Genomic DNA, 51,001 nt, shown 5'->3' with positions numbered 1-51,001 from the left:
GGCCGCCCCCGGCCTGCGGCCCCGCCGCCTCGGACGCGCCGCCGGAGACGCCGCCGGCCATGCAGCGGCAGCGCGTCAACGAACCCTTCTCGACGGGCGTTCGCGTCATCGACATCTTCACGCCGCTCTGCCACGGGCAGCGGCTCGGCGTTTTCGCCGGCTCGGGCGTCGGCAAGTCGACGCTCCTGTCGATGCTCGCCAACGCCGACGCCTTCGATACGGTCGTGATCGCGCTGATCGGCGAGCGCGGCCGCGAGGTCCGCGAGTTCCTGGAAGACACGATCGGCCCCGAGGGCATGAAGAAATCGGTCGCGGTGGTGGCGACCAGCGACGAGAGCGCGATGATGCGCCGCCGCGCGCCGGACACGGCGATGCGCGTCGCGGAGTATTTCCGCGACCGCGGCGACAAGGTCCTGCTGATCCTCGATTCCATCACCCGGTTCGCCCACGCGCTGCGCGAGGTGGCCATCGGCGCCGGCGAGCCGCCCGTGGCGCGCGGCTACCCGGCATCGGTTTTCACCGAACTGCCCCGCCTGCTCGAACGCGCCGGCCCCGGCGAGACGGGGCGCGGCTCGATCACCGCCATCCTGTCGGTCCTCGTCGACGGCGACGACCACAACGATCCGGTCGCCGATGCCGTGCGCGGCATTCTCGACGGCCATGTGGTGCTCGACCGGTCCATCGCCGAGCAGGGCCGCTATCCGCCGGTCAATCCCCTCGCCTCGATCTCGCGCCTGGCCGACCGCGCCTGGTCGGCCGACCAGAAGCGCCTCGTGCTTAGGCTGCGCACCATGCTGGCGCGCTTCGAGGACACGCGCGACATCCGCCTGCTCGGCGCCTATCAGGCCGGCCTCGATCCGGAGCTCGACCAGGCGGTGCGCCAGGTGCCGATCATCTACGACGCGCTGACGCAATCGCCGAGCGACCCGGCGTCGGCCGACCCCTTCGCCGATCTGGCGGTCAAGCTGAGAGCCGGAGAACCCGTCCATGCCGGATAAGCTCGCAAGTCTCGCGCTGCCCGACGGCAGCTTCACGGAAACGACCGACGCGCCCCTGCCCGGCGCGGATGTGCGTCCGCACAGGAGAAAGTTCCTCACCCGGCGCATCGAGAAGAAGCCGATCGCGAAGCCGAGTGGCGGAGGCTCGGACTGGGCGATCATGCTCGGCGGCATCGGGCTCGCGACCGTCTGCGCCCTGTTTCCCTGGTACATCTTCCTGAACCAGGACGAGTTCGGCATCCGCCCCCTCGCCTTCGAGGGCCGCCCGCCGGACGAGGGACCGCCGCCCGCCTTCCTGCCGGAACTGGTCGGCATGCGCATTCCGCAGAGCATGATCGACCTGCCGCAGCTCGACTACAGCGCCACCGGAACCGTCAGCGCCGAGCCGCTGGAGCCGGTGCCGGAACAGCCCTTCCCCGGCGACGCGCACGGGTTCCGGCTGGTCTACGCCGCCAACGGCCGGGCGATGATCGAGGACAAGGACGGCTACTGGATCGTCCAGCGCGGCTCGTCCCTGCCCGATGGAAGCCGCGTCTCGCGGATCCAGAACAACAAGGGACAGTGGGAGATCGTCACCACGCGCGACGCGGTGATCGCCGCCACCGGCGACGAACCTGCCGACACGCAAGGCCCACGCAAGACTGGCCTCCTAAGGTAGCGCCGACCATGTCCGCATAGACCGAGAGACCCAGCGATGCAGCCCGTCAATCTGTTCGATCTCGCCACCCAGCAGGCCAGATGGCTTTCCGTCCGGCAGACGACGGTGGCGAGCAACATCGCCAACGTCAACACGCCGGGCTACAGGGCGCTGGAGGTCGAATCCTTCGAGAACGTGCTGAACGGCACGCGCGTCGCCATGCAGGGGACCAGCGCCAACCATCTGAAGACCGGCGCGACCAACGCCTCCTTCGCCGTCGACAGCACGCCGGACCCGGCCATCCTGCCCTCGCAGAACACCGTCAGCATCGAGAAGGAGCTGGTCAACGCCGGCGAGGTGCGCCGTTCGTTCGAACTGAACACCGCCATCGTCAAGGCCTTTCACCGCATGCTGATGAACACGTCGAGGGGGTAGTTCGTGGATCCGCTTTCCGCCGCACTGAAGGTTGCCGCGTCCGGTCTGCAGGCACAATCCGAGCGCCTGCAGGTCGTTTCGGAAAACCTGGCGAACGCCAAGTCGACCAGCGACGTGCCCGGCGGCGATCCCTATCGCCGCAAGACCATCAGCTTCGTGGCCGAACTTGACCGCGATATCGGCGGCAGCATGGTCGAGATCGGTGCGGTGGCCACCGACCCGTCCGACTTCACGCTCGAATACGACCCGGGCCACGAGGCCGCCGACGAGCGCGGCTACGTGAAGCTGCCGAATGTGAACATGCTTGTCGAAATGGCTGACATGCGCGAGGCCAATCGCGGCTATGCGGCCAATCTCCAGGTCATCAAGCAGGCGCGCGAACTGATTTCAATGACCATAGATTTGATGCGGAGCCAGTCATGATCCCCCCCGTCGGCACGATAGCCCCCCTCTCGCCTTCCGATGCCAGCGCGCTTCAGCCGGCGCGGCAGGCCGCCACTTCGGAAACCGGCGAGGCCTTCAGCGCCATGCTCGGCGAGGCCGCGGCCAACACGGTGGCGAAGCTCGGCCATGCAGAAACGGTATCGCTGAAGGCGCTGCAAGGCGAAGCCGATGCACGCGACGTCGTCGATGCCGTGATGAGCGCCGAACAGGCGCTGCAGGCGGCCATCGCCGTCCGCGACAAGCTGGTCACCGCCTATCTCGACATCAGCCGCATGGCCATCTGAGGAGCCTGATCCATGAAAGCCCTTTCCATCGCGGCCACCGGCATGAGCGCCCAGCAACTCAACCTGGAAGTCATCGCCAACAACATCGCCAACATCAACACCACCGGCTTCAAGCGGGCACGGGCGGAGTTCTCCGACCTGCTCTACCAGACGGAGCGCCTGCAGGGCGTGCCGAGCCGCGCCAACCAGGCGGTCATTCCCGAAGGCGCCAATGTCGGCCTCGGCGTGCAGGCCGCCGCCGTGCGCAACCTGCACATCCAGGGCCCGCTGAACCACACCGGCAACAAGCTGGACGTGGCCCTGATCGGGCGCGGCTGGTTCGAGATCGAAGGCGCCGACGGGCAGCCGCTCTACACCCGCGCCGGCGCCTTCAACACCAATGCAACGGGCCAGCTGGTGACGACCGAGGGCTATACGGTCGCGCCCGGCATCACCGTGCCGGAAGGCGCGATCGACGTGGTGATCAACAACACCGGCCAGGTGTTCGCCCGCATCGACGGGCAGCTCGAGATGGAGAATCTCGGCCAGCTCACGCTGTCGAACTTCGCCAACGAGGCCGGCCTGGCGCCGATCGGCGACAATCTCTTCCGCGAGACGCCCGCCTCCGGCGCGGCGACGCCGGGCGTGCCGGGCGATCCGGGCTTCGCGACGATCCGCCAGAGCTATCTGGAAGGCTCGAACGTCGATCCGGTGAAGGAGATCACCGAGCTGATCTCGGCACAGCGCGCCTATGAAATGAACTCCAAGGTGATCCGCGCCGCCGATGAGATGGCGGCAACCGTCACCCAGTCGATACGGTAGGATAACGTGAACCGGCACAGCTCATTTTCAGCGCTCGCCATGGCGCTCCTGGCCATGATCGCCATGGCGGCTCCCGCCCCGGCGCAGGAACAGGCGGTTGTGTCCACCCGCGTCATCTATCCCGGCGAGACCATCACCATGGACGCGCTGGATGAAATCGTCCTGCGCCGCCCGCCGCGCGGCAACACGGCGATCGCGCGCATGCTGGAGGACATCGACGGCAAGGTGGCGCGCCGCACGCTTCTTCCCGGAAGGCTCATTCCGGTGAGCTATGTGCGCGAACCCTATCTGGTGGAGAACGGCAGTCCGGTGACCGTCCTGTTCACCGAAGGCGCACTGACCATCTCGATCCGTGCCGTGCCGCTCCAGGCCGGTGCGGCCGGCGACATGATCCGGTTGAGGAACGCCGACAGCGGCCGTACCTTCACGGGAATGGTGATGGCCGACGGCACGGTGAAGGTCGGCACGATATGATCGCCCGTCTCCTCACCGCCGCCCTTCTCGCGATTGCCCTGGCGGCGCCGGCCAGCGCCGCGTCACGCATCAAGGACGTTGCGACGCTGCAGGCCGCGCGCGACAACCAGCTCGTCGGCTATGGCCTCGTCATCGGCCTTCAGGGCAGCGGCGACAGCCTGCGCAACGCGCCTTTCACCGAACAGTCCATGCGCGCCATGCTGGAGAATCTCGGCATCGCCTCCGAAGGCGGCCGCGCCCGCGCGAAGAACGTGGCTGCGGTGATCGTCACCGCCAACCTGCCGCCCTTCGTCCAGTCGGGCGCGCGCATCGACGTCAACGTCTCCTCGCTCGGCGATGCCACCTCGCTCGCCGGCGGCACGTTGGTGATGACGCCGCTGCGCGCCGCCGACGGCGAAATCTATGCCGTCGCGCAAGGCTCGGTCATCGTTTCGGGGTTCAGCGCGCAAGGCCAGGCCGAGCAACTCACGCAGGGCGTGCCCACCGCCGGCCGCGTACCGAACGGCGCCATCATCGAGCGCAAAGTCGAGGCCTCCCTCTCCGACACCGCGTCGCTCGTCCTGCAACTGCGCAATGCGGACTTTTCGACGGCGGTGCGCGTCGCCGACGCCATCAACGACTACACCGGCTCGCGTTTCGGCCAGCGCCTCGCCGCCGAGGAAGACGCCCGCACGATCCGCATCCGCCGTCCGAAGGGCATCTCCTTCGCCCGCTTCTACGCCGAGATCGAGAACCTGATGGTCGAATCCGACGGACCCGCCCGCGTCGTCGTCGACGAGCGCACCGGCACGGTGGTGATCGGCAACGACGTGCGCATCTCGCGCGTCGCCATCAGCCATGGCGCACTGACCGTGCGCATCACCGAGATGCCGCAGGTCGTCCAGCCGGAACCCTTCTCGCGCGGCGAGACCGCCGTGGAGCCCTTTACCCAGATCGAGGCCGATCAGCCCGACGCCAAGGTGGCGGTGCTTGATGGACCCGATCTGCAAACCCTCGTGTCCGGCCTCAACCGGCTCGGCGTGAAGCCCGACGGCATCATCGCCATCCTCCAGGGCATCAAGTCCGCCGGCGCCCTGCAGGCCGAACTCGTGCTGCAATAGGCCAGGCCATGCGACACGCAACCACCCTCAGAAAACTCGCCTCCGGCACGCTCGCGGCTCTCGTGATCCTCACGCAGGCCGCCCCGTTGCATGCGCTGGCGGCAGGCGAGCCGGCCGACATGCCTGCCGACGAGGTGCAGCGCTTCTGCGCCAACATCGCCGATGCGGCGCGCGACCGCCGCTATTCGCTGCAGGCGATGGAACTGAAGAAGCTGAGGGGCGAGGTCGACGAACGCATCGCGGCGCTCGAGCAAAAGCGGGCCGACTACGAGGCCTGGCTGGAGCGGCGGAACGTCTTTCTCGCCAAGGCCGAGAGCGGCATCGTGTCGATCTACGGCGCCATGCGCCCCGACGCCGCCGCCGAGCGTCTGGCCGAAGTGCCGATCGAGCTGGCGGCTGCCATCCTGATGAAGCTGGAGCCACGCGTGGCCGGCGTCATCCTCAACGAAATGAACAGCAAATCGGCCGCCATGCTGACCAGCATCATCGCCAGCGCGGCGCGTCCGGAGGACCCCACATGACGTTCCGGCCCGCCCTTGTCCTGCCCCTGCTGCTGGTTGCCGGCTGCTCGCAGACCATGAACGAGATCGGCAAGGAGCCGGCCATGTCGCAGGTCGGTGCGAGCATCGATCCCGAGATGATGGCGGCCTACAATTATCCGAAGCGCCCCGCGCCGGCGCTGACGCGCTACTCCCTGTGGGACGACCGGCAGAGCCGGCTGTTCACCGATGCGCGCGCGCTGAATGCCGGCGACATCCTGACGGTCGAGATTTCCATCAACGACAAGGCCCGCTTCAAGAACGAGTCCGAGCGCTCGCGCGATGCCAGCCGCAGCCTCGGCCTGTCCGGCTCCTACTCGGTCGGCGGGGCCGGTTCGTCGGCGGCCGCCGAAGGCCAGATCGGATCGGGAACCTCCACCTCCGGCGGCGGCGCAACCGAGCGTTCGGAAAACATCCGCCTGCTGGTCGCCGCGGTGGTGACCCAGGTGCTGAGCAACGGAAACCTGCGCATTCGCGGCACGCAGGAAGTGCGCGTCAACGCGGAGCTGCGCATCCTGACCATCGACGGCATCGTGCGGCCGAGCGACATCGACCCGCAGAACATGGTGTCCTACGAGCGCATCGCCGAGGCGCGCATCTCCTATGGCGGCCGCGGCCGCCTGACGGAGGTGCAGCAGCCGCCCTACGGGCAGCAGTTCCTCGACACCGTCCTGCCGTTCTGACCGCAATCCCCCTGGAGCCTGACAAAGCGTGGCGCTGCTCGAAAAACAAACCTCGGAACGCACGGGACCCTCGATGGTGGTCCAGTTGCTGCTGCTGGTCGGCCTGACGGCGCTGACGGCCGGCGCCGGCTGGTTCGCGGGCGGCTATCTGCAGAACCGCACGGGCGGCGAAAAGGATGAGCCTGCCGTCGCGGAGAGTGGCGCGCACGGCGGCGAGAAGGAAGACGGCAAGCCGCACGGCCTGCCGGGCGTGCTCGACATCCAGCCGATCACGACCAATCTCGCCGAACCGAGCGACGTCTGGGTGCGGGCCGAATTCTCCCTGGTCTTCGACGGTCTTCCCGACCCGGCGGTCGCCGAGGCGGTTCACCAGGACCTGTTCGCCTATATCCGCACGGTGCGCCTGCGCCAGGTGGAGACGGCGAGCGGCTTCCAGCATTTCCGTTCCGATCTCGAGGAGCGCGCCCGCATCCGCAGCGACGGCGCGGTCAGCCGGATCCTGTTCCGGGCCCTGTTGTTCGAATGAGACTCATCCTCCTGGCCATCATCGCGGCGGTCGTTCCCACGGCGGCGGCGGCACAGACCATCGATCTCGGCGCGCTGACCGGCGGCGGCGACGGTTCGACGGTCGGCACCATCATCCAGATGTTCGGCCTGCTGACGATCCTGTCGATCGCGCCGGGCATCCTGATCATGGTGACGAGCTTCACCCGCTTCATCATCGCGTTCTCGATCCTGCGCGCCGGCATCGGCCTGCCCTCGACGCCGGCCAACCTGATCCTGATCAGCCTGTCGCTGTTCATGACCTTCTACGTCATGGCGCCGACCTTCGACCGGGCCTGGGCGGACGGCGTCAAGCCGCTGATGAACAACGAGATCAGCGAGGAAGTCGCGCTCGAACGCATCTCCCAGCCCTTCCGCAGCTTCATGACCAACAATGTGCGCGAGAAGGATTTTGCCCTCTTCTCCGACCTTGCGACGGAGCGCGGCAACATCGACGCCAATATCGAGACGGCCGATCTGCGCGTGCTGATCCCCGCCTTCATGATCTCGGAAATCCGCCGCGGCTTCGAGATCGGTTTCCTGATCGTCCTGCCGTTCCTGGTGATCGACCTGATCGTCGCCACCATCACCATGTCGATGGGCATGATGATGCTGCCGCCGACAGTCGTCTCGCTGCCGTTCAAGATCCTGTTCTTCGTGCTGATCGACGGTTGGAACCTGCTTGTCGGGAGCCTTGTGCGCTCGTTTGCATAACCGGCGCGCCTGTTCCTCCGCTTTTTTTCCGAACCCGCGATCCGGTTATCCTTTTGGTAGGAAATGCCCTCCATAAATGCGCTCATTGCATGGCGGACTGATCTCTGTTCGAGGTCACGGGCATGATGCCGCTCCGTCATACCGGTTGGCCCGGTATGTCCCTCGTTTGTATCGTATTTCAGGGGCGTTTATCCCATGGCAAGCATCATGACCAATGCGTCGGCAATGACGGCGCTGCAGACCCTCAACAACATCTCCAAGAACATGGCCACCACCCAGTCGCGTATTTCGACGGGCCTTCGCGTGGCTGAGGCTTCCGACAACGCGGCTTACTGGTCCATCGCGACCTCGATGCGTTCGGACAACAAGGCTCTCTCGAGCATCCAGGACGCCCTGGGTCTCGGCGCGGGCAAGCTCGACACGGCCTACACGGGCATGAACGAAGTGATCGACACGGTCGACAAGATCAAGCAGAAGCTGGTCACCGCCCGCGGCGCTTCGCAGGAAGACCAGAACAAGATCAAGACCGAAATCACCGCTCTGCAGAACCACATCAAGTCGGTTGTCGCCAACTCGAACTATGCCGGCTCGAACATTCTCCAGGACGGCACGGACGTGAACATCGCGGCTTCCTACAACCGCGTCGGCACGGCCGTGACGGTCGACAAGATCACGATCACCGGCTCCACCGTCCAGGTTCTGGACAACACCGGCGCCAACGGCATTGCCGGCGACGTCGTTGCTGCGGCCCTGTTCGTTGCCGCCGCTCCCGGCGCTGCCAACGACACCGCGGTTGACGCGGCTCTCGTGACGGTCGAAACCGCTCTCGCCTCGCTCGCCGACCAGGCCGCGACGCTCGGTTCCGCCAAGTCGCGCGTCGATCTGCAGAAGGACTTCGTCTCGAAGCTTTCCGACGCCATCGAGCGCGGCGTTGGCCAGATGGTCGATGCCGACATGAACGAAGAGTCGGCTCGTCTTTCGGCCCTGCAGGTCCAGAGCCAGCTCGGCATCCAGGCGCTGTCGATCGCCAACTCGAACTCGCAGAACATCCTTTCGCTGTTCCGCTAAGACATTGACCGGCTCGCAGGAGCCGGCTCAATCCGAAAGAGAACGGGCCGCCCGACAGGGCGGCCCGTTTTCGTTCGTCCCGGCATGGGCCCTGTCGCTGTTCGTTAAACCATTGTTAACCATGAACGCCTACTTATGGTTAACCATTCCTTTGCGTCATTCGCCATGGCGCTGGGGGGCGATCAACGAAGGGGTGAGCACGTGGCCAGTATCATGACGAACGCTTCCGCAATGGTGGCGTTGCAAAGCTTGAAGATGACCAACAAATCGCTGGACGTGGTGCAGGGCCGCATCTCGACCGGCTACCGGGTGGCCGAGGCCAGCGACAATGCCGCCTACTGGTCGATCGCCACGACCATGCGCTCCGACAACAAGGCGCTTTCGGCCGTGCAGGATGCGCTGGGCCTCGGCGCCGGCAAGATCGACACCGCCTACACCGCCATGAACGACGTGCTGAAGGCCGTCGACGAGATCAAGGCGAAGCTCGTCACCGCGCGCGGCGCGAGCGCGGAGAACCAGACCAAGATCCAGGCCGAGATCAAGATCCTGCTCGATCAGGTCAAGAGCTCGGCCACCGGCGCCAGCTATGCCGGCACCAACATCCTGGCCACCAACGATGTCGGCCCGATCCAGATCGTCGCCTCCTACAATCGCTCCTCGGCCGGCGCCGTCAGTGTCGGAACGATCGACATCGACCTGACCGACCTGAAGCTGTTCGCGGCCGGCGGCGCGCCGGGCGGCCTTGCCGACGACATCATGCTGATCGACATCGTCACCAACGGCACCGATGCCAATATCGACGCCTATCTGGTGGACATCGAGACGGCCCTTTCCGAGATGTCGACCGCCGCTGCCAATCTCGGCGCCGCGAAGACCCGGCTCGACCTGCAGAAGGATTTCGTCTCCAACCTGACCGATTCCATCGAGCGCGGCGTCGGTCAGCTTGTCGATGCCGACATGAACGAGGAATCGACCCGCCTTCAGGCCCTTCAGGTGCAACAGCAGCTCGGCATCCAGTCGCTGTCGATCGCCAACCAGAACGCCCAGAGCATCCTGGCGCTGTTCAAGTAAGAACAGCGGTCCGATACAGATTTCCGGATGGGGTCGCGGCGCGGCCCCATTTCATTTTCGCACAAGCTTCGGAAGCTAGGCTCCCCGTGACTATTTCCATGGGAGCATTGGGCGTTGCCTGAGCAGTTTCAGAACGTTGTCGAGAACCTGAAAAGCCTGGGAGCCCGCAGGCTCGCCATCATGGGCGGCATCTTCGCCCTGATGATGGCCGTAATCGTGGCCGGCGCCGCCTATCTGAACAGGCCCGCATACGAAACGCTGTATGTCGGCCTCGACCGTTCCGACGTCAACCAGATCGGCCTCGTCCTCGGCGAGGCCGGCATCGGCTTCGACGTGGTTTCCGACGGCACCTCCGTTCTGGTGCCTGCCGGCAAGACCGCCCAGGCACGCATGCTGCTGGCCGAGAAAGGGCTGCCGAGCAGCACCAATGCCGGCTACGAGCTGTTCGACAATGTCGGCTCGCTGGGCCTCACCACCTTCATGCAGCAGGTCACCCGCGTCCGCGCGCTGGAAGGCGAGATCGCCCGGACGATCCAGTCCATCGCCGGCATCAAGGCGGCGCGCGTCCATATCGTCATGCAGGAGCGCGGCACCTTCCGCACAGAGGAACGCCAGCCCTCGGCTTCGGTCGTCATCCGCGCCTCCAACGTCAATTCCGCGGCGACCGCCGCGTCGATCCGCTATCTGGTCGCGGCCGCTGTGCCCGGCCTCGACGCCGAAAAGGTGACGGTGCTCGATTCCGCCGGCACGCTCCTGGCCGCCGGCGACGACCCGTCCAACAACACCGCGCAGCGCTCCATCGGCGTCGAGCGCAACGTGGAAAGCCAGATCGAGGAGAACATCCGCCGCACGCTCGCGCCCTATCTCGGTCCCGACAACTTCCGCGCCAGCGTGAAGGCCGACATCAACACGGATACAAGGCAGATCGAGGAAGTGATCTTCGATCCGGAATCGCGCGTGGAGCGCTCGGTGCAGGTGGTCCGGGCGAGCGACAGCGCCAACCGTGAAACCGCGCTCCAGCCGACGTCGGTGGCGCAGAACCTGCCGCAGGACGAGACGGCGGCGACCGAGGGGCCCAAATCCTCCGAGGAAAGCGAGCGCCGCGAGGAAACCACCAATTACGAGTTGAACACCAAGCGCATCGCCACCACGAGCAACGGCTACAGCGTCGAGAAGATGTCGATCGCCGTGGTCGTCAACCGCGCCCGGCTGATGCAGATTCTCGAAGCCAACGCGACGCCCGACCAGGTGGCCGAGCGGATCGCCGAGATCGAGAAGGTCGTGGCCTCCGCCACCGGTTTCAACCAGACGCGCGGCGACATCATCAACGTCTCGGCGGTGGAGTTCATCGACGGGCTGGACGGCACGGCCCTTCCGGAGCCCGGCATTCTCGACGCGATCGGCCAGCACACCGGCACGATGATCAATGCCGCCGCCTTCATCCTGGTCGCCTTCCTCGTCACCTGGTTCGGCCTGCGGCCGCTCGGCACGACGCTGATGCGCCCGGCGCTGGTCCAGGGCCCGGCCGGCGAGGACATGCAGCGCTCGCTGCCGACCCCCGAGGAACAGGCGCAACTGACGGATGGCGGCTATTCCGACCCGATCCTCGAGGAGGACGACACCTACGGCACCCATCGCCTGAAGATCCGTCCCGCCCCGCAGGAACGGCTGGCGCGCATGGTCGATCTCAATGAGGAGCGCACCGCGCACATCCTGCGCAAATGGGCCCGCGCCGAAGCGGAGGCGGTCTGATGCCCCCCGCCCTTGCCCTGATCGACGTTCTGCCCGATTTCGGCGGCGTCGCGCCGCTGAAGGCGTCGTCCGGCCCCTGGGTCGATCTGGAGGAACCCATGCCCGAACGCCGCGCGCCGGCGCCCGACCGCGACGTGACCACGATCGTCAGCGCCGAGGTGGCGGCGGCCGAGGCCGCGCTGGCGGAGCGGCTTGCGCAGGAGCACGCCGCCAACCTCGCGGAGGAGCAGGCCCGCCACGCGGAAGCGCTGCAGGCGACCCAGACGGCGCTTGCCGAACAGGCCGGCCGGATCATCCATGATCGGTTCGCCGAGATGGAGCGGACGGTGACGTCGCTCGCCAGCGAAGCTACGGCGCGCATCCTCAGCGTCGTCCTGACCAGAGAGCTGCAGCAGCGTTCGGTCGGCGAGCTGGAACGGATCATCCGCCAGGCTCTGCAGGACCGCGAGACGGTGCGCATCCGCGTCAGCGGCGCCCCGGTACTGTGGGACGCGCTCAAGGCCGGTCTCGGCGACACGGCCAGCCATGTCGATTTCGCCGAGGCGCCGGGTCTCGACATCAGCCTGTCGCTCGACGAGAAACTGTTTGAAACGCGGCTTGCCGAGTGGTCGGACACGCTGGCGGAGCTGATCCCATGAGCGTGGCCGAAAGCGAGGCCCGTCCACCCGAGATCATCATCGTGCGGCGCGGCGGCGGCGACGAGGAGGAAGGCCACCACGGCGGCGCCTGGAAGATCGCCTTCGCCGACTTCATGACCGCGATGATGTGCTTCTTCCTCGTGATGTGGTTGATCAACGCCACGAACGAGCAGACGCGCTCGGCGCTCGCCAGCTATTTCAACCCGGTCAAGCTGATCGACCGCACCACCAGCACCAAGGGGCTGGAGGACCTCGGCGAGGATCCCGACGAGGCGACGCCGCAGATCGAGACCGACGACAAGAATGCAGCCTCGTCGTCGGGAGAGCAGGAGCACAACTCAGGACCGATGGACTTCGAGAAGTCCATCGGCGAGGCCGCCATCCAGAAGCTCTCCGATGAAAGCCTGTTCTCCGATCCCTATTCCGTCCTGGCCGAGATCGCCGCCGAAACCGGCACGCAGGCCAACATATCGGAAAAGGGCGAAGGCGGCGCGCAGACGGCCGGCCCCTCCTCCGGCGCCACCGGCGGCGAATCCTACCGCGATCCCTTCGCTCCGGACTTCTGGTCCCAGCAGGTCGCGACCCCCGACATCGGCGTCCAGGGCGATCCCGACCAGGCCCGAGACAAGCCCGCGGGCGCCGAAACCGAGACCGCGACCGAAGGCGCGAATCGACCCGCCGCCGGCAATGCGGAGGTCACGACTGAGGTCGCGCCCGGCGTCGCCATGGCGCCCGTCGCCGAAGTCCAGCCCCTGAAACCCTCGCAGGAGGAAATCGAGGCCGCGAAGGCCGAGGCGGAAGCCGCAAAAGCGCGAGAGGCGCAGGCCGCAGAGACCACTGAGGAAACCGCGCAGGCCGCCCCGCAACCCCGCGTCCCCTCGGCGCAGAGCGAGGCGATCGCCGCCAACATCAGGTCCGAGCTGGCACGCGAATTCGCAAACAGTCCGCTTGCCGGTTCCGTGACCGTCGTGGCCACCGAGGACGGTGTGATCGTCTCCATCACGGACGACAACAAGCAGGGCATGTTCCCGGTCGGCTCGGCCGTGCCGGAACGCGAACTGGTCCTCGCGATGGACAAAATCGGCGGCGTGCTCACGGCCCAGACCGGGCTGATCAAGATTCGGGGCCATACGGACGGTCGTCCCTTCCGCAGCGAAACCTATGACAACTGGCGACTGTCCACGGCGCGCGCGCAGGCCGCCTACTACATGCTGGTTCGCGGCGGCCTGGACGAGCAGCGCATCGAGCAGGTGGCGGGCTTCGCCGACCGCAAGCTGAAGGTTCCCGACGATCCCTATGCCGATGCCAACCGGCGCATCGAGATCCTGCTGGAACTGCCGCAATGAGATGGCGCGTGACGGTTGCCGCCTTCCTGATGAGCGGCGCTGTCCTGTGTGGCGGCGCCGCGGCGGCATCGCTGCAACCGTTCCAGATGGTGCGCTCCCTGCAGGTGCTGCAGGATCGCATTGCCAATGGCGATCACGCCGCCCTGCCGATGCAGCAGAAACTGCTCGGCATCATCGACGACCGCCTGCGCCAGGCCGCGCCTGAGGATTTCGCCGACCAGCGCAATCTGCGCGCCCTCCTGATCTACGGATTGAGCGGCGGCAATCCGCGGACGCTAGAAACCATCTTCCCGAGGCTCCGTCTCGAGGGCGAGCAGGCGAAACTGGGCAGCGCCATCGTCCACTACGCGCGCGGCGACTTCCAGAACGCCCGCGACGGCCTGCGTGACATCGATCCGATGACGCTCGATCCGGAGGTCGGCCCGCCGGTCGCGCTGGTGACGGCTGCGGTTCTGGCCGCAGAGGAGCCGGCCATCGCCGCCCGGCTGCTCGACGACGCGCGGCTGCTCAGTCCGGGCACGCTGATCGAGGAAGCAGCCCTGCGGCGCAGCATTCCGGTGGCCGCCGCGCTGAAGGACACCCAGCGCTTCGCCAGCGCGGCGGAACAGTATGCACGCCGGTTTCTCCGCTCTCCCTATGCCAGCCAGTTCGCCGATTCCTTCGTCGCGGCGATTGTCGCCATGCACGAGACGGTCGATCTCGCCGTGGTCGACGACGTGGCCGCGCTGATGAGCGACGAGCAGGCGCGCATCGTCTACCTGCGGCTGGCGCGCAAGAGCGCCATCGAGGGATACGACCGCCTGCAGGCCTTCGCCTCGGAGAAGGCGACGGGCTATGCGGAGCAGACCAGCACGGGCGAAGACCCGCGCGCGACGCTCTATGCCAACATGGCCTCCGTCACCTCGGACAATGTCGAGCAGGTTCTCGCGACCCTGGGCGGCATCGACCGCGCACGGCTTTCCGAGAAGGACCGCGAACTGCTCGATGCGGCCAAGGCGATCGCCCATGCGGTCTTGAACCGGCCGCCCGGCTCGGCCGGCACCGACCCCGCGCCGCGCAATGTCGCGGAGGAGACCCGGGAAGAAGCGGCGCCGGCGGCGGTTGAGGCTGCCGTCGAGAGCGAGCCCGACGCGGAAGAAGCCTATCTGCGCGACATGCGCGACAAATTGCAGGCCATCGACGCGCTGCTGGTGAAGGAGACGGAAGAATGAACGCGGCGCTCGGCAACACCATCCCCGCTGTCGCTCAGGCGCACGACGCCAATCCCCGAAGCCGGGGCAACGCGGCGCAGGACGACGCGAACTTCCGGGAAGCGCTCGACGGCGAGCGCAAGGCCGGGTCGGATGTCCGGGCGAAGAACGATGCCGCGCAGGAGAAGAGGCCGGGCCTGATGCCCGTTCGCTGGACATTGCCGCATGCGGTGAACCAGGCGTCCGGCCGGATGCCGGCACGCCAGGACGCTCCGGATGGCGGGGACGGCGCGACAGAGGATGTCGGCACGGAAACGCCGGTGGTCGCCCTGCCGGCCGGCGAAGAACGCCATGATGCACAAAAGCCGGTGCAGGCCATGCCGGAGGAAGCCGCTCGCGCTGACCTGCAGCCTGCGAGGCCGGAGGCAGACAATCCCGAAATGGGTGCCGCCGATGCCGACGCGGCGTCTGGAAGATCAGCGCCGGCCGCTGAGCCGGGAGCGCGGGCCGCCAGCCAGCCGGCGGCTCCAGCGATGCCGCCGGCGCCGCCCCCTGCCCACGAGCGTGCGCCCCAGAAACCCGCGCCCGCCGCGGTGCTGAACCGGTCCGGCGGCGAAGCCGAAGCAGGCGCCGCCGGCCGCGCCGAGACAATGCGGGAGCGCACCGTGGACAACTCCGGCAGACCGGACATGCAGGCCAATGCGCCAAGACCGGAGATACGTCCGGTGAATGCTGCCCCGGAAGCCCTGCCGCGCGACGGACAGGCCGAGATCCGCGTCCTGTCCATCCAGCGCGCACCGGCACCCGCCGCGTCCAGCGACCAGACCGGCACCGCCGGCCAGCAATCCGCACCCGCGGAAGCCGCGCGGACGCAATCAACGACACATTCGGAAGCCGGCCGCGTCCTCCAGACGCTCAAGATCCAGCTTCATCCGGCGGAACTTGGCCCTGTCACCGCCCGTCTGCGCATCGTCGCTGAACAACTCATGGTTGATATTCAAGTGGAGACGGCAGAAGCCCGTCACCGCCTCGGCAGCGACAGCGACGCCATCGTGAAGGCGCTGCGCGGACTGGGCTACGACATCGACCGCGTCACCATACAGCAGGCCACCCCCGGTTCGCCGTCGAATGGCGCGCCTGCCGGCAAGGGCGGCGACGGTGCATTCCAGTCGGCGGCAGGCGGCCAGGGCGGGGACGAACAATCGCACGGCGCCGGCCAGCAGAACGGCCGGGAGGGCGCGGCCCGAAACACCAGCCCGGCACAGGACGGCGGCGATGCGTCTGGCGGCGGTCTTTACATTTAGCCTCGGCCTGATGGGCGCGGCGCACGCCGCCGCTAACCCCTGCGAGGGGGAGATCCTGCGCGCCGCGGAAAAATACCAGGTGCCGCCCGGAATCCTTTACGCCGTGGGGCTTACGGAGACCGGCGTCAAGGGCAGTCTCCAGCCCTATGCGCTGAACATCGAGGGCAAGGCGGTCTTCGCCCGCAGCGCCGGCGAGGCCATGCGGACCTTCGAGCAGGCGCGGGACAGGGGCGTGAAGCTGATCGACCTGGGCTGCATGCAGATCAACCACCACTACCACGCCAGCGCCTTTCCCGGTCTGCGCGCCATGCTCGACCCGCGCCGCAACGTCGATTACGCCGCGCGCTTTCTGGTCCAGCTCAAGGAGCGGCACGGCTCCTGGTCGATGGCGGTCGCGCGCTACCATGCAGGCCCGGACAACGACCCGGCGCAGAAGCGCTATGTCTGCCGCGTCATCACCAACATGGTCGCCACCGGCTTCGGCGAATGGACGCCGGAGGCGCGAAGTTTCTGCACCCCCTGATTGAAAGAGCGGCATCTCCACCGCGAGAATCGCGGGGACAAATCGCGCCGCCCGATTCCCTATTATTGATTCCTTAAATTTGATGGTTGTGCCTGATTCGCCCCAGCAGTTACCACTTGACACATAAAGTGATTCGGAGGGCGGGCCGGTGATTGTGGTGATTGACGAGCGTGAGCTGGTAACGGAAGGTTATCACTCACTGTTCAACAGGGAAGGCGTGGCCAGTGCCGGCTTCGCCCCCAACGAATTCGGCGAATGGGTGCAGACCGTCGCCGAAGACGAACTGAAGGCCGTCAGCGCCTTTCTTCTCGGCCAGTGCGAGGCCGGCAGCCTTTCAGCACAGAGCATCCGCGACCGTTCGCCGGCGCCGCTGATCGCGCTCAGCGAGCGCAACTCGCTCGACGACACGCTGCGCCTGTTCGAATGGGGCGCCGACGACGTCGTCCGCAAACCGGTCCATATCCGCGAGATCCTGGCGCGCATCACAGCGATCCGCCGCCGCGCCCTGCAGGACACGGCCAACTTCACGCAGCTCGGCGTGATGCGCATCTATTTCGACGGCCGCGACCCCGAGATCGACGGCCAGCCCCTGCCGCTACCGCGCCGCGAGCGCCGCATCCTGGAGTATCTGGCGGGCAACCCGACGCGCCGCGTGACGAAAACTCAGATCTTCAATGCCATCTACGGCATCTTCGACGAGGACGTCGAAGAGAATGTGGTCGAGAGCCACATCAGCAAGCTGCGCAAGAAACTGCGTGAGAAGCTCGGTTTCGATCCCATCGATTCGAAGCGTTATCTCGGCTACCGGCTGATCGACGTCTAGCCGCGGCTTTTCACACCCGGCTTCGCCTTTCCGTCGCCTGGCCAGCTTCGCGCAAGTCACAATCCGTAATCTCAACGTGATCGGCGTAGACTACGAGGAGACATCCGATGGGCCTTTACGGCATGATGCGAACCGGCGTATCCGGCATGGCGGCGCAATCCAACCGGTTGTCGACGGTCGCCGACAACATCGCCAATTCGAGCACGAACGGCTACAAGCGGGCGCAGGCGGAGTTTTCCTCCCTCGTGCTGCCCTCGTCGGGAGGCTCTTACAATTCGGGTGGCGTGACCACCTCGATCCGCTACGCGATCTCCCAGTCCGGGCCGCTGCAATACACGACATCGGGGACCGACCTTGCCGTCGACGGCAATGGTTTCTTCGTCGTCCAGGATACCAACGGCAAGAGCGTGCTGACGCGTGCCGGTTCGTTCATACCGAACGCCAAGGGCGAGCTCGTCAACGCCGCCGGCCACAAGCTGATGGGTTATGACTACAAGGACGGCGTCCCGACGCCTACCGTGAACAGCGACGCGGGCCTGAAGGTCATCTCCATCGCCGGCGACGAACTCGTGGCGACCCCGTCGCGCAACGGCAAGCTTACGGCGAATCTGGCATCCGCCTCGACGCCGGTCGCGGCCGGCGACCTGCCGTCGACGAACAGCCCGACGGCCAGCTACACGCACAAGACTTCGCTCGCCGTCTACGACAATCTCGGCGAGAAGAAACTGCTCGACATCTACATGACGAAGACCGGCCCCGACACCTGGGAAGTGGCCGTCTACGACCGCGCGGACGCGGCGCCGAACACCTCGTTCCCCTATGCGAACCCCGCGCTCGCCACCCAGACGCTCACCTTCGACCCGTCCAACGGGCAACTGGCCGGCGCCAGCGCCACCGACATCGCCATCCCGGTGCCCGGCGGCGACACGCTCGACCTGGACATGTCCGGCATGACGCAGCTTGCCGCCGGCTTCTCGGTCTCCGGCGAAGCGGACGGAGCCGCCCCCTACTCCATCGACAGCGTCGAGATCGCTTCGGACGGCAACGTCTTCGCGAAATATGCCGATGGCTCCATGCGCGCCATCTACCGCATTCCCATCGCGACGGTGCAGAGCCCCGACCAGCTTCAGGTCCTCAACGGTAACAGCTACACCCAAAGCGCCGATTCCGGAGACATTCTCTACGGGTTCTCGGGCGACAAGGGTGCGGGCAAGGTGGTTTCCGGCGCGCTGGAAAGCTCCAATGTCGATATCGCCCAGGAGCTGACCGACATGATCGAATCGCAGCGCAACTACACCGCCAATTCGAAAGTGTTCCAGACCGGCTCCGACCTGATGGAACTCCTGGTCAACCTGAAGCGATAGGCCTGATTCCGCGGAACGGGGGAGTGGAAGAGAGTAAATGTCACTGACATCTGCACTAAGTATCGCGCAGACCGCGCTGTTCAACACCTCGCGCCAGACCAGTGTCGTATCGCGCAACGTTGCCGAAGCTTCCAACCCCGACTACGCGCGCCGCAGCGCGGAACTGTCAAGCACCCTGCCCGGCGCGCGGATCGCCAAGATCAAGCGCGCCGCCAACGAGGTGCTGTTCCGCCAGAACCTGTTCGCCATCTCGTCCTGGCAGGGTCAGCAGACCATGTCGGGCGGCCTCAACACGCTGCAATTGAAGGTCAACGGCGCCGAGAACGCGACCGCGCCGGCCACCGCGATCAGCAAGCTCCAGACGGCGCTCCAGCTCTACGCATCGACGCCGTCGAACACGACGCTGGCCGAAAGCGCCGTGCAGGCGGCCCATCAGGTCGTCCGTTCGCTGAACGGCGGTGCCGAGGCGATCCAGACCTTCCGCGCCGAAGCCGACGCGGAGATATCCGCCGCCGTGAAGGACCTGAACCGGCTGCTGGGCGAGTTCGAGCTGGTCAACAACGAAGTGGTCAACGGAACGCGCAGCGGCCGCGACGTCTCCGACGCCCTCGACCGCCGCGACGCGCTTCTGAAGCAGATCTCCGAATATGTGGCGATCTCCACCAACACGCGGTCCGACAACGATCTCGTCATCGTCACCGGCGATGGCGCGATGCTGTTCGAAACGGTGCCGCGCCCGGTCACCTTCAACCCCCATCACACCTACGGCCCGGGCACGACCGGCAATGCCGTTTATATCGACGGCGTTCCGATGGTCCCGGGTGTCGGCGGCAACACCAGCGCCAGGGGCTCCATCGCCGCCAATTTGCAATTGCGCGACGACACGGCGCTGATGATGCAGAACCAGCTGGACGAAGTGGCGCGCGGCCTCATCGCGACCTTCGCCGAATCCGATCCGAACGGCGTTCTTGCCGATGCGGCGGGCCTCTTCACCTGGCCGGGCGGTCCCGCCGTCCCGGCGGCGGGCACGCTCCAGCCGGGCCTTGCCGGCAGCATCCGCGTCAATGCGCTGATGGATCCGGCGGCCGGCGGCAGCGCAGCGCGCCTGCGCGACGGCGCCACCTATCTGCACAACGCCAGCGGCGCGGCCTCCTATTCGGACCTGCTCAGGACCTATTCCGAGCGCCTCGACGAGCCGATGGCGTTCGACGCAGCGGCCGGCCTCGACACGACGCGCAGCGTCACCGCCTTCTCCTTCGACGCGGTTGGCTGGCTGGAGAGCAACCGCCAGCAGGCCGACAGCGGCGCCGAGGGCAAGGAAGCCCTGGCCGTCCGCACGGCGACGGCGCTTTCAAACCTGACCAGCGTGAACGTCGACGAGGAGATGGCACTGCTGCTCGACCTCGAGCATGCCTATCAGGCCTCGGCGCGGCTTCTGTCGGTGATCGATGAGATGCTGTCTACCCTGATGCAGGCGACGCGATAGAAAGACCATGACATGAAAACCTCCTTCATCTCATCGCTGGCAATGTCGCAGACCCTGCGCTACCAGGTGATGCGCATGCAGGCCGAGCTTGCGCAGAGGACGAAGGAATCCAACACGGCGACCGTGGCTGATGTCGGCATCGCGCTCGGCGGCCATGCCGGCCGCAACCTTTCGATGCACCGCGACATCGAGCGCCTCGGTGGACTGATCGATTCCAACGCGCTTGCAGCCAACCGGCTGAAGGCGACGCAGGACACCATGACGAAGATCGGCGATCTCGGACAGAGCCTGCTCGCCTCGCTGACGGCCTCCAATTCCGGCGTCGACCAGATCGCCATCGCCCGCGCCGAGGCCGAACGCGTTCTGAAGACCATGACCGGTCTCTTGAACACCAACCTGAACGGCGAGTATCTCTTCTCCGGCATCAACACCGATGTGAAGCCGGTCGGCGATTTCTTCGATCCCGCCTCACCGGCGAAGACCGCGTTCGATGCCGCATTCTTCGCAAAATTCGGTTTTGCGCAAACCGACCCCGCCGCGGCCGGCATCAGCGCCGCCGACATGGACGATTTCCTGACCAACTACGCCGAGCCGCAGTTTCTGGGTGCCGGCTGGCAGACCAACTGGTCGAGCGCATCCGACCAGAAGATCACCACCCGCATCGCGCTGAACGAAACGGCGGAGACCTCCGTCACCGCCAACGAGCCTGGCCTGCGCAAGCTGGCGATGGCAGCGGCCAGCCTGTCCGATCTGCTGAACGGTCAGCTCGGCGACGCCGCGCGCGGCGTTCTCTACGAGCGCGCCCTGACGCTGGTCGGCGAGGCGGTGGCCGACATCGCCAATGCGCAGGCGAAGGCCGGCATCGCCGAGAACCGCATCGAGGACGCCAGCACGCGCACCTCTTCGCAGATCGATCTGTTCAAGAGCCTGATCAAGGACACGGAGGGCGTCGATCCTTATGAAGCGGTGACACGGGTCAACGAGTTGGTCGCCCAGCTCGATGCTTCATACGCGCTGACGGCGCGCCTGCAACAACTCAGCCTGCTCAATTACCTGCGGTAGCGAGCGCCAGGAAACCACGAGACGGGAAGCCCATGTATCAGTTTTCCTACAGCGAAGTTCAGACCGATTCGCTGGCCGACGCCAAGGACCGCGAACAGCAGGTGCTGAGCCGCTCGATCGATCTCCTGATCGCCGCGCGCGACAAGGGCGCGCAATCACGCGAGGCTGTCGAGGCGATCCACTTCATGGTGCGCGTCTGGACCACCTTCATCGACGATCTCGGCAATCCGGAGAACGAACTCCCGCAGGAACTGCGCGCAAATCTGATCTCCATCGGCATCTGGCTGTTGCGCGAGGCCGAAGAAGTGCGCCAGGGACGTTCGGAGAACTTCGACGGCCTGATCGAGGTGTCGCAGATCATCCGCGACGGCATCCAATGAAAAGCACGCTGAAAATTTCGCTGAAGGCGAACGAGAAGATCTACGTCAACGGCGCGGTCATAAGGACCGACCGCAAGGTGACGCTGGAGTTCCTCAACAACGTGCAGTTCCTGATGGAAAACCACGTCCTGCAGGCGGAGGACGCGCGCACGCCGCTGCGCCAGCTCTATTTCGCCGTGCAGATCATGCTGATGACGCCCGACAGCGCCGACGACGCGCGCCGGATCTTCGCCGGACTCCTGCCCCGGCTCCTGGAGAGCTTCAGCAACGAACGCATCCGCGCCGGACTGAAACACATCGATCAGCTCGTCGCCGACGGGCAGGTCTACGAGGCGCTGAAGGAAATCCGCGCGCTCTATCCGCTCGAAACAGAAATCATGCAGCAGGCCGACACCGACGCGACGCGCGCGCTCGCCATGGCGGCCGGGGAGTAAGCCGATGAACGTTACGTCCGCCACATCCACGCCGCAGACGCAGACGCAGAACGGGAGCACCGAGGCGCCGCAGACCGTCGACTACAAGTCCTTCCTGCGGCTGCTGGTTGCCCAGATGAAGAACCAGGACCCGACCAGCCCGATGGAATCGACCGATTACGTGGCGCAGCTCGCGACGTTCTCGCAGGTCGAGCAGACGGTGCAGACCAACACCAAGCTGGACCAGATCCTGCAGGCATCGGCGCTGGCCCAGGCAAGCAGCCTGGTCGGCCGCGAGGTCACCTCGGCCGATGGCAAGATCACGGGCAAGGTCGCCGAGGTCCGCCTCTACAGCGACGGCGTCATGGCGATCCTGGAAAGCGGCGACAAGATTCCGGTCGGTCCGGGCGTCGTCATCCGCTGATCTCCGATGAACGAAGCAGACGCCCTAGACATCGTCCAGTACGCGATCTGGACCGTGCTGGTCGCCTCCAGCCCGGCCGTCGCCGTGGCGATGCTCGTCGGCGTCGGCATCGCACTGGTCCAGGCGCTGACACAGGTTCAGGAAATCACCCTGACCTTCGTCCCCAAGATCATCGCCATCCTGGTCGCCGTCGCCTTCTCCGGCCCCTTCGTCGCCTCGCAGATCTCGGCCTTCACGACCGTCATCTTCCAGCGCATCGAAGGCGGCTTCTGACGGGGCGGCCGATCCGTCTTCGCGCAAGCTTGAAGCGCTAGCCTCTGCGCCGGGCGTACACCGCCCGCGATCAGGTGGAAGGCAGGCATGGCGTTAAGCGAAGCAATCACTGGCAACGAAACCCGCAAGCACGGCCGCGATGTCGGCTTCGCGCTGGGCGTCGTCGTCATCCTGGCGGTGCTGTTCCTGCCCATTCCGCCATTCCTGATCGACGTCGGGCTGGCCTTCTCGATCGCGCTCTCCGTGCTGATCCTGATGGTTGCCCTGTGGATCCAGCGGCCGCTGGACTTCTCGTCATTCCCGACGATCCTGCTGATCGCCACCATGCTGCGCCTGTCGCTCAACATCGCGACGACGCGCGTCATCCTGTCGGAGGGTCATCACGGGCCGGACGCCGCCGGCTATGTCATCGGGGGCTTCTCGCGACTGGTCATGAGCGGCGACTTCGTGATCGGCCTGATCGTCTTCATGATCCTGGTCGTCGTCAACTTCGTCGTCATCACCAAGGGCTCGACCCGCATCGCCGAGGTCGGCGCGCGCTTCACCCTCGATGCCATTCCCGGCAAGCAGATGTCGATCGATGCCGACCTGTCGGCCGGCACGATTGACGACAAGGAAGCACAGCGCCGCCGCGCGGAACTGGAGGAGGAAAGCTCCTTCTTCGGCGCCATGGACGGCGCCTCGAAATTCGTGCGCGGCGACGCTATTGCCGGCCTCATCATCACCGCGATCAACATCATCGGCGGCATCGCCATCGGCTATGCCCGCCACGACATGAGCGTCGGCGAGGCGGCCGATGTCTTCACGAAGCTCTCCGTCGGCGACGGCCTGGTCTCACAGATTCCCGCGCTGATCGTCTCGCTCGCCGCCGGCCTGCTGGTCTCCAAGGGCGGCACGCGCGGCTCCGCCGACCAGGCGGTTTTCGGCCAGCTCAGCGCCTATCCGCGGGCGCTGTTCGTGGCCGCGATGCTGCTGGTCCTCCTCGGCCTGATGCCCGGGCTGCCGCTCCTTCCCTTCCTGGCGCTGGCGGGTGCCATGGCGGGCGTCGGATACATCCTGCCCCTGCGCGCGCGCCAGCGGCAGGAGAAGGCCAACGAGGCGGTGCGCCAGGAACAGCTCAATGTCGAGGAAGACGAGCGCAACTCGGTCCGCTCCTCGCTGAAGACCGCCGAGATCGAGCTTCTGATCGGCAAGCAGCTCTCGACCCGCCTGCTGGCGACGCATCAGGAACTCGCCTACCGCATGGGCAAGATGCGCAAGAAGTTCGCCGGCCAGTACGGCTTCGTCGTGCCGGAGGTGCGCCTCACGGACGACTACGCGATCTCGCCGAAGAGCTATCAGATCAAGATCCACGGCACGGTCGTCGCCGAGTACCAGATGCGCGTCGGCGAGCTGATGGTGCTTGTGGGAGGCAACCGCATCCCCGAGATTCCCGGCGAGGAGGTCAAGGAACCAGCCTTCGGCATGCGCGCCTTCTCGGTGCCCGAAATGTTCGCCGACGACCTGAAGCGTGAGCAGTTCCCCTTCGCAGACAACATGTCGGTTCTCCTCACCCATCTGAGCGAGGTGATCCGCAACAACCTGCCGCAGTTGCTGTCCTACAAGGACATGAAGGCGCTGATCGAACGTCTCGACCCCGAATACCGCAAGCTGGCCGACGAGATCTGCTCGTCGCACATCACCTATCCGGGCCTGCAGGCCGTGCTGAAACTGCTGCTGGCCGAGCGGGTGTCGATCCGCAACCTGCACCTGATCATCGAGGCCATCGCGGAGATCGCCCCGCACATCCGCCGCACGGAGCAGATCGTCGAGCACGTGCGCATCCGCATGGCGCAGCAGATCTGCGGCGACCTGACCGAGGGAAGCCTGCTGAAGGTGCTGCGGCTCGGCGGCCGCTGGGACCTGGCCTTCCACCAGAGCCTGAAGCGCGACGCCAAGGGCGAGATCCGCGAGTTCGACATCGATCCGCGCCAGCTGGAGGAATTCGGCCAGGAGGCGAGCAAGGCGATCCGCGCCCATCTCGACGCCGGCGAGCGCTTCGTGCTCGTCACCGCGCCCGAGGCCCGTCCCTATGTCCGCATGATCACCGAGCGGCTGTTCCCGACCCTGCCGGTTCTGAGCCATGTGGAGATCGCCAAGGGGATCGAGCTGAGCGTGCTCGGGTCCATTTCGTAAACCGCGCCGGCCGATGCTGGAGATACCGCTCCTCGCCGCGTTTCTTGCCTTCTGCCGCATCGGCGGTTGTTTCCTGACCATGCCGGGACTTGCGAGCGCGCGCGTGCCGATGCAGGTTCGGCTCTTCGTCGCGGTGGCGGCGACGCTGGCGCTCCTGCCGCACATGTGGGACAGCATCGCCCCGCATGCCTCCGCCGAACCCGGCGTGCTGCTGGTGCTGATCGCCTCGGAACTTGCCATCGGCGCGCTCATCGGCCTCGTCGCGCGCTTCTACGTCCTCGCCCTGCAGTTCATAGGATCGGCCATGGCGATGATGACCGGCTTCGGCATGGCCGGTGGCGGCACGGCCATCGAGGATAACGACCCGCAGCCGCCCATGGCGGCGATCATCTCCTTCGGCGCGCTGATGCTGCTGTTCATCCTGGATTTCCACCACGAGATCATCCGCGCCCTCGTGATCTCCTACAGGCTGGCGCCGATCGAGAGCCTGTTCGACCCCCAGTCGGCGCTGACAGACATCACCGACACGCTGTCGGATGCGTTCTACGTGATGATCCGTCTCGGCAGCCCGTTCATCGCCTATGCCATCCTCGTCAATCTGGCGATCGGCTTCATCAACAAGCTGACCCCGCAGATTCCCGTCTACTTCATCTCCCTGCCCTTCGTGATCGCCGGCGGCCTGATCCTGCTCTACTTCGCCATCGGCTCGCTGCTCGGCCTGTTCGCGCAGGGTTTCTTCCCCATCATGACAGGTCTTTAGGAGAAGCGCATGGACAGGCAGCGGCGGCAAAGGCTCGAGAAACTGGTGCTGGTCATGCAGCGCCTGAAGAATTTCCACGAAGCGCAGCATGCCGGCCATCTGGCGAGCGCCGCCGCGGCCAACAGCGAGGCGGGCGAGATCGCGGCGCGGCTCGACGCCGGCGACGCCATGGCGGCACTTTTCACCGATCTCTACCACCGCAGGGCGGCCAATGCGCTGCAGCGCGGGCGCGAGAGCACGAAGCGTGCCGAAGCCGAAGCCCGCAATGTGATGGCGGCCGACGCCCGCAGCAACGCGCTGGCGCGCGCCTGGCGCGAAGTCGCCGATCTCGAGGAGAGAAGCCAGGCCGACAAGGAGCGGCTCGAGTTCATCGAGCGTCGTACGGAACCCGGGACTTAAGCCTCCCACAAGCTTGTTTTGTGAATATGGCATGACGACAACGGATTTTGGAGGGCGCCTTGGCCATCTCGCCTCCCGGCGACATCGTGTTGAACGTGGTGCGCGCCGCCGACCCGGCAAAGGCGGCCGCCGCGCGGGCGCGGCTCGAGGCCCATGCGGGTACGGCGGCGAATTTCTCCGCCACGTTCGAGAGCGCCTCCCTGCGCAGCGCACGTTCGGCGGACAGCGCGCGCCCCGAAGCGGAAACGAAGTTCGAGGCGATGATCCTGCAGAACTTCCTGCAAACCCTTCTGCCGGAGGATACGACAGCCCTCTACGGCGAGGGAATGGCGGGCGAGATGTGGCGCTCCATGCTGGCGGAGAAGCTCGGCGACACGCTGGCCGCACAGGGCGGCCTGGGTATCGCCGGCCGCGTCCTCGGCGACCACACGCTGGAGAACGAGAAGAAGGTGCCGATCGGCGCCGTATCCCTGACGCCCGAACAGCAGGAGGCCGGCAAACGCGCCCTTATGTCCTCCGCCCTCATCACCGAAATCGAACGCCGCGCCGCCAAGACCCTCGGCATCGGCGCCCCTTCCACCGAAGACGGCAAAGCCGGCTGACGCCCCGAAACGGAACAATCTTCATGTATGACCTGACCACCCTCGCCAAGTCCGACACCGTCGCAGCCCGTTCAGAACCCGCGAGCCATCACGGCGGCGCCAGCGCGCTGGCGATCATGCGCCGGATCGAGGAAACCATCGATGCGGAAACGGTCGCGATCCGCACCGATCCCGGCTTCGACCTGAAAGCGTCGAACACGCGCAAGAGCCGGCATCTTTACGAGCTCAACAGGGCCTTGAAGAGCACCGACGAGGCGGGTCTCGCCGCGCAGCACCGTGACGCGCTCCTGCGGCTGCGCGAGAAGCTCGCCGCCAACGAGGCGACCATCAAGGCGCATATCGGCGCCGTCAGCGAAGTGGCCGCGCTCCTGCAGGACGCCATCGAGCGCACGCAGACCGACGGCACCTATTCGGAACGCGAGTTCGGACAGGCTTCCCCGGCATGATCAAGTTCATCCTGGCCGCAATCTGGATCTGCGCCGTCTCGGTCGGGGCGGTGCTCTATTCGTTCCAGTTCTCGCAAGCCAGGAACACGGCGGAGCCGCCGCCCGCATTCTTCGGCGGGCTGGACCATATCAGCACCGATCTGGTTTCGGTCCCGCTGGTCAGGGACGGGTCGGTCGAAGGGTATTTTCTGACCCGCCTCTCCTACGCGATCGATTCCGAGAAGCTCAAGGCGCTCACCGTGCCAGTCAGCGCGGTGCTGGTCGACGAGATCTATTCCTATCTCTACGCCAACCCGCAGATCGACTACTCGAAGGAAGGCGCGTTCGATATCGGGGCGTTTCGCGACGGCCTGCGCGACCGCATCAACGAGCGCGTTGACAGCAAGTTGATCCACGAGATTTTCATCGAGCAGGCCGACTATCTCACCAAGGACGAGATCCGCTCCAACACCGCACGGCGCCGCATAGGCCCGGGCGAAGGCGCCGCACAGGCCCCGTCGAAGAGCGGCGCGCACTGAGCCCTGCGCCGGACGCGCACCGCGGCCGTTCAACAGTCCGACACCGCCCGGCGGGCGGCTTCTGCTCCCTCACGCAAGGTGAAGCAACCGGCGCGTAAACATCCGCCGGAGCGGCCGCGTCGCGCTTGAAAACGACAGATCGTTTACATAAACAAAAACACCTGACGCGAGGTGGAAAGCGAGCTTTCCATTGCCGTAGATCGCGACGCATCGGAGCATGTCGCTACTGGAGGCACGGCCGGGGAACAGCCATTTCCGCAATTTAAAATAATAATTACAGATATTTACTGATGTAAATGGAACTTTTATCAACGATATCAATACACCGCGAGTTCACACGCGCTGATTGAAGAAATCTACAAACTTTCGCCTCATTCTCATCCAAATACCATCCGTTTAATACACCTATAGGTGTTGCCTTATACGGTAGACGTGTGCAAACAGTCTATCGCGCCATGCCGCCGCTGATGGCGGTTGGCGCGGACGACACCGCCCGAGCGGCGTGAAGTGTAAGGGCCGAGACAGTTATCTGGAGAGTAATAGTGAATATGACGAACCCAACGGCCGAATGTGAGAACACCACCGACATCGAGCAGGAATGCATGGAAGTATTCACCGCCGGAAGCGATTTACCGCCAATGGCGACGGCCATCGGCTACAAGCTTCGCCGCGCCCAACTGCTCGTGTTTCAGGATTTCCACGAGACATTCGCGCCGCTGAAGCTTCGCCCGACCGAGTTCGCTGTTCTTGCCCTGATCGCCGCCCATCCCGGCCAGAAGCAGACCGAGATCGCCCACCAGCTCGGCATCAAGCGCGCGAACTTCGTCGCGCTGATGGACGGCCTCGAGAACAGGGGACTGGCCGAACGCCGCAAGGGCGATATCGACCGTCGTTCGCACTCGCTGCATCTGACCGAGAAGGGCGCCGCCTTCGTCTGCCAGATGACCGAGCTATGGCGACGGCACGAGACGAAGGTGGTCAGGCAATTGGGGGGAGAGGAGAACCGCGACATGCTGATCCAGCTGCTCGATCGCCTGCTCGGTACCTGCGACGCCGGAGCGCAAGCCCGATACCTGGCTGAACGTTGACGTAAACGTAATTCCGTGGCTAGCTCCCCCCGGCTTCGGGGGCAGATACCGCGGTCACGCCTCGAGGCGTTCTCCAGCACTGAAGACCCGTTGCAGCCATATCGTTCCAAGAGGAGACAGACAATGGGAATGGAAGCGATCGCCGAGAAGATCAAGGCGCGCATCGCCGGCTCGGACTTCAGTCGCTCGGTCAAGTTCGATTGCGGCGCCGACGGCGTCGTGGTGCTCGACGGCACGAGCGTATCGACGCAGAACGCGGCTGCCGACTGTGTCATCAGCCTCTCCAGGGACGACCTGGAAGCGATGGTCGCGGGGGAACTCTCCCCCACCGCCGCTTTCATGCAGGGCAAGCTGAAGGTCGATGGCGACATGTCGGTCGCCATGCAACTCAGCCAGGTACTCTAAAGCGCTGTGCAGTCAGGTGGATTCACCTGACGCCCGCAAGAACGCGGAAGAATGAAGAGATAGACCCGTTCAGCGCTGCTGTGAAACGTTGAACGGGTCTAGCGACTATCCCTGCCGGGCGACAGGGACAGTCCTCGCCCAAACGGCCGCACCTTGCGGCAAGCAGATGGCTGAAGCCTGCCGAGATCGCCGGACCTCAACGGATGGCGCAGATGTGAAAAGACAGGACGGCTCGTCGACACCGTGAGACGGCGAACCGCTCCGCGACGGCGTGGTCGGCCCATTTCAGGCCGCCATGCGGCGCAGGGATCGCGCGGGCAATGCCCGGCGTCCTGATGCCTTCAGCGTTCCCGTCGCACCGTCCAGCGCGCCCTCGACCAGTTCCAGCGCCAGAAACCGCTCCCGTTCATAAGGTCCCGGCATGGCCAGGCATCCGGTCTTCAGTGCCGAAAAGCCGAAGCGCGCATAATAGGGCGCATCGCCGACGAGCAGGATCGCCCGGTGCTCGAGCCGCGCCGCCTCGGCAATCGCCTCGCGCATCAGCGCCGCGCCGACGCCCTGCCCGGCAAACGCCGCTTCCACAGCAAGCGGACCGAGCAGCAGCGCGGGAACGCCCTCGGCGCCGATCCGCACGTTCCACAGGCGCACCGTGCCGATGAGACGCTGCTCGCCGTCCCTCGCTACGAAAGCCAGGCCTTCGGCGGGCAGCCTGCCCCGGCGGATCTTCTCGGACGATTTGCGCTTGCGACCGGGTCCCATGACACGGTCGAGCAGCGCCTCGCGCGCGGCAGCGTCGAACGCGCCTTCCTGCGCGATGACAAAGTCGGCGGCGGGCACGCCGCTCCCAACGGGATTCTGCATTGTCGTCTTCCTTCAGACCGGCAAAACCGGTGCCGCACCCGAGGCGCGGCACAGCATCAACGGCGGGCCTTCCCGCTCAGATCACGTAGGATCGGAGCGGCTCGAACCCGTTGAAGGCGACCGAAGCGTAGGTCGTCGTATAGGCGCCCGTCCCCTCGATCAGCACCTCGTCGCCGATCGTCAGCGACAGGGGCAGCGGATAGGGCGTCTTCTCGTACATCACGTCAGCCGAATCGCAGGTCGGGCCGGCCAGCACGCAGGGCGCGGTGGTATCGCCGTCGCGCGGCGTGACCAGCGGATAGCGGATCGCCTCGTCCATCGTCTCGGCGAGACCGCCGAACTTGCCGATATCGAGATAGACCCAGCGCACATTGTCGTTGTCCGCCTTCTTCGAGATGAGGACGACCTCCGATTTGATGACGCCGGCATTGCCGACCATGCCGCGGCCCGGCTCGATGATGGTCTCGGGAATGCGGTTGCCGAAATGCTTGCGCAGCGCCGAGAAGATGGCCTGGCCATAGGCCTGCGCCGCCGGCACGTCACGCAGGTAACGCGTCGGGAAACCGCCGCCCATGTTCACCATGCGCAGCACGATGCCCTCGTCGGCCAGCGTCGCGAAGACCTGGCGCGCATCGCCCAGCGCCCGGTCCCAGGCGGCCAGGTCGGTCTGCTGCGAACCCACATGGAAGGACACGCCATAGGCGTCGAGGCCGAGCGCGCGGGCATGGCGCAACACATCGACGGCCATAGCCGGCACGCAGCCGAACTTGCGCGACAGCGGCCATTCGGCGCCGGCGCCGTCCGTCAGGACGCGGCAGAACACGCGCGCTCCAGGGGCCGCGCGGGCGATCTTCTCCACTTCCTCGACGCTGTCCACGGCGAACAGGCGGATGCCGAGGTCGAAGGCGCGCGCGATGTCGCGCTCCTTCTTGATCGTGTTGCCGTAGGAGATGCGGTCGGCGGTGGCGCCGGCATTTAGCGCCATCTCGATCTCGGCGACGGAAGCGGTATCGAAGGACGAGCCGAGCTGCGCCAGAAGACGCAGGATCTCCGGGGCCGGGTTGGCCTTCACGGCATAGTAGATCTTGGAATCCGGCAGCGCCTTCTCGAAGGCACAGAAATTGTCGCGGACCACATCGAGGTCGACGACGAGGCAGGGGCCGTCGGGACGTCGGGTGGCGAGAAAGTCGAGGATGCGCTGCGTGGCCATCATGTCTCTCCATTGGCGGCGCTGCGCGCCGCATCACTGAAGCTCAAATCTGCGGTCGGAAATCGATCGACCGCGGTGGACAAAGGGCGCGATGACGCACATCGATGGACCGGCAGGTGGAGGCACCGGAACCAGGACATGCGGCGACGCGCAGCTGTGCGTTCCCGCCTTGCGGCGAATACGCGCTTTGTCTGCCTCAGCTTTGGTATGGGAGATCCCTACCGCACTGCCGGCAATGAAGGTGTGCCTCTTCAGTAATCCCGATTTTTGGACAATCGGGAGACACCAGAAAGGCCCGCACCGTCGTTGCTTCAAGATGTCCTCGGTTTGGCGGTTGGCCGTCAGACCGACTGGAGCGGTTAAGTCCAGGTACCGTACCGGTTTCCTCGCCATATTCGAGGTCCGGCGGACACCCACAGGCACGTGCGACTTTGGGCAGCGCGGATATAGGCGCGTCCTCTGTCACAATCAATGAAAATTTCTGTGCCGCTTGAAAAAAAGAGACCGAAGGCCAACTTTGAACCCTACGATGAGACGGGAATGACGATGACCGGGACACGCGACACGCTGAATGCATTCCTCGATTATCCCGAAAGACCCGTTCTGTCGGCGACGGGAGGTCCCCTCGCCGGCCTGACGATGGGCGTCAAGGACATGTACGATGTCGCCGGCTATCCGACTGGCGGCGGAAATCCGGACCGCGAGACGGTGTCCGGCCCCGCCGCAGAGACCGCGCCCGCCATACAGGCGCTGCTCGACGCCGGGGCGCGCTTCCTCGGAAAGACACAGACCGACGAGCTCACCTATTCCATGATCGGGATGAACGCCCACTTCCCGGCCCCGGTCAACCGAGCAGCACCGCAGCGCGTGACGGGCGGCTCCTCGTCCGGGTCGGCCGCCGCGGTAGCAGGCGGCCTCGCCGACATCGCCGTCGGGTCGGACACCAATGGCTCGATTCGCATCCCGGCCTCCTTCTGCGGCCTGCTCGGCCTGCGCACCACCCATGGCCGCATCCCGTTGACCGGCGCGATGCCGCTGGCACCATCCTTCGACACGCTGGGCTGGTTCGCCGCCGATTCGACGGTCTATGCCAAGGTCGGCGAGGTGCTGCTCGGCGAGGACACGCACAAGACGCCGCTTGCCAAGCCGGTGCGCCTCGAAGCCCTCGAATCGCTCCTGTTCGGCGAGCAGGAACGCGAGGCCTATGCGGCAATGCTGCGCCAGGTCGTCCGCCACTTCGACCGGCAGCCCGCCTTCCTTGCGCTTCCCGAACCCCCGGATGTGCTGTTCGGGCATTTCAGGGCGATCCAGGCGTTTGAAGCATGGCAGGCGCACGGCTCCTTCATCACGCAGGCAAAACCCGTTCTGGGACCCGGCGTCCGCGAGCGCTTCGCCTATGCGCGCGGCATCGGAAACGAGGCGCTGGAGAACGCGCGGCACGGCCGGCGGCGCCTCCAGCAGGAATTCTCCGCGCTTTTCGACGACGACATGGTGCTGGTCCTGCCGACGCAGCCGACCGCCGCGCCCCTGAAAAGCGCCACGCTCGAAGAACTCGATTCCTACCGTGCCCGGGCGCTGACGCTGACCGCCTTCGCCGGATTGCTCGGCTGGCCGCAGATCAGTATTCCTGTCGGCCAGGTACACGACGCGCCATTCGGCATCTCGCTGCTGGGACCGGCCGGCAGCGACCGGCAGCTCATCCGGCTGGCGGCCGAAATCCTCTCTGGAAACTGAAGGAAATCTCATTGGATACGCTCAGTCGCATGCGCGCCTTTGTCGATGTGGTGGACGCGGAAGGCTTTTCCGCGGCAGCGCGGAAGGGCGGCAAATCGAAGGCCCTCCTGTCGAAATACGTCCGCGAACTGGAGGACGAGCTCGGCGCGCTACTGCTGAACCGGACGACGCGCCAATTGTCGCTGACGGAGGCCGGCCATACCTATTTTGCCCGCGCGATCGAACTGCTGCGTGACATGGAAGACCTGGCCGACACCGTGCGCCAGTCCTCCGGCGATGTCAGGGGCCGGATCAAACTGTCCGCGCCGCGCACCTATGCGGATGCACCGATCGGCCAGTCGCTGATTGATTTCGCTAAGGCCAACCCGGACATCACGCTCGACATCAATCTGGACGACCGTTTCGTCGATCTGGTCGAGGAGGGTTTCGACCTGGCGATCCGCATCACCAAGCTCAGCGATTCGTCGCTGATCGCCAAGCGGCTCGCGCCGTTTCGCGTCGTCCTGTGCGCCTCGCCCGAACTGATCGCCCTGCACGGCACACCGTCCACACCGCAGGAACTGACGCATCTGCCCTGCATCGTCGACACCAATGGCCGCTACCGGCAGAACTGGCCGTTCCTCGATGAAAACGGAGAGACGATCAACGTCCCGGTGACCGGCCGGATCGAGGTCAACAGCCCTCTGACGGCGCGCGCGGCCGCCCTCTCCGGCCTGGGCTTTGCGATCCTGCCGGATTTCATCGCCGACCCGGAAATTTCCGCCGGAACCCTGGTGCCGCTTCTCGAAAAGAACAGCCCCGAGGGCGCCGGAATCTACGCCATCTACCCGCACCGCCGCTATCTGCCGGCGAAGGTCCGGGTCCTGGTGGACTATCTGGCGCGCTGGCTGAAGGAAAATTATCCCGCGGCATAGCGCGCCTGCGTCCAAATTTCGCCGGGTTCGTGCTAAAGCATTTTGCAGTCAGGTGGAATCGTCCCACGTCCGCACAGATGCGGAAAAACCAGGAGATGGAGCGTCCTCTTTGTGTGCCCGGACGGGCGCACGGCGCTCCTGACAAGCACACGACAGTCTCGCAGCGAGGGGTACGCATGCCGGTCCGGAAATCCATCCTGGTCAAAACCGCGACCGCAACCCTGATGGCGCTCACCGCTCCTGCGCTTTCCCATCCGCACATCTTCGCCGAAGCCCGCCTCGATATCACGATCGGCAAGGACCGAAACGTCGAGGCGCTACATCATGTCTGGCGTTTCGACGACCTGTTTTCGAGCACGGTGCTGGTCGAGTTCGACAAGAACCAGGACATGGCGCTCGACGCGGATGAGCTGAAGGACGTCGCCGACACGGTCCACGCATCCCTGGCGGACTACAACTATTTTCAGACCGTCACCCATGACGGCAAGGACGTGGACATGCGGGCGCCGGATCGGCTGATCGCCGATTTCGTCGACAACCAGCTGATCATCCTGTTCGAGACCAAACCGGATGCGGCTCTAACCCTGGACGGCAAGGTCGATTTCGCCGTCTACGACCCGACATTCTATACGGCCATCGATTTCCTGGAGGATGCCTATATGGCGGTCGAAGCCATGCCTGACGGCTGCAGCCGTGCCGTCATCCGCCCCGATGCGGAAGAGGCCATCGCCCAGAACCAGCAGACCCTCACCGAGGCGTTCTTCAACGATCCCACCGGCAACGATCTGAGCAAGATCTTCGCCACCCGCCTGGAGATCACCTGCGGCAGGGACAGCTGAACGATGCGCACCATCATCGGCAATACCGGTCACGCCCGGCGCCTCGCTCTGGGCGCCGCAGCGCTCGGCATCGTCCTGCTTCTCGCCGGCGGCGCGCTGGCGCAAAGCTCGCTTGGCATCGGCACGGCGGAGCCCTCGATCAAGCCCTTCGGCCCCTTCGCCGGAACGCTGCAGTGGATCAACACGCAGCAGCAGGCCTTCTACCGCTTGCTGACGGGGGCCTTGAGAAGCATGCGCGACGAGAATGGCGCGCCGTGGCTGCTGATCGGCCTGTCCTTCGCCTATGGCGTCTTCCACGCCGCCGGTCCAGGGCACGGCAAGGCGGTGATCTCGTCCTACATGCTGGCCAATGAGGTCGCGCTGCGGCGCGGCGTCCTGCTGTCCTTCGCCTCGGCCCTGTTACAGGGTCTGACGGCGGTCCTGCTGATGAGCCTCGTCTTCCTGATCCTGCGGGGCACCTCTGTCTCGGCGACCGACGCGACCTGGTTCCTGGAGACCGTGAGCTTTGCGCTGATCGCGGCATTCGGCGCATGGCTTCTGTGGACCAAGCTGCGTCGGTTCCTGCGTCGCGAGCCACTCGCAGAGCCCGCGATGCACAGCCTCTCGGCGGCGTCCGCTCAGAGTGCAGCGCACCATCATGACCATGATCATGACCATCACGACCATCATCACGGTCATGACCACGGGCATCATCATCATCACGACCATCATCATGGGCATGATCACGGGCACGATCATGGACCGGACGAGGTCTGCTCCACCTGCGGGCATGTCCACGCACCCGACCCGTCCCGCCTCGCGGGCGACCGTCTGGACTGGAAGACCGCCGCCTCGGCCATCGCCGCCGTCGGCATCCGCCCCTGCTCCGGCGCGCTGATCGTCCTGACCTTCGCCTTCCTCAACGGGTTGTGGCTGGGTGGCGCCCTGTCGGTGCTGGCCATGTCCATCGGCACGGCGATCACCGTGTCGATCCTGGCGACGCTGGCGGTGACGGCGAAGAACTGGGCGGTCGCCCTGTCGGGCGGCGGTCGCTTCGGCACGGCCGTCCACAACACGATCGAGATCGGCGGCGCGGCGATGGTCCTGCTGCTCGGCCTGGCGCTTCTGGGCGCCAGCCTCAGCGCCTGATGCAGGTCATAGCGCTGCAGCCTCCTTTGCGCGTCTCACAAGACGCGCGGCGCTGCAAGGGGGATCAGTCGCGTTTTCTCTGAACCCGTGCGCGCAGCCAGAAGACCAGGAAGAAGGCGGCAACGAAGCCGACGGCGATGATGCCGGCAACCGTGGTCGAATAATCTCCGACCGCGAGCATGATGCGCGGCATCAGATAGGCCACGATCCCGAACCCGATCAGGATCAGCGCGGCGGCGATGGCTGACTTGCGATTTTCCGTCAATGGCTCTCACCCGTTGGCGCGCACCCGCCTCCGGTCGGGATGAGGCGGATGCGATGTTCGATGCGCTAGGCCCCTCACCGTTTCACAGAAACGTTGAACGGGACCATCTCTTTGTTCTTCCGCATTTATGCGGGTGTCAGGCGTTTCCACCTGACTGCAAAATGCCCTATCGCCCGATCAGGGTCTCAAGACGCACCTTCTGCCTGCCTTCCTTATCGAAATTGCCCGGATCAAGCCATGCGTCAAATGCACTTTTCAGCACCGGCCACTCACCGTCGAGGATCGAGAACCAGGCCGTGTCGCGGTTCTCGCCCTTGACCACCGCTTGCTGGCGGAAAACCCCCTCGAAGGTGAAGCCGAACCGCTCTGCGGCGCGCTTCGAGGGTTCGTTGCGATCGTTGCATTTCCACTCGTAGCGGCGGTAGCCGAGATCGTCGAAGACATGCCGCGCGAACAGGTAGAATGCCTCCGTCGCCCGCACGGACCGGGATATGGCAGGCCCCCAGTAGATGTTGCCGATCTCGATCGCACCGTTCGCGGGATCGATGCGCATCAGGGTCTGGCGACCGCCGGCCACGTTGGTTTCCTGATCGATCACCGCGAAATGCAACGGATCGGCGCTGGCCGCGGCGGCCTCGAGCCAGGGCTGGAACGAGGCCCTGTCCTGTGGCGGGTAGTCGTAGAGCCAGCGAAACCGGGTTTCGATGTCAGACACGCTCGAAGCGGCGAACAGGTCGTCGCCATGCCTTTCCGGATCGAGCGGCTCCAGGCGAACGGTTCGCCCCTCCAGCGTCTTCCGCTCAGGGCGCGGGCGTGCGGTCCAGGTGCTGAGGTCGGTTTGCATGCGGCGATCTCCGATCGTGTCTCGCTTCTGGAGAGCATGAAACGGAGGATCGCAAAAGGCCCAGCTCGCCCGTCAGGCCTGCGCCAGCGGTCGGTTTCCTGCGGTGAATTTTGAGGAGGCCTTAAACGGCCGGGGCGGCCATGGCTGGACCGCCCCGATACGAACCGTGCTTGGGAGGAGGAAAAGCCGATTCGATACGTGAATACTATCGGCAGTTCGTTAACGTTTACTTAACGGGATCGTTCAAATCGGCGTGATTTCGCCGCCCTCCCGGCTCAGCGCGTCACGATTTCCGGTCCCATCAGGCTGTAGGGAAGCCAGGTGGAGAGGATCGGCACATAGGTGATGATGATCAGGAAGACGAACAGGACCAGGACGAACGGCGCCGCGGCGCGCACCACCTGGAGCAGGCTCATCCCCGTTATCCCGCTGGTCACGAACAGGTTCAGCCCGATCGGCGGCGTTATCATGCCGATCTCCATGTTCACCACCATGATGATGCCGAGATGGACCGGGTCGACCCCGAGTTCCATGGCGATCGGGAATACCACCGGCGCCACGATCAGCAGGAGGCCGGAGGGTTCCATGAACTGGCCGCCGAGCAGCAGCAGGAGATTGACGGCGATCAGGAAGGTAAACCAGGTAAATCCGGCATCCACCATCACCCCGGTGATGGCCTGGGGAATCCGCTCCGCCGTCAGAACATGAGCGAACAGCAGCGCGTTGACGATGATGAACATCAGCATCACCGTGGTGCGCGCCGCATCAACGGTCACCTTGCGCGTGTCCTCGCTGTAGAAGGCGCGCAGGAAATTGCGTCCCATCAGCGCCAGATTGCGTCGCCAGATCGGCAGACTGGCCGCGAGCTGTCCGGGCAGCCCTGAAAGGCCCGTGTCGCCGCCCCGCCACAGGGCGTAGGCGATCATCACGGCGAGCGCGGCGGCAAGCCCGGTCAGCGCCCTGCCCTGCAGCGTCACCCCTTCCCACTCGGAGGTCAGGAAGAAGCTCATGATCATCCAGATGAAGAAGAACGCCAGCCCGTAGACGCTGGCCGAGAAGCCGACGCGGGCGCGCCTGGTGTCGCTCTCCAGAACCCAGCCGATGCCCTTCATCGGCCCCATATCGCGATAGACGAACAGCGCCACCGCGAAGGCATAGACCGCGGCGACAGCGGCCGCCTCCGTCGGCGTGAAGACGCCGCCATAGATGCCGCCGAGAATGATGATGATCAGGAACAGGCCCCAGCCCGCCTGCTTGCCGCCCTCGATGATCTCGCGGAAGCCTTTCCACTCCTCGGAAGGCAGGTTGCGCACGCGCGCCATCACGTAGATGGCGATCATCAGCATCAGGCCGGCGACGATGCCGGGCACCACGCCCGCAAGGAACATGCGCCCGACCGAGACGTCGGTTGCGGCCGAGTAGACGACCATGACGATCGAAGGCGGGATAAGGATGCCCAGCGTTCCCGCATTGGCAATGATGCCGGCGGCGAATTCCTTGGTGTAGCCCACCTGGCGCATGCCGGCGATGGCGATGGTGCCGATGGCGACGACGGTTGCGGGCGACGAACCGGAAAGGGCGGCGAACATCATGCAGGCGAGCACCGAGGCCATGGCCAGCCCGCCCTTGAAATGGCCGACAGAGGCGATGGCGAAACGGATGATGCGCCGCGCCACGCCGCCCGTCGACATGAACGCCGAAGCGAGCACGAAGAAGGGAATGGCCAGCAGCGTGTAGTTCTGCGAGGCAGTGAACAGCTGCAGCGCCACGGAGGACACCGAGTCCTGCGAGAAGAATGCGATGATCAGCAGCGAGGAAAGCCCCAGCGACACCGCCACGGGAACGCCGAGGAACAGCAGCGCGAGGACGAGGACAAACAGGATCGCGGGTTCCATCGCCCTACTCCTTCAGCGCGTCTTTGTTCTCGGCGACGAGATCTTCCGCCTCGTGGCCGGCGATGATCAGGTCGCGGCTGCCATTGGCGATGGCCGCCATGCCCTGCACGGCGCGGAAGGCGAGCAGCGCCAGGCCGATCGGCAGCATCAGATAGGCGACCCAGCGCTGTACCCGGTCCTGCAGGCCGAAGGTCTCCTGCATCCATTCGGGATAGCGCAGATCGTCGAGGCCTGTGCCCCGGTCGAACATGAAGGTCCAGTAACCGATGGCACCCGTCTGGCGCCAGTTGGTCGAGACCGGCGCACCGAAGAAGGTCAGCCAGCCGGCATAGAGGAGAATGAAAGCGTAAAGGAACACGCATAAGGCGCCGAAGAAGGCGATGGCGCGGAACACGCGCGGCGGCGCCATGCGGATCAGGGCATCGACGCCCAGATGAATGCCCTGCTTCACGCCGTAGCTCATGCCGAACAGGATCATCCATGCGAACAGGATGCGCGTCAGTTCGAGCGCGCCGCCCCAACCGCTGTTGAAGCCGTAGCGGGCGACCACCTGCGTGAAGGAGACGAATGTGATGGCCGCCAGGAGCAGCGCCAGAACGTTTTCCTCGAAACGCCCCACGGCCTCCGGATAACGGCGTTCGAGAGCGAACAGTACGGCCACCAGGGCCACCAGCCCCAGAACCGGCCAAAGCAGAGCCATGGAGTTCTCCTCGCGGGAAGACAAGCCGCGCTCCCCGTTCTCGGCCGAGAACGGGGAGCGTCTATTCCTGCGGACTAGCCGCGATCGACCGGATCAGTCGGATCAGGAACCGCTCGCGACAGCGGCATCGATCAGGTCCTTGCCGATATCGCCTTCGAACTTGGCCCAGACGGGCTTCATCGTCTCGACCCATTTGGCGCGCTGCTCGGGTGTCAGCTCGCGAATGGTGCCCTTGGCGTCAAGGATGTTCTGCCGGCAGGCCGCTTCCTGATTGGCGACCTCGTCATTGGCGGCGGCCGTCACTTCGTCGGCGATCTTGACGAACTGGTCGCGCACCGCCGGATCGAGCCCTTCGAGCCACTCCGTCGAGGTGACGAGAAGATAGGCGAGGAGCTGGTGGTTGGTCTCTGTGATGCCGTCCTGCACCTCGAAGAACTTCTGGGTGTAGATGTTGCACCAGCTGTTTTCCTGTCCGTCGACGACGCCGGTCTGGAGCGCGCCGTAGACTTCCTTGAAGGCCAGCTTCTGTGCCGAGGCGCCCATGGCCTCGATCATCGCCACGGCGACGTCGGACGTCTGCACGCGGAATTTCAGGCCGGATGCGTCCTGCGGCTCAAGCAGGGGCTTGCCTGCCGAGAACTGCTTCAGTCCGGACGACCAGAAGCCGAGACCGGTATAGCCTTCGCTCTCGGTGGCCTTGAGCAGTTCCTTGCCATCGTCCGAGGTGATGAAATTGTTCACCGCGTCCAGCGTCGGGAACAGGAAGGGCAGGTCGAACAGACGGTATTTCAGCGTATAGGCCTCGAACTTGGCGAGCGAGGGGGCGGCAAGCTGCACGTCGCCCAGCACCAGCGCTTCCATGACCTTGTCGTCGTCATAGAGCGTGGAGTTCGGGTAGACCTCCATGCAGGCCGTGCCGTTCATCTCGTCGTTGACGCGCTGCGCCAGAAGCTGCGCGGCATCGCCCTTGGGATGGCCCTTGTCCGCCACCACGTGGCTGAACTTGATGACCATTTCGCCGGAATCGCACTGGGCCTGCGCCTGCGTGGCGATTGCGGACAGGGCGAGCGCCGATAAGGTGCCGATCAGAAACTTCATGCTCTCCTCCACTCTGGTTGTTGCGCCCACCGCGCGATGGACGCCGCTGTCGTTGTCGGGGCAGGCGGCGCGACATGTCCCGGCCCTGCCCTCCACAGCTTTGGACGCCATCCTGTGCCACGGGGCGGACGAAATCAAGCGGAGCGGGATTCGCTCCGCCTTTTTGCATCTTATGCTTTAGTCGGAATAGTCGCGCTCGTCGGCGATCACCTTGCCGTCCCGGGGAAGGGAGCCCGGGGCTGCCAGATGCACGCGCCCGCCGACCTTGGTGATCTCGCGCAGGCTGGCTTCCACCGCGGCCAGATCGAGCGTTCCCTCCTCGGTCGGCTCCACATGCAGGGCCATCGCGTCGCCCGCGCCCTCGCGCGTCACCACCAGCCGCGCCCGGTCGATCGCGGCGTGGCGCTTCGCCAGTTCGGCGATCTGCTTCGGATCGACGAACATGCCTTTGACCTTGGTGCGCTGGTCGGCCCGTCCCATCCAGCCCTTGATGCGCATGTTGGTGCGGCCGCAGGGGCTCTGCCCCGGCAGGACCGCCGACAGATCCCCGGTGCCGAGCCGCACCAGCGGATAGGCCGGGTTGAGGCAGGTGACCACCAGCTCGCCCACCTCCCCCTCCGGCACTGGATCCCCGGTTCCCGGACGCACGATCTCGACGATCAGGTTCTCGTTGACCACCATACCCGGCAATGGATCGCCGTCGCGGTCAGCCGTCTCGTAGGCGATGACGCCGAACTCGGCGGTCGCATAGCACTGGAGCACCCTGACGCCGCGCGCCCGGTATTCCTCGCGCAGGGAGGGAAACAGCGCGCCGCCGGAGACAAGGCCCGTCCGGAAGGACGACAGGTCCCGGCCCGCCTGCTCTGCCCGGTCGAGCATGACCTTGAGGAAGTCCGGCGTGCCGGCATAGACATCCGGCCGCAGCGCCGCTGCCGCCTCGACCTGCATGTCGGTGTTGCCCGTGCCGGCAGGAAAGACCGTGCAGCCGAGCGCCCTTGCACCCGTATCGAGCACGAACCCGCCCGGCGTCATGTGATAGGAGAACGCATTGTGCACCCTTGCGCCGGGCCGCACGCCGGCGGCGAAGAAGGCGCGTGCCGCCTGCCAAGGATCGGCGCCCGCCCCCTGGACCTCCCAGATCGGTCCCGGCGACATGAACACCCTCGCGCCCTCCAGCGCATCGGGATTGACGAAACCGCCGAAGGGTGGGCGCGCCACCTGGCGCTCCAGCAGGTCGGGCTTGCGCAGCACCGGCAGGGCGGCCAGCTTTTCACGGCCGGTAACGGCCTGGAGATCAATGCCGGCGAGCCATTCGGCCAGTCCGTCGGCCCTGGCGACGGCTTCCTCCAGAAAGCCTGGCAACCGGTCGAAGAGTTCGCGCTCGCGCTCCGCCGGATCGCGGATTTCCAGCGCATCGAAATGCGGTGCCATTGCTCCTCCCAGAGTTTTTTGCAGGTTTATCGCAGCAATCGCACCCATCGGGCAAGGTTGACGAGCGAAATGAGGGCCGCAGCGAGATAGGTCAGCGCCGCCGCGCGTAGGACCGAGCGCACTGCCGGCAGGTCCGCCCGGGCGACATAGTTCCCTTCTTCGAGAATGGGCAGCGCCTTGCCGAAGCTGGCGTCGAATTCGATCGGCAGGGTGACAAGCGTCACCACGACGCGAACGGCCAGAAGCGCCACGCCGACCAGGACGAGCGCGATCAGCGCCATCGGCGTCCGGGCGAAGATGGCGAGGATCGGAGCGGCGATGAAGAACAGTCCGGCGATGCGGTCCGTCTGGGCGGCGAGCGCCGCCAGCCTTTGCCAGAGCGTGAACGAACGCTCGCCCCGGTCGTCCTGCAGGGCATGCGAGACCTCGTGCGCGGCAACGGCCACCGCCGTCAGGGAGCGGCCGTTGAGATTGCGCTCGCCGAGGCGCACCGCCTTATCGCGGGGGTCGTAGTGATCGCCGCGGTCCGTGACCTCGACACGCACATGACCCAGGCCGAAACTGTCGAGGAGATGGCGCGCCAGCTCGCCGCCCGTGCCGGGTATGTCCGGCCGGTCAGCGGCGTGGCGTGAGAATGTCAGCCGCACGAGAAGCTGCGGCAGGACGATGGCGGCAAGAAGCGCAAGGCCGGCAAGGGCGATCAGCATCCCTGGCGCTCCGGCCTCACGAATGCCCGGTCAGGAAACGCCGGCGCTGCGCGTGAGCACGAAATTGGTGCCGTTGGCGAGCGTGCAGTTCATCTGGCTGGTGTTTGCCAGAAGGCAGGTCGCCGACGTGTTCTGCTGGCTCTTCAGCGAATAGAAGGACAGGTCGATCGTCCGCTGGTCGCGGTGCGTGTAGGAGCCTTCCGTCAGCGTTTCGCCGGTCTGCAGCGAGCGCGAACTGAAACGGCCGCTCTGCAGGGTCGAAACGGCAACGCCGTCCGTGCCCATCCACTGCCCCTCGACGCCCGTCTGCCGGACGACCTGCCGGCCGCCGTCGGGAAAATCGGTCTGACAGCCTGCCACGGCCAGAGCCGCGGCCACGGCGCCCAGCGTGAAAAGGTTACGTGCCTTCATCCTATCGACCTCCAATCGCGCGCCGGAAGACCGGCAGCGCACCGCATTTCGAAGTCATGCTGCGCGCATAACAATACAATCGAACACTGTTTCAATCGCTCGATTTTGGAGCCAATGCAAGAACGCGACAGCGCGCGGGCCCTAACGCACGAGAATGTTGCGGAACTGCCACGGGTCGCTTTCGTCGATATCCTCCGGGAAGAGACCGGGGCGCCCGTCGAGCGGCGTCCAGTCCGTATAGTAACCCTTGACGGGTCCGAGATAGGGCATCTGAACCTCCAGGCAGCGGCGGTAATCGACCTCGTCGGCCTCGACGATGCCCGCTTCCGGGTTTTCCAGCGCCCAGACCATGCCGGCCAGAACGGCCGAGGTCACCTGCAGGCCCGTCGCGTTCTGGTAGGGCGCCAGCGTCCGCGCCTCCTCCAGCGAAAGCTGCGAACCGTACCAGTAGGCGTTCTTCTCGTGGCCATAGAGGAGAACGCCCAGCTCGTCGATGCCGTCCACCAGCTCGGTCTCATCGAGCACGTGCTGCACCGGCTGCGCCTTGCCGGCCGCGCCGAACATCTCGTTGAGCGACAGCACCGCGTCATTGCACGGATGATAGGCGTAGTGGCAGGTCGGCCGGTAGCTGAGCTTGCCCTTCTTGTCGCGCACCGTGAAGTAGTCGGCGATGGAAATCGCCTCGTTGTGGGTGACCAGCAGTCCGTATTGCGGGCCGGGCGTCGGGCACCAGCTGCGCACGCGCGTGTTGCCGCCGGGCTGCTCCAAATAGATCGCGGCCTTGTGGCCCTTCTTCTGCTTGCGGGCGTTCTTCGGCATCCAGTTTTCGTGGGTACCCCAGCCGAGTTCGGCCGGCTGCAGACCCTCGGCGATGAAGCCCTCGACCGACCACGTGTTCCAGAACACGTTCATCGGCTTCGGCTTCTTGGTGCGCTGCGTGTCGCGCTCGGCGATGTGAATGCCCTTCACGCCGCATTTCTTCATCAGCCTGGCCCAGCCTTCGCGGTCGTCGGGGCCGGGTTCCTCGAAGTCGAGCTTCAGGTCGTTCGCCAGATTGACCAGGCCGCGTTTGACGAACCAGGAGACCATACCGGGATTGGCGCCGCAGGTGGAGACCGCGGTCGTGCCGCCGGGGTTTTTCGCCTTCTCCTGCCGCACCGTCTCGCGCAGCGCGTAATTGGTGCGCGACGCATTGTCGGCCTTGTCGTCGAAATAGAAGCCGAGCCATGGCTCGACCACCGTATCGACATAAAGGACGCCGAGCTTGCGGCACAGCTTGATGAGATCGAGCGACGACGTGTCGACCGACAGGTTGACGCAGAAGCCCTGGCCCTTGCCCTCGGTCAGGAGCGGCTTCAGGAGGTCCTTGTAATTGTCCTTGGTGACATGCGCCTGGACGTAGCGGATGCCCCGCTCGTCGAGCAGCTTGCGGTCCGTGTCGACCGGATCGATGACGACCATGCGCGCCTTGTCGAACTTCAGGTGGCGCTCGATGAGCGGCAGCGTGCCGCGGCCGATGGAGCCAAATCCGATCATGACGATCGGACCGGTGATTTCGCCATGGATGGGCCAGTCTTTCGCAGCCATTACGCGCCTTTCCTATAACAACGGTCCTGAGCCTCAAAACACAGAACGATGTCACAATAAAGCGCAAACCTCTGCCGCCGGACGACAGAGCTTGTCACTCCTTGAGCGCGTCCAGCCCCGGAACGGTCTTCGAGGCGACGAATTCAGTGATCTCGTAGGCGGCGAGATTGTGGACTGCGAACGGATCTTCGCGAAGGCATCGTTCGAGGGCGGCACGCTCGCCCTGCGCCAGAATGACGCCGCCCGTGCGCGGAACCTTGCGGCCCGAGGCGAGGAAGATGCCCGCCTCGTAGCTTTGTTCGAGCCACGCCATATGGGCCGGAACATGCGGTTCGACCTCCTCGAGAGGAACGATGTAACTCAGTGAAACGACATACATCCGCGTTCTCTTTTCTGGTTGGACGAGCGGTCAGCGCGCTTGCGGCATCCCGGCGAAGCGCGCCTTCAGAAGCGCTTCTTCATATTCGCTTTCGGCGGTCGAATCGTAGACCACACCTCCCCCGACATTGAAGACGGCCTCCCCGTCGGGAAAGAGCGAAACCGTGCGGATCGCCACATTGAAGCGCATCCGACCATCGGGCGCCGCCCAGCCGATCGCCCCGCAATAGGCCTCGCGCGGCGCATCCTCCAGGTCGCGCAGGATCTCCATCGCCCGGATCTTGGGCGCTCCGGTCACCGAACCGCAGGGGAAGAGCGCGGAGAAGATGTCCCGCAGGCCGGGGCTGCCCGAGAGGCGGGCGCGCACGCGGCTGACCATCTGGTGGACCGTCGGATAGGTCTCAACGTGAAAGAGCTGCGGCACGTCGAGCGTCCCGACCACGCAGAGGCGCGAAATGTCGTTGCGCAGCAGATCGACGATCATGCGGTTTTCCGCCTGGTTCTTCGGGTCGTTGCGCAGAAATTCCTTCAGCGCCGCATCCTCGGCGGGCGTCGCGCCGCGCGGCGCGGTGCCCTTCATCGGCAAAGTGTCGATCCACCCGTCGTCCGAGACCTCGAAGAACAGTTCCGGTGATCGCGAAACGATGACCGGCCAGCCGAGATCGACCAGCGCGCCGTGCCGCACCGGCTGTTGCCCGCCGAGCGCGTCGAAGAGCGCCGCCGGCGTGCCGCGCCAGCGCGCGGAGATCGGGAAGGTCAGATTGGCCTGATAGCAGTCGCCGACCATGAGATGCGCGTGGAGCCGTTCGAACCGCGGGCGGTAATCCTCGGCCCGCCAGAGCGGCCGGACATCGAAAAGCCCCGCCTGCCCGCCGCCGTCCAGTTCGGCGGCCGGCCGTTCGGCTGGCGGATCGAACACGCCGAACCGCAGCAGCGGCCCCCGCCGCTTCGCCGGCAGGAGCGGCGCCAGCTTCGGCTCCAGCAGATAGCCCGCCTCGTAGGAGAGATAACCGGCGACCCAGAAACCCTCGCGGCGCGCCGCTTCCGCCACTTCGAGCATGGAGAAGAACGCCGCGCCATCCCAGGCCTCCAGCAGCGCGCGCGGCCCGGAGAACAGCATCTCCGTGCCATCCGCGTCATTGCGGAACAGAACGAAAGGTTCGGTATCCGTCTGCACGGGACTGCCGCCGGGATTCCGATCAGCCGTCGAGCGCCTCGAGCTCGTCGATCAGGCCTTCGATCACCGAAAGCCCCTTGCTCCAGAAGTCCGGATCGGCGGCGTCGAGGCCGAAGGGTTGCAGAAGCTCGGAATGATGCTTCGTGCCGCCCGCCTCCAGCATGGCGAAATACTTGTCCTGAAAACCGTCCGGCGCCTGCCGGTAGACCGCGAACAGCGAATTGACCAGGCAATCGCCGAACGCATAAGCGTAGACGTAGAACGGCGAATGGATGAAATGCGGGATATAGGCCCAGAAGGTCTCGTAACCCTCCCGCAGATGCACTGCCGGGCCGAGGCATTCGGCCTGCACTTCGAGCCACAGCGCGCCGATCTGGTCGGAGGTGAGTTCGCCGTCGCTGCGCCGCTTCGTGTGCACCCGGCGCTCGAACTCGTAGAACGCGATCTGCCGAACAACCGTGTTCAGCATGTCCTCGACCTTCTGCGCCAGCATCGCCTTGCGCTCGCGCGGCTCGGTCGTCTGCGCGAGCAGCGACTGGAAGGTCAGCATCTCGCCGAACACGGACGCGGTCTCGGCGAGCGTCAGAGGCGTCGGCGCCATCAGCGCGCCCTGCCGCGCCGCCAGCACCTGATGGATGCCGTGCCCCATCTCGTGCGCCAGCGTCATCACGTCGCGTGGCTTGCCCTGATAGTTGAGCAGCAGATAAGGATGCGCCGAAGGCACGGTCGGATGCGCGAAGGCGCCGGGCGACTTGCCGGGCCGGACCGGCGCATCGATCCAGTTCTGCGTAAAGAACCGGTCGGCGATCTCGGCCATTTCCGGCGCGAAGCCGCTATAGGCGTCGAGCACCGTCTTCCTGGCTTCCGCCCAGCCAATCACCGCCTGCGGCGTCTCGGGCAGCGGGGCGTTGCGGTCCCAGTGACTGAGCCGCTCCATGCCGAGCCAGCGCGCCTTCATCGCGTAATAGCGGTGCGACAGGCACGGATAGGCCTCGCGCACGGCCGCCGCCAGCGCATCCACCACCTTCTGCTCGACGCGGTTCGCCAGATGCCGCGACGCGGCGATGTCGTCGAAGCCACGCCAGCGGTCGGAGATTTCCTTGTCCTTGGCAAGCGTGTTGGTGATCAGCGTGAAGACGCGAAGATTGTTGCGGAAGGTCTCCGATAGTGCTTCGGCGGCCCGGCGCCGCTTCTCGCCATCGGCATCCTGCAGGAGGTTCAGCGTCTGCTCCAGCGCCAGCTCCTCGCCATCGACGGTGAAGCGCAGGCTGGTCATGGTCTCGTCGAAAAGCCGGTTCCAGGCGCCGCGGCCGGTCACCGACTTCTCGTGGAAGAGCTGCTCGATCCTGTCCTCGAGCTGGAAGGGCTTGTCGCGCCGGATGTCGAGCACCCAGGGCCGGTAGCGCGCAAGGGTCGCATCCGCCGCGAGCGCCGCGTCGATCAGCGCGTCGTCGATCTTGTTCAGTTCCAGCGTGAAAAAGATCAGGTGGGCGCTGGCGTCCGTCAGCTTCTCCTGCACATCGCCGTAAAGCTTGGCGCGCTTCGGATCGGACGTGTCGCCGGCATAGAGCAGGCCGGCATAGGAGACGATCCGCCCCATCAGTTCCTCGAGCGCCTCATAGGCGGCGACCGCCTCGCCGAGACGGCCGGAGGGACCCTTGCCCGCCTCGTCAGCGAGCTTCCCCTTCCAGGCGGTTTCGAACCCGGCGGCCTCTGCCGCGGCCCGGTCGAGGTCGCGCACCAGTTCGGGCGCGTCGAGCGCCGGATACAAGTCGGAAAGGTCCCACTCGGGCAGGTCGCCGAGCCCCGTTTCGGCGGGCGCCGAGGCAAGCGCCGCCTCCGTTGCCGCATGATGCGCGCCTGTGCCTGGAATATGGGCCATAAAGGTCCTCGTCTGTGCAGGGTCCGTCGGTTTCCGCGGCGAGGAAAGGTTTCGTTCACCGGGATTCTTGAACCCTTGTTTAGAAGCCTATGCCATTTTGTTCCAGTCCGATCACCGCAACAGCACCGGATATCGTAGCGCCATTGCATAAATGCGACATGTCTCAATCCGTTCTCATCGTCGATGACGACCCGGTCCAGCGCAGGCTGCTGCAGGCGGCGGTGGAGAAGCTCGGCCATGCGCCGCTTCTGGCGGAGGACGGTCAGGCCGCGCTCGGCTTCCTTGAGACGAAGGAAGACCGCCCCGGCGCCGTGATCCTCGACCTGATGATGCCGCGGATGAGCGGCCTCGACGTGATGCGCCATATGCGCGACGAGGACATCGACATTCCGGTCATCGTCCAGACCTCCCGCGGCAGCATCGACACCGCCGTGGAAGCGATGCGCGCCGGCGCGTTCGACTTCATCGTCAAGCCCGTGGCCCCGGCGCGGCTAGGAACGGCCATCGGCAACGCCCTGAAACTGGCCGCGATGGAGAGCCGCCAGCGCAAGGCGAAGAAGACGGCGGCCGACTTTTCCTTCAGGACGCTGGCCACCAACAGCCCGGCCATGCGGCGCGTCATCGAACTCGGCCAGAAGGCGGCCGCGACCGACATTCCGATCCTCATCGAAGGAGAATCCGGCGTCGGCAAGGAGCTGATCGCCCGCGCCATCCAGGCGGCCGGCGAACGACGACGCAAGCCTTTCGTCACCGTCAATTGCGGCGCGATCCCGGATACGCTGGTCGAGAGCATCCTGTTCGGCCACGAAAAGGGCGCCTTCACCGGTGCGACCGAGAAGCATACCGGCAAGTTCGTCGAGGCCGACAGCGGCACGCTGTTCCTCGACGAGATCGGCGATCTGCCGCTCGACGTCCAGGTAAAACTCCTGCGCGCCGTGCAGGAGGGCGAGGTCGATCCGGTCGGCGGGCGCGGCACGCGCAAGGTCGATATCCGGCTGATCTCGGCCACCAACCGCGACCTGATCGGGCGGGTGAAGGACAAGCAGTTCCGCGAGGATCTCTACTACCGGCTGAACGTCTTCCCGATCATGGTGCCGCCGCTGCGCGACCGCAAGGAAGACATTCCTCTCCTCGTCCAGGAATTCATCGCCCGCTTCTCCAACAGCCATCAACGGCGCATCACGGGCATTTCCCGCGCAGCGCTGGACCTCCTCGCCGCCCATGACTGGCCGGGCAACATCCGGCAGCTGGAGAACGCCGTCTTCCGGGCCGTGGTCCTGTGTGAGAACGGCATGCTCGGCGTCGAGGATTTTCCGCAGGTCCGCGCCCAGGTCGAAGGGATCGACCCCCAGCCCGCCGATGCGCCCGATACCCCGGGGGAAACGTCGGCCGGAGCATCCGGCGATGATTCTCCCGCCCAGGCATCCCTGCCGGAGGGTTTTCTGCGCGGTCTTGACGAGGGCGGCAATGTGAGACCGCTGGAAGCGGTTGAAAACGAGCTGATCCGGATGGCGATCGACCACTACAACGGACAGATGAGCGAAGTCGCGCGCCGCCTCGGGATCGGCCGTTCGACGCTATATCGTAAGCTTCGGGAAATGGGGATCGACACTTCGGCGAAACCCTGAGCGGGAAAGACTTCGATCCAGCACGTCACTCCAAGAATGCCCGACCGCCGGATCGGCTCGCCCGGAAAGTCTTCTGGTCGATCAGGTGGTTGAACATGCCGGTTTTTCGGGGTATCCGACCGGCATCGGAGCCGCCGGCGCGTTAACCTGGCATTCACCATCGCGCCGTTCGTTGAATTTTGCCACGATCTCGCCACGCTCTTCGCGCATTCCTGCTTTAATAAGACCGGGTTAACCATTAGATTGGATATTCGGACGGTGGGAAAAATTACCGGGCTTCAGGCTCGGGGGACAAACACCAGCCTGCAAGGCCACGGATCTTGACACAAAACGACGTTGACGTTTCTGGATGGCGCTTGGCTTCATTCGCATGGGTGAAGCTTCTAGCCGGTATGATGATAGCAGTTGGCTTCCTGGCCGCTGCGACCCCGGCCGCCCAGGCCGAGACGCGCACGCTGAAGCTCTACTTCATCCACACCAAGGAACGCGCCGAGATCACCTACAAGCGCAATGGCCGTTACCTTCAGAGCGGCCTCAACGAGGTGAACCGTTTCCTGCGCGACTGGCGGCGCAACGAGCCGACGAAGATGAGCCCGCAGCTGCTCGATCTGCTCTGGGAGGTCTACCGCTCCGCCGGCGGGCGCGACTACATCCATGTCGTCTCCGCCTACCGTTCGCCGCAGACCAACTCGATGCTGCGCAGCCGCTCGAGCGGCGTCGCCAAGAAGAGCCAGCACATGCTCGGCAAGGCGATCGACTTCTACATTCCGGGCGTGAAGCTCTCCAGGCTGCGTGCCGCCGCGCTCAAGTACGAGGCGGGCGGCGTCGGCTACTATCCGCGCTCCGGCTCGCCCTTCATCCACATCGACGTCGGCGGCGTGCGCCACTGGCCGCGCATGAGCCGCAAGGAACTGATGGCCCTGTTCCCGGACGGCAAGACCATTCACGTGCCGACCGACGGCAAGCCGCTGCCCGGCTACAAGCAGGCGCTCGCCTCCTACGAGTCCCGCAAGCGCAGCGGCGGCACGGTCCAGATCGCCAGCGACAGCGGCAATCGCCGCAGCGGCGGCGGCCTTCTGGCCGCTCTCTTCGGCGGTGGAGCCGACGAGGAAGAGGATAACGCCGAATCGACAGCGCCGGCCGCCCGCCA

56 protein-coding genes are annotated in these 51,001 nt (G+C 65.5%); 42 read left to right on the top strand and 14 right to left on the bottom strand.

What is annotated here, in order from left to right; genetic code table 11:
* The 36 genes from NA2_RS19800 to NA2_RS19625 form a co-directional block, all read left to right on the top strand.
* The coding region (locus NA2_RS19800; RefSeq protein WP_008599018.1) for a FliI/YscN family ATPase at positions 1-998 on the top strand (998 nt) is incomplete at its 5' end.
* Positions 988-1,656: a hypothetical protein gene (locus NA2_RS19795; protein WP_008599017.1), complete on the top strand. Its 669-nt coding sequence runs from the start codon at positions 988-990 to the stop codon at positions 1,654-1,656. The genes NA2_RS19800 and NA2_RS19795, both read left to right, overlap by 11 nt.
* Positions 1,657-1,692: 36 nt before the next feature.
* Entirely contained in the window at positions 1,693-2,070 is a 378-nt protein-coding gene (gene flgB, locus NA2_RS19790) for a flagellar basal body rod protein FlgB (protein WP_008599016.1), read from the top strand.
* Positions 2,071-2,073: 3 nt separating this feature from the next.
* Positions 2,074-2,493, top strand: a complete 420-nt coding sequence (flgC, locus tag NA2_RS19785) for a flagellar basal body rod protein FlgC (RefSeq protein ID WP_008599015.1) — start codon at positions 2,074-2,076, stop codon at positions 2,491-2,493.
* A complete protein-coding gene (gene fliE, locus NA2_RS19780) occupies positions 2,490-2,798 on the top strand; it encodes a flagellar hook-basal body complex protein FliE (protein ID WP_008599013.1) in 309 nt (102 codons plus the stop codon). The genes flgC and fliE overlap by 4 nt, the downstream gene beginning before the upstream one ends.
* 12 nt (positions 2,799-2,810) lie before the next feature.
* Entirely contained in the window at positions 2,811-3,599 is a 789-nt protein-coding gene (flgG, locus tag NA2_RS19775; RefSeq protein ID WP_008599011.1) for a flagellar basal-body rod protein FlgG, read from the top strand.
* A gap of 6 nt (positions 3,600-3,605) precedes the next feature.
* Positions 3,606-4,073: a flagellar basal body P-ring formation chaperone FlgA gene (gene flgA / locus NA2_RS19770; RefSeq protein ID WP_040678720.1), complete on the top strand. Its 468-nt coding sequence runs from the start codon at positions 3,606-3,608 to the stop codon at positions 4,071-4,073.
* Positions 4,070-5,173 carry a flagellar basal body P-ring protein FlgI gene (locus NA2_RS19765; protein WP_008599009.1) on the top strand — a complete coding sequence of 368 codons (1,104 nt, stop codon included), beginning with the start codon at positions 4,070-4,072 and terminating at the stop codon, positions 5,171-5,173. Before flgA ends, NA2_RS19765 begins: the two co-directional genes overlap by 4 nt.
* An 8-nt stretch (positions 5,174-5,181) precedes the next feature.
* On the top strand, positions 5,182-5,694 hold the full coding sequence (locus NA2_RS19760) for a MotE family protein (protein ID WP_008599007.1): 513 nt from the start codon (positions 5,182-5,184) through the stop codon (positions 5,692-5,694).
* Positions 5,691-6,395 (top strand): flagellar basal body L-ring protein FlgH, encoded by a 705-nt coding sequence (gene flgH / locus NA2_RS19755; protein WP_008599006.1) that lies wholly within the window; start codon positions 5,691-5,693, stop codon positions 6,393-6,395. The genes NA2_RS19760 and flgH overlap by 4 nt, the downstream gene beginning before the upstream one ends.
* Before the next feature lie 73 nt (positions 6,396-6,468).
* The gene (locus NA2_RS19750) at positions 6,469-6,921 is read left to right on the top strand and encodes a flagellar basal body-associated FliL family protein (protein WP_244423686.1); all 453 of its coding nucleotides are present in this window, start codon (positions 6,469-6,471) and stop codon (positions 6,919-6,921) included.
* The gene (gene fliP, locus NA2_RS19745) at positions 6,918-7,652 is read left to right on the top strand and encodes a flagellar type III secretion system pore protein FliP (protein WP_008599004.1); all 735 of its coding nucleotides are present in this window, start codon (positions 6,918-6,920) and stop codon (positions 7,650-7,652) included. Before NA2_RS19750 ends, fliP begins: the two co-directional genes overlap by 4 nt.
* A gap of 195 nt (positions 7,653-7,847) precedes the next feature.
* Positions 7,848-8,720 carry a flagellin N-terminal helical domain-containing protein gene (locus NA2_RS19740; protein ID WP_008599003.1) on the top strand — a complete coding sequence of 291 codons (873 nt, stop codon included), beginning with the start codon at positions 7,848-7,850 and terminating at the stop codon, positions 8,718-8,720.
* A gap of 201 nt (positions 8,721-8,921) precedes the next feature.
* A complete protein-coding gene (locus NA2_RS19735) occupies positions 8,922-9,791 on the top strand; it encodes a flagellin N-terminal helical domain-containing protein (protein WP_040678717.1) in 870 nt (289 codons plus the stop codon).
* A gap of 114 nt (positions 9,792-9,905) precedes the next feature.
* Positions 9,906-11,543 carry a flagellar basal-body MS-ring/collar protein FliF gene (fliF, locus tag NA2_RS19730; RefSeq protein ID WP_008599001.1) on the top strand — a complete coding sequence of 546 codons (1,638 nt, stop codon included), beginning with the start codon at positions 9,906-9,908 and terminating at the stop codon, positions 11,541-11,543.
* The gene (locus tag NA2_RS19725; RefSeq protein ID WP_008599000.1) at positions 11,543-12,181 is read left to right on the top strand and encodes a FliH/SctL family protein; all 639 of its coding nucleotides are present in this window, start codon (positions 11,543-11,545) and stop codon (positions 12,179-12,181) included. Before fliF ends, NA2_RS19725 begins: the two co-directional genes overlap by 1 nt.
* Positions 12,178-13,527, top strand: a complete 1,350-nt coding sequence (locus NA2_RS19720; protein ID WP_008598998.1) for a MotB family protein — start codon at positions 12,178-12,180, stop codon at positions 13,525-13,527. The genes NA2_RS19725 and NA2_RS19720 overlap by 4 nt, the downstream gene beginning before the upstream one ends.
* On the top strand, positions 13,524-14,738 hold the full coding sequence (locus NA2_RS19715) for a chemotaxis protein (protein ID WP_008598996.1): 1,215 nt from the start codon (positions 13,524-13,526) through the stop codon (positions 14,736-14,738). Before NA2_RS19720 ends, NA2_RS19715 begins: the two co-directional genes overlap by 4 nt.
* On the top strand, positions 14,735-16,021 hold the full coding sequence (gene fliK / locus NA2_RS19710; RefSeq protein WP_008598994.1) for a flagellar hook-length control protein FliK: 1,287 nt from the start codon (positions 14,735-14,737) through the stop codon (positions 16,019-16,021). The genes NA2_RS19715 and fliK overlap by 4 nt, the downstream gene beginning before the upstream one ends.
* Positions 15,993-16,544 carry a lytic transglycosylase domain-containing protein gene (locus NA2_RS19705; protein ID WP_008598993.1) on the top strand — a complete coding sequence of 184 codons (552 nt, stop codon included), beginning with the start codon at positions 15,993-15,995 and terminating at the stop codon, positions 16,542-16,544. Before fliK ends, NA2_RS19705 begins: the two co-directional genes overlap by 29 nt.
* A gap of 148 nt (positions 16,545-16,692) precedes the next feature.
* Complete coding sequence (locus NA2_RS19700; protein WP_008598992.1) at positions 16,693-17,367, top strand: response regulator transcription factor; 675 nt, start codon at positions 16,693-16,695, stop codon at positions 17,365-17,367.
* 107 nt (positions 17,368-17,474) lie between these two features.
* Positions 17,475-18,731, top strand: a complete 1,257-nt coding sequence (locus NA2_RS19695; RefSeq protein ID WP_008598991.1) for a flagellar hook protein FlgE — start codon at positions 17,475-17,477, stop codon at positions 18,729-18,731.
* Positions 18,732-18,768: 37 nt separating this feature from the next.
* Positions 18,769-20,217: a flagellar hook-associated protein FlgK gene (flgK, locus tag NA2_RS19690; protein WP_008598990.1), complete on the top strand. Its 1,449-nt coding sequence runs from the start codon at positions 18,769-18,771 to the stop codon at positions 20,215-20,217.
* A gap of 12 nt (positions 20,218-20,229) precedes the next feature.
* Complete coding sequence (locus NA2_RS19685) at positions 20,230-21,279, top strand: flagellar hook-associated family protein (RefSeq protein WP_008598989.1); 1,050 nt, start codon at positions 20,230-20,232, stop codon at positions 21,277-21,279.
* Positions 21,280-21,311: 32 nt separating this feature from the next.
* Positions 21,312-21,659, top strand: coding sequence for a flagellar biosynthesis regulator FlaF (gene flaF, locus NA2_RS19680; protein ID WP_008598988.1), 348 nt, complete (start codon positions 21,312-21,314; stop codon positions 21,657-21,659).
* The gene (gene flbT / locus NA2_RS19675; protein ID WP_008598987.1) at positions 21,656-22,093 is read left to right on the top strand and encodes a flagellar biosynthesis repressor FlbT; all 438 of its coding nucleotides are present in this window, start codon (positions 21,656-21,658) and stop codon (positions 22,091-22,093) included. The genes flaF and flbT overlap by 4 nt, the downstream gene beginning before the upstream one ends.
* Positions 22,094-22,097: 4 nt before the next feature.
* The gene (gene flgD / locus NA2_RS19670; RefSeq protein WP_008598986.1) at positions 22,098-22,496 is read left to right on the top strand and encodes a flagellar hook assembly protein FlgD; all 399 of its coding nucleotides are present in this window, start codon (positions 22,098-22,100) and stop codon (positions 22,494-22,496) included.
* Between the two features lie 6 nt (positions 22,497-22,502).
* The gene (gene fliQ / locus NA2_RS19665) at positions 22,503-22,769 is read left to right on the top strand and encodes a flagellar biosynthesis protein FliQ (protein WP_008598985.1); all 267 of its coding nucleotides are present in this window, start codon (positions 22,503-22,505) and stop codon (positions 22,767-22,769) included.
* Positions 22,770-22,856: 87 nt separating this feature from the next.
* Complete coding sequence (flhA, locus tag NA2_RS19660; protein ID WP_008598983.1) at positions 22,857-24,944, top strand: flagellar biosynthesis protein FlhA; 2,088 nt, start codon at positions 22,857-22,859, stop codon at positions 24,942-24,944.
* A 13-nt stretch (positions 24,945-24,957) separates the two neighbouring features.
* Positions 24,958-25,704, top strand: coding sequence for a flagellar biosynthetic protein FliR (gene fliR / locus NA2_RS19655; RefSeq protein WP_008598982.1), 747 nt, complete (start codon positions 24,958-24,960; stop codon positions 25,702-25,704).
* Positions 25,705-25,713: 9 nt separating this feature from the next.
* Positions 25,714-26,103 (top strand): hypothetical protein, encoded by a 390-nt coding sequence (locus NA2_RS19650; RefSeq protein ID WP_008598980.1) that lies wholly within the window; start codon positions 25,714-25,716, stop codon positions 26,101-26,103.
* 59 nt (positions 26,104-26,162) lie between these two features.
* Positions 26,163-26,705: a rod-binding protein gene (locus NA2_RS19645; RefSeq protein WP_008598979.1), complete on the top strand. Its 543-nt coding sequence runs from the start codon at positions 26,163-26,165 to the stop codon at positions 26,703-26,705.
* A 23-nt stretch (positions 26,706-26,728) separates the two neighbouring features.
* Positions 26,729-27,151 carry a hypothetical protein gene (locus NA2_RS19640; RefSeq protein WP_008598978.1) on the top strand — a complete coding sequence of 141 codons (423 nt, stop codon included), beginning with the start codon at positions 26,729-26,731 and terminating at the stop codon, positions 27,149-27,151.
* The gene (locus NA2_RS19635; protein ID WP_008598977.1) at positions 27,148-27,669 is read left to right on the top strand and encodes a hypothetical protein; all 522 of its coding nucleotides are present in this window, start codon (positions 27,148-27,150) and stop codon (positions 27,667-27,669) included. Before NA2_RS19640 ends, NA2_RS19635 begins: the two co-directional genes overlap by 4 nt.
* A 638-nt stretch (positions 27,670-28,307) precedes the next feature.
* A complete protein-coding gene (locus tag NA2_RS19630) occupies positions 28,308-28,757 on the top strand; it encodes a MarR family winged helix-turn-helix transcriptional regulator (RefSeq protein ID WP_244423685.1) in 450 nt (149 codons plus the stop codon).
* Positions 28,758-28,880: 123 nt separating this feature from the next.
* Positions 28,881-29,162, top strand: coding sequence for an SCP2 sterol-binding domain-containing protein (locus NA2_RS19625; protein WP_040678711.1), 282 nt, complete (start codon positions 28,881-28,883; stop codon positions 29,160-29,162).
* 285 nt (positions 29,163-29,447) lie between these two features.
* Here the strand turns inward: NA2_RS19625 and NA2_RS19620 are convergent, their stop codons facing one another.
* Positions 29,448-30,023 (bottom strand): GNAT family N-acetyltransferase, encoded by a 576-nt coding sequence (locus tag NA2_RS19620; RefSeq protein ID WP_008598972.1) that lies wholly within the window; start codon positions 30,021-30,023, stop codon positions 29,448-29,450.
* Positions 30,024-30,099: 76 nt separating this feature from the next.
* The gene (gene odc2, locus NA2_RS19615; protein WP_008598971.1) at positions 30,100-31,233 is read right to left on the bottom strand and encodes an ornithine/lysine decarboxylase; all 1,134 of its coding nucleotides are present in this window, start codon (positions 31,231-31,233) and stop codon (positions 30,100-30,102) included.
* Positions 31,234-31,779: 546 nt separating this feature from the next.
* Between odc2 and NA2_RS19610 the strand changes: the two genes are divergently transcribed.
* The 4 genes from NA2_RS19610 (at position 31,780) to NA2_RS19595 (ending at position 35,848) form a co-directional block, all read left to right on the top strand.
* Positions 31,780-32,967 (top strand): amidase, encoded by a 1,188-nt coding sequence (locus tag NA2_RS19610; RefSeq protein WP_040678729.1) that lies wholly within the window; start codon positions 31,780-31,782, stop codon positions 32,965-32,967.
* Between the two features lie 11 nt (positions 32,968-32,978).
* Entirely contained in the window at positions 32,979-33,881 is a 903-nt protein-coding gene (locus tag NA2_RS19605; RefSeq protein ID WP_008598968.1) for a LysR family transcriptional regulator, read from the top strand.
* Between the two features lie 176 nt (positions 33,882-34,057).
* Complete coding sequence (locus tag NA2_RS19600) at positions 34,058-34,720, top strand: DUF1007 family protein (RefSeq protein WP_008598967.1); 663 nt, start codon at positions 34,058-34,060, stop codon at positions 34,718-34,720.
* A gap of 3 nt (positions 34,721-34,723) precedes the next feature.
* Positions 34,724-35,848, top strand: coding sequence for a nickel/cobalt transporter (locus NA2_RS19595; protein WP_008598966.1), 1,125 nt, complete (start codon positions 34,724-34,726; stop codon positions 35,846-35,848).
* A gap of 64 nt (positions 35,849-35,912) precedes the next feature.
* Here NA2_RS19595 and NA2_RS19590 read toward each other — a convergent pair whose 3' ends face one another.
* The 12 genes from NA2_RS19590 to NA2_RS19530 all read right to left on the bottom strand — a co-directional run bounded on the left by NA2_RS19590 (position 35,913) and on the right by NA2_RS19530 (position 48,223).
* A complete protein-coding gene (locus tag NA2_RS19590; RefSeq protein WP_008598965.1) occupies positions 35,913-36,113 on the bottom strand; it encodes a hypothetical protein in 201 nt (66 codons plus the stop codon).
* Between the two features lie 166 nt (positions 36,114-36,279).
* Positions 36,280-36,957: a GNAT family N-acetyltransferase gene (locus NA2_RS19585; RefSeq protein ID WP_008598964.1), complete on the bottom strand. Its 678-nt coding sequence runs from the start codon at positions 36,955-36,957 to the stop codon at positions 36,280-36,282.
* A gap of 275 nt (positions 36,958-37,232) precedes the next feature.
* Complete coding sequence (locus NA2_RS19580; protein ID WP_008598963.1) at positions 37,233-38,852, bottom strand: TRAP transporter large permease; 1,620 nt, start codon at positions 38,850-38,852, stop codon at positions 37,233-37,235.
* Positions 38,853-38,856: 4 nt separating this feature from the next.
* Entirely contained in the window at positions 38,857-39,552 is a 696-nt protein-coding gene (locus NA2_RS19575; protein WP_008598962.1) for a TRAP transporter small permease, read from the bottom strand.
* Positions 39,553-39,654: 102 nt separating this feature from the next.
* Positions 39,655-40,650 (bottom strand): DctP family TRAP transporter solute-binding subunit, encoded by a 996-nt coding sequence (locus NA2_RS19570; RefSeq protein WP_008598961.1) that lies wholly within the window; start codon positions 40,648-40,650, stop codon positions 39,655-39,657.
* A 177-nt stretch (positions 40,651-40,827) separates the two neighbouring features.
* Positions 40,828-42,081 carry a phenylacetate--CoA ligase family protein gene (locus NA2_RS19560; RefSeq protein ID WP_008598959.1) on the bottom strand — a complete coding sequence of 418 codons (1,254 nt, stop codon included), beginning with the start codon at positions 42,079-42,081 and terminating at the stop codon, positions 40,828-40,830.
* A 26-nt stretch (positions 42,082-42,107) separates the two neighbouring features.
* Positions 42,108-42,788: a zinc metallopeptidase gene (locus NA2_RS19555; RefSeq protein ID WP_008598958.1), complete on the bottom strand. Its 681-nt coding sequence runs from the start codon at positions 42,786-42,788 to the stop codon at positions 42,108-42,110.
* Positions 42,789-42,818: 30 nt separating this feature from the next.
* Positions 42,819-43,199 (bottom strand): Omp10 family outer membrane lipoprotein, encoded by a 381-nt coding sequence (locus NA2_RS19550; RefSeq protein WP_008598957.1) that lies wholly within the window; start codon positions 43,197-43,199, stop codon positions 42,819-42,821.
* A gap of 141 nt (positions 43,200-43,340) precedes the next feature.
* Positions 43,341-44,786 carry a homospermidine synthase gene (locus NA2_RS19545; RefSeq protein ID WP_008598956.1) on the bottom strand — a complete coding sequence of 482 codons (1,446 nt, stop codon included), beginning with the start codon at positions 44,784-44,786 and terminating at the stop codon, positions 43,341-43,343.
* Positions 44,787-44,880: 94 nt separating this feature from the next.
* The gene (locus NA2_RS19540; protein ID WP_008598955.1) at positions 44,881-45,165 is read right to left on the bottom strand and encodes a YciI family protein; all 285 of its coding nucleotides are present in this window, start codon (positions 45,163-45,165) and stop codon (positions 44,881-44,883) included.
* Positions 45,166-45,195: 30 nt separating this feature from the next.
* Entirely contained in the window at positions 45,196-46,284 is a 1,089-nt protein-coding gene (locus NA2_RS19535) for an aminodeoxychorismate synthase component I (protein ID WP_051011697.1), read from the bottom strand.
* Between the two features lie 79 nt (positions 46,285-46,363).
* Positions 46,364-48,223, bottom strand: coding sequence for a M3 family oligoendopeptidase (locus NA2_RS19530; RefSeq protein ID WP_008598953.1), 1,860 nt, complete (start codon positions 48,221-48,223; stop codon positions 46,364-46,366).
* Between the two features lie 158 nt (positions 48,224-48,381).
* On the opposite strand from NA2_RS19530, the gene NA2_RS19525 reads away from it, so the two are divergent.
* Positions 48,382-49,851, top strand: coding sequence for a sigma-54-dependent transcriptional regulator (locus NA2_RS19525; RefSeq protein WP_008598952.1), 1,470 nt, complete (start codon positions 48,382-48,384; stop codon positions 49,849-49,851).
* A 395-nt stretch (positions 49,852-50,246) separates the two neighbouring features.
* On the top strand, positions 50,247-51,001 hold a 755-nt coding region (gene mepK / locus NA2_RS19520; protein WP_157188330.1), incomplete at its 3' end, for a peptidoglycan L,D-endopeptidase MepK.

It is taken from the genome of Nitratireductor pacificus pht-3B (assembly GCF_000300335.1).
In the GTDB taxonomy this organism is placed as follows: domain Bacteria; phylum Pseudomonadota; class Alphaproteobacteria; order Rhizobiales; family Rhizobiaceae; genus Nitratireductor; species Nitratireductor pacificus.
Note: the sequence above shows the minus strand (reverse complement) of the source record. Positions and strands in the feature narration are given on the sequence as shown.

What these genes read in the sequence shown, in the direction of transcription:
- NA2_RS19795 (WP_008599017.1), top strand. Translation starts at nt 988, where the DNA reads ATGCCGGATAAGCTCGCAAGTCTCGCGCTGCCCGACGGCAGCTTCACG.
- flgB (WP_008599016.1), top strand. Translation starts at nt 1,693, where the DNA reads ATGCAGCCCGTCAATCTGTTCGATCTCGCCACCCAGCAGGCCAGATGG.
- fliE (WP_008599013.1), top strand. Translation starts at nt 2,490, where the DNA reads ATGATCCCCCCCGTCGGCACGATAGCCCCCCTCTCGCCTTCCGATGCC.
- flgG (WP_008599011.1), top strand. Translation starts at nt 2,811, where the DNA reads ATGAAAGCCCTTTCCATCGCGGCCACCGGCATGAGCGCCCAGCAACTC.
- NA2_RS19765 (WP_008599009.1), top strand. Translation starts at nt 4,070, where the DNA reads ATGATCGCCCGTCTCCTCACCGCCGCCCTTCTCGCGATTGCCCTGGCG.
- NA2_RS19760 (WP_008599007.1), top strand. Translation starts at nt 5,182, where the DNA reads ATGCGACACGCAACCACCCTCAGAAAACTCGCCTCCGGCACGCTCGCG.
- flgH (WP_008599006.1), top strand. Translation starts at nt 5,691, where the DNA reads ATGACGTTCCGGCCCGCCCTTGTCCTGCCCCTGCTGCTGGTTGCCGGC.
- NA2_RS19750 (WP_244423686.1), top strand. Translation starts at nt 6,469, where the DNA reads ATGGTGGTCCAGTTGCTGCTGCTGGTCGGCCTGACGGCGCTGACGGCC.
- fliP (WP_008599004.1), top strand. Translation starts at nt 6,918, where the DNA reads ATGAGACTCATCCTCCTGGCCATCATCGCGGCGGTCGTTCCCACGGCG.
- NA2_RS19740 (WP_008599003.1), top strand. Translation starts at nt 7,848, where the DNA reads ATGGCAAGCATCATGACCAATGCGTCGGCAATGACGGCGCTGCAGACC.
- NA2_RS19725 (WP_008599000.1), top strand. Translation starts at nt 11,543, where the DNA reads ATGCCCCCCGCCCTTGCCCTGATCGACGTTCTGCCCGATTTCGGCGGC.
- NA2_RS19720 (WP_008598998.1), top strand. Translation starts at nt 12,178, where the DNA reads ATGAGCGTGGCCGAAAGCGAGGCCCGTCCACCCGAGATCATCATCGTG.
- NA2_RS19715 (WP_008598996.1), top strand. Translation starts at nt 13,524, where the DNA reads ATGAGATGGCGCGTGACGGTTGCCGCCTTCCTGATGAGCGGCGCTGTC.
- fliK (WP_008598994.1), top strand. Translation starts at nt 14,735, where the DNA reads ATGAACGCGGCGCTCGGCAACACCATCCCCGCTGTCGCTCAGGCGCAC.
- NA2_RS19705 (WP_008598993.1), top strand. Translation starts at nt 15,993, where the DNA reads ATGCGTCTGGCGGCGGTCTTTACATTTAGCCTCGGCCTGATGGGCGCG.
- NA2_RS19695 (WP_008598991.1), top strand. Translation starts at nt 17,475, where the DNA reads ATGGGCCTTTACGGCATGATGCGAACCGGCGTATCCGGCATGGCGGCG.
- flgK (WP_008598990.1), top strand. Translation starts at nt 18,769, where the DNA reads ATGTCACTGACATCTGCACTAAGTATCGCGCAGACCGCGCTGTTCAAC.
- NA2_RS19685 (WP_008598989.1), top strand. Translation starts at nt 20,230, where the DNA reads ATGAAAACCTCCTTCATCTCATCGCTGGCAATGTCGCAGACCCTGCGC.
- flaF (WP_008598988.1), top strand. Translation starts at nt 21,312, where the DNA reads ATGTATCAGTTTTCCTACAGCGAAGTTCAGACCGATTCGCTGGCCGAC.
- flbT (WP_008598987.1), top strand. Translation starts at nt 21,656, where the DNA reads ATGAAAAGCACGCTGAAAATTTCGCTGAAGGCGAACGAGAAGATCTAC.
- flgD (WP_008598986.1), top strand. Translation starts at nt 22,098, where the DNA reads ATGAACGTTACGTCCGCCACATCCACGCCGCAGACGCAGACGCAGAAC.
- fliQ (WP_008598985.1), top strand. Translation starts at nt 22,503, where the DNA reads ATGAACGAAGCAGACGCCCTAGACATCGTCCAGTACGCGATCTGGACC.
- flhA (WP_008598983.1), top strand. Translation starts at nt 22,857, where the DNA reads ATGGCGTTAAGCGAAGCAATCACTGGCAACGAAACCCGCAAGCACGGC.
- fliR (WP_008598982.1), top strand. Translation starts at nt 24,958, where the DNA reads ATGCTGGAGATACCGCTCCTCGCCGCGTTTCTTGCCTTCTGCCGCATC.
- NA2_RS19650 (WP_008598980.1), top strand. Translation starts at nt 25,714, where the DNA reads ATGGACAGGCAGCGGCGGCAAAGGCTCGAGAAACTGGTGCTGGTCATG.
- NA2_RS19640 (WP_008598978.1), top strand. Translation starts at nt 26,729, where the DNA reads ATGTATGACCTGACCACCCTCGCCAAGTCCGACACCGTCGCAGCCCGT.
- NA2_RS19635 (WP_008598977.1), top strand. Translation starts at nt 27,148, where the DNA reads ATGATCAAGTTCATCCTGGCCGCAATCTGGATCTGCGCCGTCTCGGTC.
- NA2_RS19630 (WP_244423685.1), top strand. Translation starts at nt 28,308, where the DNA reads ATGGCGACGGCCATCGGCTACAAGCTTCGCCGCGCCCAACTGCTCGTG.
- NA2_RS19625 (WP_040678711.1), top strand. Translation starts at nt 28,881, where the DNA reads ATGGGAATGGAAGCGATCGCCGAGAAGATCAAGGCGCGCATCGCCGGC.
- NA2_RS19620 (WP_008598972.1), bottom strand. Translation starts at nt 30,023, where the DNA reads ATGCAGAATCCCGTTGGGAGCGGCGTGCCCGCCGCCGACTTTGTCATC.
- odc2 (WP_008598971.1), bottom strand. Translation starts at nt 31,233, where the DNA reads ATGGCCACGCAGCGCATCCTCGACTTTCTCGCCACCCGACGTCCCGAC.
- NA2_RS19610 (WP_040678729.1), top strand. Translation starts at nt 31,780, where the DNA reads ATGACCGGGACACGCGACACGCTGAATGCATTCCTCGATTATCCCGAA.
- NA2_RS19600 (WP_008598967.1), top strand. Translation starts at nt 34,058, where the DNA reads ATGCCGGTCCGGAAATCCATCCTGGTCAAAACCGCGACCGCAACCCTG.
- NA2_RS19595 (WP_008598966.1), top strand. Translation starts at nt 34,724, where the DNA reads ATGCGCACCATCATCGGCAATACCGGTCACGCCCGGCGCCTCGCTCTG.
- NA2_RS19585 (WP_008598964.1), bottom strand. Translation starts at nt 36,957, where the DNA reads ATGCAAACCGACCTCAGCACCTGGACCGCACGCCCGCGCCCTGAGCGG.
- NA2_RS19580 (WP_008598963.1), bottom strand. Translation starts at nt 38,852, where the DNA reads ATGGAACCCGCGATCCTGTTTGTCCTCGTCCTCGCGCTGCTGTTCCTC.
- NA2_RS19575 (WP_008598962.1), bottom strand. Translation starts at nt 39,552, where the DNA reads ATGGCTCTGCTTTGGCCGGTTCTGGGGCTGGTGGCCCTGGTGGCCGTA.
- NA2_RS19570 (WP_008598961.1), bottom strand. Translation starts at nt 40,650, where the DNA reads ATGAAGTTTCTGATCGGCACCTTATCGGCGCTCGCCCTGTCCGCAATC.
- NA2_RS19560 (WP_008598959.1), bottom strand. Translation starts at nt 42,081, where the DNA reads ATGGCACCGCATTTCGATGCGCTGGAAATCCGCGATCCGGCGGAGCGC.
- NA2_RS19555 (WP_008598958.1), bottom strand. Translation starts at nt 42,788, where the DNA reads ATGCTGATCGCCCTTGCCGGCCTTGCGCTTCTTGCCGCCATCGTCCTG.
- NA2_RS19550 (WP_008598957.1), bottom strand. Translation starts at nt 43,199, where the DNA reads ATGAAGGCACGTAACCTTTTCACGCTGGGCGCCGTGGCCGCGGCTCTG.
- NA2_RS19545 (WP_008598956.1), bottom strand. Translation starts at nt 44,786, where the DNA reads ATGGCTGCGAAAGACTGGCCCATCCATGGCGAAATCACCGGTCCGATC.
- NA2_RS19540 (WP_008598955.1), bottom strand. Translation starts at nt 45,165, where the DNA reads ATGTATGTCGTTTCACTGAGTTACATCGTTCCTCTCGAGGAGGTCGAA.
- NA2_RS19535 (WP_051011697.1), bottom strand. Translation starts at nt 46,284, where the DNA reads ATGCTGTTCTCCGGGCCGCGCGCGCTGCTGGAGGCCTGGGATGGCGCG.
- NA2_RS19530 (WP_008598953.1), bottom strand. Translation starts at nt 48,223, where the DNA reads ATGGCCCATATTCCAGGCACAGGCGCGCATCATGCGGCAACGGAGGCG.
- NA2_RS19525 (WP_008598952.1), top strand. Translation starts at nt 48,382, where the DNA reads ATGTCTCAATCCGTTCTCATCGTCGATGACGACCCGGTCCAGCGCAGG.